The sequence below is a fragment of the Anaerolineales bacterium genome, from assembly GCA_037382465.1.
GTDB lineage: Bacteria > Chloroflexota > Anaerolineae > Anaerolineales > E44-bin32 > WVZH01.
In genome coordinates this window covers 1-57,671 of the sequence record JARRPX010000005.1, presented here as the reverse complement: position 1 = coordinate 57,671, position 57,671 = coordinate 1, and the positions used below count along the sequence as shown (strand labels likewise).

Here is a 57,671-nt window from a genome sequence, read left to right as displayed (position 1 = left end):
CTCAGGACGATCCACTGGACCAATGGAAGCAGGATCCCGAATCCAAGCACCCCAAGAATGGTTTCAACAACGAGGTTGACCTTGCCCGACGCAGGAGGGACGAGCAGGCGAAGCAGGGCAAAACCAATGAGGATGGAAATCGTGCCCAGCAGCGTCCATGCGGCAAAGTAGAAGAACGGCTTTTGACGGGTTCTTGCGGCCATTTTTAACCCCTTTGATATCAAAAGCGGATAAATAAGGGAACTTCGAGGATGATTATATGATCCGATACCGCAGATCAGAGGACGATTAACATACGCATTACCTGTGGTTTTCATGCGATGTCGGGATCGTTTCGGCGTAAAAAAGGAAAGAACCTTATCCATACCGGATTCCGACGCGATATCAATCCGATCGATTGGTCTTTGCACCTTGGCTTCTTACAATCTGACGCATACCATCATCTTGCGAAAAGGACAATTACGGGGTATTAAAAGGCGGCTTGCTGCGTTATCGCTTCGTTCACATCAACAACGCAGCAACACCTCCCACACGATCGACGTACATAAATGCGGATAAGTCACTGCTCGACGAGGGGAGATTACAGTATCATTTCTTGTGTGACCACGCACTCGATCTGTAAAGGAGTTAGACCTATGCCGTTCCACTGCTGCCTGTCCAGACTGCCGAAATTATTTCTGATCGGGATGTTGCTGGTCGCCTGTGCACCGTCTTCAGAACAGGCGGCCAGTCAGGTCGTCGATGCGCGAATTTCCCCCTCCGCGACCCGGACGAATCCGCCAACGGCGACGAGTACTTCAAGGCCCACCAACACACCCACCAACACACCCACTCCAACCAGCACCTCAACACCCATGCCGATACAAGTCCCTGCTTGGGAATCCGCCGGCATATACACGGTATGCCTGGAGATCCATCAAACCTACACCAACGTGGAAGGCGACTTCTCGTTACCGGTGGACGCACTTCTCTCCCGCGTGCTGGGCCGAATGGGGATCGAAGCTGTCGGATCCGGTGACGAGTGTGACGCTCAGCTTTCGATCGACATCACGGCTCAGGCGTTGAGTGGAACGTACAACAATCTTGGTCGCTGCTATACAGGCGCCACGGCCACGAGCCGGGCGACCCTTGCCGCCGAAGGATACCAGAGCGTGAACACGGCCTCGTTTACGGTGACCGAAGAACCCCATTTCGTCGCCTCCGCCAATACCTGTGAAGAAGAGCCCAGCGGCGCACCGTTCTACCTGACTTCTTCAGGGGCATTGCTGGGTAACCTGCTCCAACTATGGGGACAGCCCGCCTTGCATGCAGGCCTGGCAGAGCAAGACCCCGAAGTGCGCCTGGGAATCGTCATGGCAGTCGAGCGATCGGAAGCCAGAGCCGCCGGGCTCGAGACGAGCGACATCGTGTCCGTTCTCATGCAGGCATTTCAAAACGATGATCAGGCCAACCAATGCTGGGTCAGCGGCAATGCCGCATTTGCTCTGGGGAGGCTCGGCGCCGCGGCAAAAGAGGCCGTTCCCCTCCTGGCGCAAGCCATACTCTCGTCTTCCTGCGCAGCAGTCGATGCAATCATCGCCCTCGAGGATATTGGGCCGGCGGCGCGCGAGGCCGTACCCGCATTGATCGATGTCTTGCGCACCGGCAGCGAGGCGCGAGCCGACCTCGCCTCTGAAGCCCTGGTGCGGATTACCGGCCAGTCTTTCGGTCTGGATGCCGATGCCTGGCAGGATTGGTGGGATTCTGTGCAGGAATAGGTGATGCCGGGGATGTAACGAGACAGCATCACGCTCGGACAAGCCGACGTCATCGTGCCCGACGGAGAAAATCTAATCCCGGTTCTTTACGTTCCATGAACGAGCCACATATCCTCGTCCGTAAAGCATTTCTCCGCTTGCGCATCGTGGCTTGCTGCATCTAACTCGATGTTGCGCCGATTGCTGCTGCCTTCCAGAACCTCTTTGTAGTACTCGTGCTGGATCAAAAGATTCATGATCTCGTTCGTCCCGGTCCAGATCTGGGAGAGGCGGAAGTCCCGGACCATCTTTTCAATCGGATACACATCGGTGTAGCCGATGCCGCCTGTGATCTGCATGGCCAGGTTGGATACGTTCCAGGCTGTATCCGTGGCGAATTTCTTCGCCTGGCTCACCAGCCGTCTGCAATTCGGGGATCCGCTGTCCACGGCTCGTGCCGCCATATACACCATGGCTCGAGCCGCATCCAGTTGGGTGATGGCGTCCGCGATCTTGAAGCTGACGCCCTGGAAGCGTCGGATTCGCTGACCGAATGCCCGCCGCTTATCGCTATACCGGGCCGCCACTTCCAGCGCCGCCCGCACACCCAGGCTCGCGGCCGCAGAGGTCAAACGTTCCGGAATCATCATTTGATTGAAGACGTCCACGCCGCCGTGCAGTTCGCCCATGAGATTCTCTTTGGGAACCTCGACGTCCCGGAACACCAATCGCCCCGTACCTCCCCCGCGCGTGCCCATGAGACCATACACGTACTCCGTTTTTACCCCGGGCCCTCGTTCGACCAGGATGGCGCTGATCCTGCGGTGCTTGTGTGCCTGCTCCTGAAAGTTTGTTCGACAGTAAACCAGGAACACATCGGCTTCCGTAGCGCCCACGATGAAACGTTTTTGACCGTTGACCACGAAGCGGTCACCTTTCAATTCCGCCCGCGACGTGGCGCCGAAAAAGTCCGAGCCGCCTCGGGGCTCGGTGAGTGCTTCCGCGCTGACGAGTTTGCCTTCGAGGATGGGCCGCAGGAAACGTTCCTTTTGCGTCTCCGTTCCAAATACGTGCAGCGCCTCTCCCACGATGGAGGGCATCACGAAGGCACAGCCCAATGTAGTTCCCAGGACGCCGATTTCTTCTTCCGCGATCACTTCGGCCGTCCAGGGTAGACCGCGTCCACCCCATTTTGGGTCGAAACGAAGCCCCAGCAGGTTGTGGGCGGCCAGCTTTTCGACAAAGTCACGCGGATATTGAATCTCATCACGATCCAAAGCTCTCACCAGATCGTGGGGAACCTCCTCGCGCACAAACTGCCTGACCTCCTGTTGAAGGTCACGTTCTTCCTCGGTCATCAGGCCGTCGTAAAACATGATTGCCTCCCACATACTTGCGTGTCTTGGAAACCAAACGGACCACCTTTTACATCATACACCAGGCCAGGCCAGCTTCGATTGTCTTTACATTCGATTTACCGCAGGCAGGCCTCACGAAAAAAGAGCGTGGACCCGTAAAAGGAAAAACGATAGACATATGGAACCCAAGATCCGCATCAGCTCTCGGGCAATGTTAAGAGGTACATTCGGACGAAGTTTTCGTCTCGTCATCCGTGGCCCGCGCCGCAGCCGGAACCGGACTTCGAGTAAGATGGGCCAGCTCGTGGAAAACAAAGGCGACGATAGCCACCGCCGTAAAAGTTGCCGTCATCGTCTCCAGACCGAAGTGCATACCAATCGTCCCGATCAAGCCGGGGAGAATAGCCGACCCCAGTCCGACACTGGCCATTTGCAGAGCGACTCCGTTTTCGGCATGTTCCAATCCGACGCGCTGCGGGGTGGTCATCATCAGCATTGCGAAGATCGGCGCTTCGGCGAACCCGACAACAATCAGGCCAATTGACCCGATGATCGGCAGCGGGTTCCATGCGAACATGAACGTCCCTACTACGGCCCCCAGCAAACACCCGCGGAGCAACCGGGTGGCATCTAAGCGGTTGGCAACGAAACCAAAGAGTATTCTTCCGCCGGTAAACACGCCCCAATAAATGCTGACCCAGAGGCCCGCGATTTCCGGCGCAATGCCGCGTGCCTGAGTCAGCAGGGTATAGGCCCACTGTCCGATGCCGATCTCCATCGCCACATAAGCCAGGAACGTAATCATGCTGAACCACAGCACCGGCAGGCGCAGTGATTGGCTGAAGCCGGCGCGGCGAACCGGTGTGTTCTCCGCGCTTTGGAAACCCTCATTTCGCCACAGGTGGCGGTTCACGATGAGCAGCGCCAGGATGACGACCAGTACAGCCCCGGTAATGGCATAACCGATCTGCCACTTCAGCTGCAGCGCACAGTAGGTCATAAGCAGCGGACCAAGGGTAATACCGATCCCAAAGCTGGCATGCAGCCAGTTCATTTCCCGCGCCGAATGATAGGTGGTGACATACAGATTCAGTCCGGCGTCGATGACGCCGCTGCCGAATCCTGCGATCAGTCCGAACGCGACGATCAGAACCCAGGTCGCAGAGGCCGCAATGGCAAACATACTCAGCGCCAGGATCAAGATGCCGCCGACCAGGATCGTGCCGCTGCCCAAACGCGCCATGATCCGTCCGATGATGAAACTCGCCAGCGTGTACGCGATGGTTTGAACCAGAAACAGCACACTGACAGCATCCAGCTCCAGGTTGAATTCGTCCTGCATGTAGGGCCAGGCCACGCCGAGCAGTCCGGCCGACAGTCCCAGCCCGACGAACATCAGAAAGGCGATCAGGATGATTCTTCTATTCTCGATTTTCGATATCATGGGTAAGATTTTAATCTATTAGGTGTATGGTGAAAAACTATATCCATCCTGAGTTCCAATGGAATTGCCCATTAATCGATCGCCCTTTTCAGCACGCCTGCTTGCGATTTCACCTATAATCTTGCCGGGCTTTTTAGTAAACAGCGATTTGCCCGCCTCCGACGCGGAGCCTGATTAACAACGTCTGCAAGGACGCCATACGCTATTGTTTGGGAGAGATGTGGAAAAGACAAGCCGTCACTCGGGCTTCGCAACGATTGCGGAACGAACGTGTTTTACGGGGTACACGAGCGTCCGGCACTTTCCTCCGGATGAAAGCCTGTTACTGGACTGTAATACCGTGTTTCCGAACTCAAGTATATCCGTCATTGGCTCGTAACATGTGCCGCGTAGACTTGCATCGAAGTCAACCAGATAATTCGCCAAAAGGATTAACGCTATGAAACACAAGATTCCGATCTTCTCGCTCCTTCTGGTCACACTGCTCACTGCCTGCAGTGGCAGGGCGACGCCCATACACATCGATTTTCCCACCATCGAACCCGACGCTACAAAAACCCCCACGGCCACGCCGGGAGTCACAGAGGCACAACCCACCGAAACCCTACCTCCCACTGAAAGCCCGACACCCTCGAACTGGCTCGAGGCAGAAGGCTGTGAACCACAGGCGATCGAACCCCGCTATTCGGAGCGGGGCCTGCTAATTTTCGAGAGCGAGGAACTTGGTGTCGAATTCGAGTATCCACCACCGACTGGCAATTATCGATACGAATACACTTACCTGTTGTGCCACTCGCCGCGCTGGGACAGGTGGCCCACTTTCTCCAGTATCTATTGGACCATCGATGCAGTCAGTCCGTCAAACGCAGGGCGATTCCAGGAATTTTTCGCCAGCGCGGTCGCCAGCGACCACATCGGTTACATCAGCGAAACTCCCGCCGATGTGATTCGTTTCCGACGTACGCGCGGCGCCTATTACCTGGATTTCATCGACGGCAGGGAATTCGAGGTCGAGCCGCTGAAGATCATCTTGCACCCGGACGGTGTATATGCCCTGGTCTATAACCCGCAGAGTACTATGGGACCGGATTGGCCGGACGAGACTGTCATTGTCATCATGCTTCCTGAAGGATACAGCAAGTATTTCGAGGCCATGAACATCCGTCTGCCCGAAAAGCAATCCATCGAATTCATCGAACAACTGGTTTATTCCGTTCGGTTCACACGCCTGGAGACGGGAGAGTCCCAGTAGCTGGGTGAATGCACAGGCAAACTGGTAGGTAACATCTCGAAATAACCGTGCAATCCAGCATATTTCTAGCGATACGCTACTATCGCAGGATAAGTTCCTGTTAATTATCCTGAATGACTGCGCTTACAATTCCACAACATTCGACAGAACAGAGCTTCCCAATCCCAGATAGCGGTCATTAAAAATGATGTTGACCGCCTTGGACAAGTCGATTTCATCCGTACACTGAACACGAAGCGGATAGACAGGCACTTTAGCTCCAAACTTGACGTAGACCGGCATACGCTCCAACGGCATCGTAATATCCTTTATCCATTGGCTGCCTTCCAGCAGTTCTCCTGTCCAAAAATCAATCCATTTTCCCGACGGAAGATATACATCTCTAACGCCAGCGTCATTCATGATCGGCGCAACCAAAAAAGCATCTCCAAAGTAGTATTGATCATCGATGTGCCAGCACATGGGATCATCGTCGTGGTGGAAAATTAATGCCCGCAGCATGGGCAAACCGGTATGCACTATCCGCCGTCCTTGTTCCACGAGATACGGAATAAGGGAATAGCGCAGGTTCCACCACTGCCTCACAACGTCGGCAATCGCAGGGTATTCATATGGTTCACGAGGAGAAGCGCCATGATAGCGAATGTGGGAAGAAAATACACCAAATTGCGTCCAGCGCATATATAACTCATCTGTGGGCCAGCAATTCATAAAGTTGGGTAAACCATGAAAACCCGCAATATCGTGAGCCCAAAAAGCGTAGCCCGACAAACCCAAATGCAAACCGCCGCGTAATGAACCCGCCATCCCGTCCCAAGTAGAAGCGGCATCCCCTCCCCAATGCACCGGATAGCGCTGGTTGCCAACCCAGCCAGATCTGGCCCAGATCAACCCTTCTCCGGTGACTCTTTCGGTTATTTCAAAGGCCGCCTTTTGATAGAGCAAAGAGTAGAGATTGTGCAATAACATCGCATCCATTCCCTGATAGTGTGCCTGAAGGTCTATGGTTTCACCAAAATCCGTTTTGATGGCAGCCACGCCCATCAACAACAATTTTTCTAGCAGCCCCTGGTACCATTCGATGGCGCGTGGATTCGTGAAGTCAATCGTCGCGGCGAGTCCTCGTTCGCCAAAATTTGAACGGCTGCTAACAATATTGTTGTCGCTGGCGATATATTTTTTCTCCAGGGCCGGCGCGAATAAATCTGTCTCTTCACTGACTGTGGGAAGCTGCCAAAGGGTGATGCGAAACCCGTTTGAACGCATCTCCTTCAGGTAATCTTGCGCATCGGGGAACGTGCGCGGGCTGAATTTCCAGTCGCAAATCCAGTCCTTGTCGAACCACCCGGTATCGATATGGATTACATCACAAGGGAACGCTTCCTTCCTCAAACGTGCTGCAACCTGACGAGTTTCGTCAGCGCTGAAATACGTCATTCGCCCCATCCAAATCCCATACGACCACACGGGCACTTCATGTGGGAAGCCGGTCAGTAGACGGTAGTTATGAAGAATTCGTTCAACATTCTTTCCACCAATTACAAACAGATCAAGTAGACCATCTTCCACCATTGCTTGATTGACCCGGGTAGATATATCAGCCAAAGACAATCGTGTATGCGCAGAGGTCAGAATCAAGAGACCATAGGGACGATTGGAAACATAAAAAGGCACGTTCTTGTAACAGCGTCGATTGTTGACCCCCAGAGCGTCCGCATTTTCCAGAACCAACGTCCGCCCGGAAAGATTCATGGGCGCGAAACGCTCTCCTGTTCCTGCGGTTTTTTCATCCGTAGAAGCGTGGAAGGCAAACGCTGCCCGATGCGGGCGTTTTCTGCGTTCGATACAAGCTAGCGGAAAGGACTCGCGCTGTCCCGGTGTAAAAATATCATAGGGCTCAAGCAGCACGGCGGTTGAACCATCCGGGTATATCGTTGCATTTAGGATTTCTGGCGGGGCGGGAATCTGGTCGCTCCAATGCTTGATTGATGGGGGTTGGGTAATGATTTCCATCCGCATCTTTCCCTTGGAATCAATGACCTTCCAGTCTTGAGAGTCCTTATCTACCGACAAAGGCAACCGTTCGAGCTCGTCGTCGATATCCAACATCACGTTGTTGTCGTCGGTGCACAATTCATCGCCATTAAAATCAATCGTCAGACGGATGATTTCCTCTCCGTAGGCACGCACCCACAAAGTGTGCTTCTTCGGCGGGATGCTTTTATCCGGCTTGATCCCTTCTTCGACCAAAGCCTGCGCAATAAATTCCAATTCGATACCAACCTGACCTTCCTGAACTCGAATGGTTTGCGGTGTGCCTACAGACCATAAGACATCGTGCGAGGCTTCAGGTGCATCCAGGTCAAGCAAGTCGGCCAATAAGTTATTTTGTGGTTTCATAAGTGCCTTTTCAAGTTATGATGGATTTGGGGGACATTGGCTCAGATCCCGTCGATCGCTCATCCGGCAATTTACGCCGATCATATTCCTGCGCCGCTTTCACAGGAAAAGTCCGGGATTTTCGAGGCAGAAACTCGTGGTGTACTCCCGGCCTGTCCGGCGTGCCGTCGAGGTAAAGAAAGGGTCCGGCGTTACAGAATCTCGACTCCGGTGCACATTCAACGCACATCGCGCCGAATCGATACGCGGATATTGTGGCACTTCGATTCACAGATTATTCCTTCCCGCCCCAGCCAGGTGCTCGCAATGAGAACCGAATCATTGGGCGGCAGTGGAGAATCTAGGAAGGAAATCGACAAGGTAGCCGCGCCAGACTACCCAACTATGCGTTCCGGGAGTGACAGTGAACTCGTGGGCGATATCCTGTTGTGTAAGAAATTCGTCGATCGTATAGCTGCGGGCCAGGAGAGAGTCTTCCTGGCCCACACCCACATGAACATAAAGAAATGAATGCTTGAGATCGTCCGGTGCAGCGACGAGTCTCCCAAGGAGCACAGAGGGATTGCCGAAGAAGGCGGGACTCCAGATACCGATGGTGGAAAAAATCTCCGGGTGATTCAAGCCGATGATCGCCGCCTGGAAGCCGCCCATCGATAGGCCAGCCATGGCCCTATGCTGGGCGTCCGGAGCCGCGTGAAATGCCTGCTCAACGTAGGGAATGATCTCCGTGAGGATCTGTTTCTCGTACTTTTCCTGGAAATCGTCATCGAGACAATGTTCTATCGTTACATGGCTGTCGAACTGGCCGTACGGCATGACGATCAGCATGGGCTCGATTTTCCCGTCGGCCAGCAGGCTGTCGGCGATGAGGTTGGCTTTCCCGACGATGGTCCATGCAGAATCATCATCGGAATAACCATGCAGCAGGTAAAGCACGGGCAGCTTATTTGCAGTTTCATCGTATCCCGGTGGAGTATAGACAAAGAAGCGACGATGGGTGTTGAAAACCTGGGAGAAGTAAAGCACCTGAGTAACATCGCCGTGGGGTACATTCCGCAGTTCCCAGGGCATGGGCGGATCGCCGGGGACTATGAAGAGGGATTCGGAGATTCCTTTATTGTCTGGATTGTATGGATCGGCCATTTGCACGCCATCGACATCGAAGTGGTAGATGTAGACAGCAGGCTCCAGAGGCTCGGTGGTCGCGGACCAGATACCCTGCGCATCTTTTGTCAAGATGAGATCGCCGAAATCTCCTGTGGCGGTTACGCTGGCTGCATTGGGGGCAAACAGCCGCAAAGTAACCGTTCGATCAGCGTTGACCTCTGGAGAGCGCAGCACGATATTATTCATAGATGAGATGGGTGTAGACGCTTGTGCTGTATAAGTGGCCATTCGCTCAGGGCTGGCCAGCGGCAAGCCCTGCTCGGCGGTGCTCGCCGAAATGGCTGGTGTCGCAGAAGATGCAATTGAGTTGGTGCGAGCGCAAGCCGGCAGAAGAACCGTAAAGCAGAACACGACAAAACCAGATAGAAGCTGTCTCAGGAAAGACCTTCCGGATGCGGACGCAGACCAGGGCGGAGCACCGCCGCCAGAGCGTGGCGCAGCACGGCGCAGCTCGTCTTCGCGAGCCGCTCCCTGGTAAGGGAGCGCCTCGTCGCAGCACACATAGCTTATGCAGGCCGTATCGTTTACATCGGAAGTCGAACTCACACCGTGCATCCTCCATCAAGAGCGCAGACACACGCGATAAAGCTCAGCCTTTCACCGAACCGGTGAAAGCGCCGGCTATGACGTACCGTTGGGCGAAAAGAAAGACGATCACAACGGGTACGATCATGATCAATCCGGCCATGGCTGCGTCGGCTTGTTGGAATTTTAGCATCCCTGGGGTTGTATTGAAACCGGGCCGGATAGCCGACGTGCCGGCGATCATCGTTTGCAGGCCTACGGGCAGGTTGAAGAGTTTGTTGCTGTTCAGCATCACATAAGGGCCAAAGAAATTGTTCCAGTTGATATTGAAACTGATGAATCCCAGCAGGCCCAAGAGAGGTTTGGCCAGCGGCAGAGCGATATGCCTGAACAACTGCCACTCCGAACAGCCATCCACCCGCGCCGCATCCAACAGATCCGTCGGCAGGTTGGAGCTGTAGTAGACGTAGGTCAGATATACGCCGAATGGAAAGAAACAAGCCGGCAGGATGACGGCCCATACGGTCTTGATCAAATGCACCAAATTCAACTCCAGGAATAAGGGCAGGACCATCGCGGAGGAGGGCAAGAGCATGGTGATGAGCGTCAGCCATAGCAGGATTTTTCGGCCGGTGAAACGCGCCACCGCCAGGATATAACCTGCCGGAATTCCTATCACCAAACCAACGGCCAGCGACGACATTACGTAGATGATGGAGTTTTTAAACCATACCCAGATCTCGCCATGTACATATTGGTTTACGTTGCTCCAGGACTCGAGAACCGTTGCCCAGTTCCCAAACGATAGCGGGCTCTGCGTGATGATCGCGGTTTGGTCCTTGGAAGGGGCCAACAGCAGCCAGAGCAGGGGTAAGCCAAAGTAAAAGACAAATATCAGCAATATCGCCCAACGCAAGAAGTAGCCGAGAGGTCCCATATCCGCGAATACCCGGCGGCTGATCGTTTTCACCTGCTGCAGGGTAGATGGCGGGATTTCCGAGGGTACGGTTTTCAGTGTAGACATAGCGCATTTCTCCTTCGCGTGTTTTATAAGTACGCTCAGGCTTTGATATCGAAAAAGCCGGTCAACCGAACGACGAGATAGGCGGCGCCCAGACCCACCAGCAGCATCAACAACGATAACGCAGCGGCGGCGCCGAAATTACCCAAATCAAATGCAAAAGAATAGGCAAGCTGGTTTGGCGACCATTGCTGCGGCACATTGGCCATGATCCAGGTTGTGCCCAGCAGCTGCGGCTCCACAAACAGCTGCACATTTCCGGCAAAAATCAGGATGAATTGATATATGATATAGGGCCGGATCAACGGGAATTTAATGTACATGGCTTGTTGCCAGGCGTTGCAGCCGTCAATCCTGGCGGCTTCCAGCACTTCATGAGATATGCCTTCCAAAGCGCCGTAATGGATGGCAATCCACATTCCTGCACCGGAGAAGAACCCGATAATAGTGAAGATTACGGGGAGACGCTGCGGTGCAATGAGGGCATCGAAACTGTCATAGCCAAGCGCACGCAGAAGGGAGCCAAAGGGGCTCATCAATGGGGAAAACATGAAAATGGCCAGCAGCAAGAGTGCTGGTCCCGTGACCGAGCCCGGGATGAAAAAGAGCGTGCGCATCGTGGATGAAAGCCTTCCATGACGCATGTGCAACAAGAGCGCGATCAGAACGACCAGCGCGATACCCAGCGGCACCGAAACCACCAGGAATTCGGCGATATTTCCCATGGTAAAGCCGAAGCGATAGTCGGTAAAGGCCGTCACGTAGTTTTGTAACCCCGCGGCAAAATAATCGGGCACGCCAAACTCGAAATCAGCAAAACTGATCAGAATCGCATATATCCCCGGACCGAGACCAAAGGCCAGCATGAATATCAAATACGGCAGCACAAACCGATAGGCACTCAGATTGCGACGCCATCTCCGACTTGTCCTCATGTCAGCCTTTATTGTCTGATTGGTCATGTGAGACTCCTTTCAGCCTCCCTCTTCCCAACGGCGCTTCTCACGGCTATGCCAGGAGAGGTATAGCGGCTTTCTGACCTTCACCCGTTGCCCCTTCTCGCCCTGTACGGACGAGAAGGGGTCCGGGAGAAGGAAAAAAACTGAGTCACTCAGATACTACTATTGATTGACGACTTCGTATCCCTCGGTTTGCGCCAGCGGCGTTAACTTCTCGGCCACCATGTTCAAAACCGATTCGATCGTCGCGTTTTCTTGATAGGCGCCCTTTACTACCTCGGTCAACGGGGAAATGAGGTCGAAGCGCGGCCATTTGTCCAAAGGCCCGAGCAGACCCGCCGCTTCCTGCATTGCCGGGAACGGATCATTGGCAAAGATGTCGTTGCCGGAGACCTGGTCCTGGAACAAAGACTGAATAGGCTTGTAGGCCGGGAAGTTGGGGATGGTCGACCACAAATCCTCATTGGTGGTGAGCCATACGATCAGCTCTGTGGCCAGCTTGGGATTTTTAGTGTGGCGTGAAACCATCCACCCCGAGCCGCCCTGTGCTACGTCAATCGCTTGCTCTTGGTCCTCCCATTTGAGTGGAGGCGAAACACCCAGCTGATGCTCCGCGGTCAAGTAGTACGTACCGTTGAAGACGCCCCACGCCCATGAAGCCATGGGCACCATCAAAACTTTGTTGTCATTCTGCTGCTGTACAAATGTCGCATCGAAGTAATCGGTGTTCCACAGTGTCTTGTTAGCGATCATGTGGTCCACCAGCTTCGCGGCGCGCACACAGCGCCCGTCGCTCATATCGACTTTAAACGTGTTGTCGTCCACCAGTTCGTGGGACGGGCAGCCGCTGGGGTCGAAGTAGGCAAGGAACGTCCACCCGTCGCCAAAGGTGCCCAACAGATAACCGGGATGTTCCGCGGCCACCTTGTCACTGAGATCCTGGTACTCCTCCCACGTGGTGGGGACGGCGTAGCCAAACTCATCCATGAGCGGTTTGTTGTAGTACAGCACGTACTGTGCCAGGTCGTTACGCACACAGAAGATCTGATCGCCGAAGGTGCAGCCGGCCATGCCGTCGTAGTTATTCAACACATCTGCATCGACCCACGGCTTGAGGTCGAGTGGGAAATTGTGCGCCGCATCGGCAACGCGGCCGACAAACCGCGGCTCGCCAAAGACCACGTCCGGCCAGCCCTGATTGGTGTTGTTGAAGAGCAGAACCTTGGACGGGAACTGCTCACGATCGACGATGGCCTCCTCGATGAGATCGGCCTTGTCTGGATTCGCCGCCTTGTAAGCGTCGATGTACGGCTGGCGGTCCTGGTCGATCCAGACGGTGATGGGGGCATTCTCATCGTAGGTGATTTCTGCGGGTGCTTCGGTTTTACCACAGGCAACCACGAAGATTGATACAAGAACGAATAGACCCAAGTATTTCCAAATTTGCTTGAACATTCTTATCTCCTCCTTGAATGAAATGAATATGGGAGTTGAATTTAAATTACATCAAATCAGGTAGCTTACAACTGACGACGCGAACCTCCTTCCTTCGTGCACTACGTGGCTTTTTCAAGAGGACTCGTCAGTGTGGTGTCGGTGCGCACTGCTGGATGTGAATAAGGCATCGGTCTCGAGCGTGCCTTTTTCATTCATCCTTCGCTTTCGCCGTATAACACCATCTCTTGTATTAATCTTGAAAAAGCGTTGAACGGCAAGTGAATATTGACCAATGACTTAGGATGTGCTACGATCCGTTTCTAATATCTACGATATACACTTTTCGTCCTGCTATACGCCAGGTTCGTGCCAGAGTAGCGCCACGCTAATGAAATCCTCAGAATTCCAACATTCGATCAGAGACGCCCTGGAGCACTTGTACGACACCGCCTATCTGGAAGTACACCCGTTACTGACTCACATCGCCGGTGTAACCACAACACACCGCTCGACGCGCGCCCAAGAATTGAGGAGCCTGCTGAAGGAGTCGATTGAAGCACTCCGCCCGCCACAGGGCAAACCTTCCCGCTCGCCGGAATGGCGCAGTTACCTGGCTCTCCGCTACCGGTATGTGCAGGGCATGGTCTTAGGGCAAGTTGAAAGCGAATTGAGTCTGAGCCGGCGCCAACTTCAGCGTGAAATCCAAAAGGGACTGGAAGCGCTGGCCTCAATTGTGTGGGCACGTCATGGCTTAGAGACAGAAGCTGCGCCCCCGGCGGAATCGGCGTCTGCCGTACCTGCACCGGATCTGGAAAACGAGTTGAAACAGTGGGAACTTTCCCGACAAGCTTGTGACGTACATACATTGGTGAATGATACTTTGAGCTTGCTTAAAGCTGCCCGGGAAGAAGGGCAGGCCGATGTGCACGTTGATCTGCCGAATTCGTTGGCCTTGGTTTATGTGGATACGACGCTCTCCCGGCAAGCTTTACTCATGACGATGCGCTTGCTCATACAACATACTCGCAGCGCCATATCCCTGACCGCCGTCCAGCAAGAAAAATTCATCGAGATACAGCTGCTTTGCAAATCGGCTGATGCTGCCCGTCCCGCGGATGACGCATGGGAAGCTCCACGCCTGCTGATTCAGCGGCAAGGGGGATCTTTATCCGTGGAAAGCGGGGAAAATAAGGATTGGAAGGTAAACATCCGCCTGCCGATGGCCGATCAGACCCGCGTGCTGGTCATCGATGATAATCCGGCCATCCTGCAGTTATTTGAAAGATACCTGACGCCCCGGCATTTCGAAGTAATTATGGCCAACGGCGGGGAAGAGGTGCTGGAGCTCGTAATCGAAACCCGCCCCGCGGTGATCATACTCGATGTAATGATGCCCAATCTGGATGGCTGGCAGGTATTACGTAGTTTGAAAGATAACCCAGCCACGGCCGCCACGCCAATTATTATCTGTTCGGTGCTCAAGGAGCCCAAACTGGCCTTGTCGCTGGGAGCGCACGCTTATCTCAAGAAACCGGTGGAACGATTGACGTTGCTGGCACAGGTTGAACAGCTGATAAAGCCGGGAGCCCCCGCAGAGGCAATGCCCCCACCAGAATATCCAGATATTTGACCATTTCCGCCACCGACGCTTTTTCAGACCGGACCAGCCGTAAATCCAAGCCTCCTTCCGGCATCTGCGTGTCGGGGTATTCGCTTCCAAGCACGATCACGGGGATGTCGGCTAATTCGGGTTGACTCTGGATCTCCTGCAACATCGTCAGGTTGGTGACTTCCGCCATCAGCCAATCCAACAGCACCAGGTCAATCTTCTCGCGCCGCAGGAGTGCCAAAGCCTCCGTCTCGTCCCAGGCCTTGAGGATGCGGTAAGAGCCGCCAACTTGCAGCATACGGCTGACCAATTCCACCAAGGCCGGATCTTCAGCAACAATGAGCACACTGCGCATTGGTTGTCCTATTTCGGCGATGGCCTCGAGCAATCGCTCTCGCGTGATGGGTTTGATCAGAAATTCTCGGATACCCAGCGCTTGCGCATTATGCATTTGATTGGGCAGCCGAACCAGTATGACGGGTAAATCCGGTGATACGGAGAAGTCTGGCACGTCGCCAGCTGCGTCCTGGTGATCGATAATGAGCGCGGTGGGGTGATACTGCTCAGTCAACTCGGTCAGGCCTGTCGGACGATCAACTTTGACTACCTCGCACTGGTTCAAGTGGCGTCGCACGATGTTAAGCAGCATTGGGTCAGGTTCAACCATCAACACAGTTTTATGACCCGGCAAGGCCGCCGGACTTTTATCTAATTTTCTCTGTTCCCGCACCGGCTGCATTTGATCGAGTGTCGGCAGGGTAAAATAAAACGTCGATCCCTGGTCCGGTTGACTCTCCAGCCACATCCGCCCGTGATGCAGTTCAACCAGGCGTTTGCTAAGAGGGACACCTAAACCTGAACCTTCCTGTTTGCGGCGGATGGAACTGTCCACCTGGCCAAATTCATCAAAGACCTTATCGACGTCTTCCGGCGCTATTCCAATGCCGGTATCGGCCACCGCCACTTGTACGGCGTGCCCCGTCAGTTGAGCGGTGATGGTGACACCGCCGGTGGTCGTAAACCGGCTGGCGTTGGTCAAAAGGTTAATCAACACTTGACGAATACGTGTGGCGTCGATACGCAACAACGGCAAACCTGGCATAACCTGGACCTGCAGGTACAGATTCTTGACATGGAAGATGTCCTGTACCACGGCCACAGCTTCTTCAATGACCGTCTCGATCGCGGTTTCCTCAATGGTTATCCCCAATCGGTGCATATCCAGCGCCGTCAGGTCGAGGATATCGTCGATGAGCGATAACAGGTGGCGACTGCTCTGGTAGATTTGATCGACATCGCCGCGCAGCGTGGGAGACCAAGTGACGCCGGCGTAGGTTTCCGGTGCGTTGGCCATCGTTTCGCTGAAACCAATAATGATGTTCAAGGGTGTGCGTAGTTCGTGGCTGATATTGGCAGCAAATTCTGTCTTGAGCCGGCGTGCCTCCTCGGCAGCGCTGTGGGCTTCTATCAACGCGTAGTTCATTTTTTCAATACGCTGGTATGCTTCTTCCAGCTGTTTGAGCGTTCGAGCCAGCGACGCACGTTCGTCGCGCAACTGTTCAAGGAGATGATGTGCCTGTTTGTATGCCGTGCGCATCCAATTCAATGCGGTCAGAAGCTGGCGCGCACTCAACCATATGGTGAATGCGGTCAAATAGATAAGAATGTTCGGCGTGATGCTTTCGGAATAATCAAGCCAACCGGCGCCATGCAGGCGGGCAACGCTTGCGGCCGTAATCGCGGCTATCGTAGCTACGACAAAGACGCTTAAATTCGATTCGAGCAGACCGGCTACAATCACCACAAGCGGAAAATAATATTGCGCCAGGCTGTCCGGGTAGAATATTTTCAGGGAGACAATCGCGCCCATGAGGGTCAGAATGATGCAAACGAGCGCCCTCCGCAGGTGAGCGGCGCGCAACCTGGCTCCCGCCATGGCGCCCACGGCCAGCATAGCGGACACCCAAAAATAGCCTATTTGATGGTAATGTAAGGAAGCCCACAGAAAAGGCCAACTAACCAATCCCATTGCCACGGCAATGGATAAAACCATGCCGCGCCGGAATTCATCTAATTCCTCAGAGGTGGAAGTAGCCGAGATGCGTTGCCAGAAAGTCTTTATCCTCATATTCAGCTTCCTCCCGGTCGCCTTTCAGGGAAGTACCACATTTTGGAATTCCTTCTCAAGCGGATGAGCTTGTTAGCTCGATTAACCGAAACCTATCATCCTGCCCGCCAATTGGATGACTGCCTGACCAGCCTGGATGGGCAATACATCGGCCAGAATAACGTTCATTCGTCAATTTCAATTCTAATTAGAATTCAAGTAAGGCTTCCACAAAGATCTGAGCCGTGATAGTTTACTGGAGGTTTTTCGAAGGTGTATCGACGCTATACAAAGAAATATCCGATTCCATGCAGCGGTGTAATTCTTCCAGGTCAGCGGGGACGAATTGCGGTGGCGTAATTCTACCGGATCAACGGGGTTGATGCGCTGCGGCACTCTCCTATCGACCCAGGCAATGTACGCGCCGCCATACGCTGCCCGCAGCTTAATCATGGTTATCCTCCTAAATCCAAGAGATTTGCCCGGCCCTCTTCAGATTTTTGACGATGAGGCGCACGTCCTGCACGTCGTCCCTCGAACAAACAAGCAGCGCATCTTCCGTGTCGACAATCACCAGGTTTTCCACCCCGATTGTCGCGATCAGACGCTCATTGCCCATCACCAACGTGTTACGCGTATTGATGGTTTCATGAGGCCCGACAAGCACATTTCCCAGCGAATCGCAAGGCATCAACTCGAAAAGACTCGACCAGCTTCCGACATCGATCCAGCCGATCTGGGTGGGAATCACCGCCACATTTCGCGCCCCTTCCATGACGCCATAGTCGATGGTTTGTTCAGCAACTTGCGGCCAAACTCGCCCGATGACTGTCGTATATTCCTCAGGATCTTGCAATGAGGCTTCGACCTGCATAAGTTGGGTATAAAAATCCGGCATTTGTCGACGTAATTCATCCAGCAAACATTTCACACGCCAGGTGAACATCCCACTGTTCCAGAGGAATTTTCCACTGGCCGCCATCCGAACCGCATCTTCGACGTCCGGCTTTTCGACGAACCGCTGCACTCGAAAAACCGGCTGATCCGATTCAAGCGGGAGGCTTTCCCCTTTCTCGATGTAACCATATCCGCTGGAAGCGAAGGTGGGTATGATCCCAAACGTCACCAAATAATCGGACCTCGCGGCGATTTGCGCGCCCGCCAGCAACTTACGAAAGGGTGCTGCATCGGCGATGAAGTGGTCTGCGGTCATCACGGCCATTATCGCCTCCGGGTCGCGCCTTTGCAGGTGAATGGCTGCCAGACCCAAAGCCGGTGCCGTCCCGCGGCCTTCCGGTTCCACGATGAAATTTTCGGCAGGCAATTCGGGGGATTGATCCCGCAACAAGGGGACAAGGTCCGACTTGGTAACCACCAAAATTTCAGCCGGAGAGAACAACGGCTGCAGGCGATCTACCGCTTGCTGGAAAAGCGTCCTCTCTCCAAACAGCTTCAACGATTGCTTCGGACGGTTGCGGCGGCTCATCGGCCACAGCCGCGTCCCACTCCCCCCCGCCATAATGACTGCATAAAACACACCGGCGTTCTGCCTGCTCATTAGAAACCCCTCAGATTCGTGCTGCTCCGCCGAGGTAAGCCGGGTTTCGGCTCCCGCTTGAGGACCACGTATTCCAATCCATGCTGCCTGCAAAACTCTCTTTTCTCAGGTTGATCCCCATCCTCGTTGACGATGTAGATATCCGGCTGGATGCGTTCGATCTCCGGCTCGGCGTCCATCCATCCCGCGCCGGTGGAGATCAGGGCTTGCGTGACAAATCGAACGGATTGCACGACGTAGCGCCGCTCCTCCTGAGAAAACAGAGGGTGCTCCTTTCCTTTAAGTAGACGCAGATTGCTGTCGTTTCCGACCACCACGTAAAGATCTCCATAATCTGACGCCTCCTCGAAAAAGCGAACATGGCCGGAATGGAACCAATCAAAGCAGCCGGTGACCACAACTTTCTTTCTCCCGGGAGGCTTGCGTGGTATTGGGAGATATGGAAATCCCGCCAAGTCGCTGTCCTTGATGACGCTGTATTGAATGTCATGCCTATCGCAAAATGCACGCCGAGGCTCCAGGTCATCTTTCTCGCGCACCGCCCAAATATCAGGCCGGACCTCATTCTGCAGAGGAAGGTCAAGCCGTCCCTCGTCTTCTTCCGCGATCGTCACGGAAGATACATAACGGTTGTTTGCCAGTAGGTATTGACGCTCCTCTACTGTGAATTTCATCGATCCGCGGGGCACAGCTTCGTCGGGTTCGTCCACCCACAGCAGCACGTGGACACTCCCCAGCTTGGCTGCCTCCTCTAAAAAACGGATAGCCGGTGATTGCATGCCGAAAAAACTGCCGCTAACGAAGACGGTCTTTTCACTCATCTCGAGGCGTAATCCGAATCTTGACTTTTAAGGTTCCGGGGATGTTCTCTTCCGATACTACGTACAGATACCCGCCACCGCATCCGGAATACATCGCTCCCTCGTATTGCGTCTGGTAGCGTGTCAAGAGAGATTTCAAATCAACAGTGATTTCAGGATGAGTAACGGTATGCGGCAGAATGGTCTCCCAGCATTGCATGCATTCATTCATCGAAGCGCCAAGCCCGATAACATCGCGTGCCAGGATCGCGTCAAAGCAATCTCGTCCGGTCTTTCCCAAACGGGCTATCCATTCGGGGGATAGATTCTTTACACCCAACGGATTGTAATGGGCCGACCTCATGGCTACCGGAATCAGATGGAGTACATCTTCCAGCCAGCTTGCAACAACAGGATCGTTGTTCGATTCCACGTGAACGGGAAAAATACCTCCCTCGTAGGCGAAGTCATAATCCAGCCGGCTGATCCCAGGATAAAGCAAACCCGCCATATCCTGCGAACCGGATGGCTCCGGCTTGTCCTTATTTTCCTCGGCATACAGCTCACGCACCAATTCCGCAGGAGCCCGATCGGGAATAACACCATTCCACAGACGCTTCGCCACTTCGCGCGTGCTGGTCGCCATCCCACAGCGATCCATGAAACGAATAGTAGGTTCTATCGATACTACAACCATCGACCCCGGTGGTTCCGGGTTGAATTGCGAAACGAAAGGTTGATCGATCCAGCCTCCCGCGAAAGCCATTCGATAGGGGATTTTACCGATGACATCAGTGTTCTCATTCGTCCGTGATGTAGTCATATGACTTTCCTGATGTAAGAAGGTAAAGGGCCTAGTAGACTTCTTCGACGGTATGCCGGCCGGCTTTACGGTCTTGGAATTGCGTCTCGATCCAGGCATACGTTTTACGAAGACCTTCACGGAATGGCGTGGTGGGTTCCCAGTTTAACACTTCCTTTATAAACGTGTTATCGCTATTACGTCCGGCCACGCCGCGCGGCGCATCCAGGTCATATTTGCGCTCCAGCTTGACGCCGCCGATTTCCTCTGCCAGGCTTACGAGCTCGTTAATGGAGAGCAATTCGCTGGAGCCGAGATTGATCGGCGTCGCGATCAGGCGGTCGCAATGCATGATCATGTCGATCCCCTCCACACAGTCGTCAATGTACATGAAACTGCGTGTCTGCGTCCCGTCTCCCCAGATGACGATCTCGTTCTTCCCGGATTCCTTCGCCTCGATCACCTTCCTGCAGATGGCGGCCGGCGCTTTCTCGCGCCCACCGTCCCACGTTCCGAAAGGCCCATACACATTGTGGAAGCGGGCGATGGCGGTATTCAAGCCGCGCTCCGCCGTATATTCCTGGCAGAACATCTCCGACATCAACTTTTCCCATCCATAGCCCCGTTCCGCCATCGCCGGATAGGCATCGGATTCTTTTAGTGCACGCACATGTGGATCCTGCTGCAGCTGCGTGTTGTAGGCGCATGCCGAAGAGGAAAAGAAATAGCGATTCACCCCTGCGCGATAAGCCGCCTCCAGGAGATGCGTATTGATCAGGATGCTGCGCAAACATTCCACGCGAAAATGCTCGATAAATCCCATCCCGCCCATGTCCGCCGCCAGATTGAAAACCTCGACGGCGCCTTCCACTGCGCGGATACAATTTTGCTTTTCTCGCAAATCCATCGAGAGGCATTCCACGCCGGGCACCCTCTGAAACCAGTACGGCAGCGGCTTTCGATCGATGGCCCGGATGCGCGTAAAACCCTGGTCATGAAAATGGCGAGTCAACGCGCCGGCAATAAACCCCCCGGCTCCGGTTATGACGATAAGAGCATCCTTCTCGAGAACATCGAGCGCTGTTTTGTTTTTGGTTTTGTTCATCATGACTCCTTGTAAAGTGCTACTACTACAACAGGACTACATTTCAATATCCAGACGTGGCTGTTTCGACAAGTCTCGCGTTGGCAGCGCGTCTGCTTCCAATTACTCTCGAAACCTTCCTGGTCAAATTACCATCCATTTTCAACAACTTTCTCACTGCCGCCGGCCCCTACTCAATTCCTCCGGTGTTCCATTTAATTAATCTGTGATCGCGACGCTGGCAACTGCGGGTGAGGTGCAATCGCCATGGAATCGACTTCGCTTCCTTTCCACGCGCCTGGCGCATCGCTGCCAGACCACCCATGATCTGTAAGGGGATACCCGGCTGGTTCCTATCCTCTAAAACAGCTTACTTATGACTATCACCTATTGGCCATATTCCCTCATTATCAATAATGGGAGTCACTCCTTTCTTCAAAATGATGTTGCCATATTTTGCCGTCTCGCCGGTCATGAGGACGGCAAATGCTTGTTTCGCCCTGTCGTAAAACTCAAAACGATCAATGCGTTGAATAGGCGGTGTGTTGGGCCAGTATTTGTCGATGATCAGCCGATATGAAACCTCCACGGCCGGATCTGCCTGATCGCCTGCAACCACCGCCATCATGATTAGTGGGCTTTCGACATAGGTATCCAGAATAAAAAGGGGCAGGATTGCATCCAATAAATCCGCGATCTTCAAACCATCTGCGCGCAACACACGTTGACCACAAGTCTCACCTGGAAAGTGCGCATCGGCGAGCACGATTTCATCCCCATGTCCCATGCGGTACAAGACTGCCAGTAAATCAGGAGAAATCAAAGGGGATATTCCAATCAACATAACCAGCCTCTCCTTTACTCAACCAAGCTAACTGCTCTGCGAAGCGTGCCCCTTTCGGTTGGACCAGATACGTAGAACTATACTTGTTCGTACTCGACTCGAGGCCACTATCTTCCTCACATCATTGCCCATAGCGCAATAGGAAACCGTTAGCGTCATAAGTTGCAACAATTCTTACCATCGTCAAGGCATGCCGTCCTGTGTTCTTGGACTTCCCACCCAGACTATTCTCTCGTCGCCGACTGAAATGCAACCATCTTTGACCGCCCTGCCAACCAGGCATGGACGGCCTGTGTTTTCAGGCACAGACCGTCCACGATAGACCTAATTGGCAACTAGTAGAGCACGTTCTGAGCATCCTGAGAATCGATGTTGTCCTTGTCGACCATGATGAAGCCAGTGTCGACATAGTGGTCAACCGTCTCGCCTTCAAAGGCAACGGCATAGGCAGTCATGACGCCCAAGTAGCCCATGTTATAGGAGCTTTGAACGGCAATGGCCTGCAGCGTGTCGTTTCTGACCATTTCTGCCAGGACACTATTGCCATCGAAGCCAATCGCGGCAATCGTCCCTGCAAGGCCTGCTTGCTCGATCGCGCGGCCCATACCAATGGCGGTCGGCTCGTTGGCGCCGAAGATACCCACCAGATCTGGGTTTGCTTGCAGCACATTCGTCGTCTGGTCGAGTGCGGTGGGCATGTCGGCGTTGGAGTACTGAGTCGTGACGACCTCCAGATTCGAGTTCGCCGCGATGTAATCCTTGAAGCCACCCACGCGGCCAATCTCGGAGCCCACGCCGGCAACGTAAGACATAACGGCAATATTGCCGCTATCGCCGCCCGTGTTGGCCTTTACTTCCTCGATCAGCCTCTTGGCACAAGCTTCTCCTGCTGCATAGTTGTCGGTCGCAAGGAATGATACGTAGTTATCTTCCGGGCCTTCGAGCAGCGAGTCGATGATGACCACAGGAATGCCGGCAGCCTTTGCCTTCTCTACCACCGGGATGAGAGCCTGGGTATCTGAGGGCGCAAGCACGATCGCCTTCACGCCGCGATCGATTGCGCTCTCGACGATGTTGATCTGCTCGTTGATGTTGCTCTCTGACTGGGCTCCAAGGAAGGTGACCGAGAGCTTGGGAGTCTTATCCTGAAGCTCGTTCTGGGCGTCCATTGCCCCAGTCTGCACATTCTGCCAGAAGCTGGAGTTGCCCGTCTTGACGATGACCGCAATCTCCCCACCCTCTTCTACCACTGCAGCGGGGGCGGAGGTTACTTCGACGATCTTCGTCACCTCAACTTCTCTCTCGATGACTTCCGCAGTCGCCGGAGCGCCGCAGCTTGCCAAGGCGAGAGAAATGACCATGAGAAGGCTTGTTAGAGCGAACAGTTTCTTATTCATATTATCTCTTCTCCTTCGAAATAGTCGGTTCATAGAACGGATCGTAGTAGCGTTGCCGAATTTTCATCAGTATGAAGCGAGCACCTCCTCTCGAGACATGAACAAAGTGGGGAGTCCGATATCGCGATCCTTCGTCTCTCACTTTCGGTTTCTGAGTCGGTCGACTGTTACTGCGCCGATAACCACGAGCCCGATAACGATCTGCTGCATGAAATAATTTGCACCCTGCATCGTGAGTCCCACGGTTAATATGCCGATGATGAAAGAACCGATCACCGTCCCTGCTACTGTGCCTACGCCACCCATGAGGCTTGTGCCGCCGATGACGGCGGCAGCAATGGCGTTCATCTCGTAGCCAATTGCGCTGTTGGGTTGGGATGTGATCATGCGGGAGGCGAGGATGATGCCGACCAATGCCGTAAGCAGGCCGCAGAAAATGTAATTGATGATTTTAACCTGATGGATCTTGATCCCGGCGAGCCGTGCCGCCTCTTCGTTCGACCCCACGGCGTAGGTGTACCTTCCGAGCCGCGTTTTCGCGAGAATGAAATGAAAGACGAACGCCACTGCGATCATGATCAACAGCGGGTAGGATAGACCCGGGAATTCCGGTCCGGTCCCCAGAATGGTGCCGTTGCCCAACTCACCGAACCCTTCAGGCGCCGGCTTTGCATTTGCATTCGTAATCGTAAGCGCAACCCCTCTGGCAACCATCATCATGCCGAGCGTTGCGATGAACGGAGGCAGCTTCATTTTGGTGATCATCAGTCCGTTGATGAGACCGCTCACGACTCCGACAAGCAGCCCGACGATCATGCTGAGCCAGATGGGGACTCCTTCAAGGGCAACCATCACGGCGATGGTGCCGGACAGGGCAACGATCGATCCGATAGAGAGATCGATACCGCCCGTGATGATCGTGAAGGTCACACCGATACCCATGAGGGTGATCGTGCTGGTTTGCAAGGCAAGCGTGAGAATGCTTCGGACGGTAAAGAAGTTCCTGGCCGTTATTGAGAAGATAGTAAACAACACAGCAACTGCAAATAAGCGAATGAACCTGTCCACAGCCAAGCCGCGATTCACGGCTGCCTCCCCGGCGCGAACTGCATCATCCCTGCTAATTTGTTCCGTTAATATCTCGCTCATGGCTGCTCTTTCCTTTTGTTTGGCCCTTTATCAGTCGCCGCTACGCCGACTCTCACTAACGAGGCCGGTCCGGTGGCAGGATTGAGTACTTCAATCGGCGTCGTTTCAACACGGCCGCGAACCGTCGTTAGATCTCCCGTGAGAAGAACCGCAGAGCAATACATCATGCCAAACGTCTCCAGCGCGTTTGAGGAGATCATGAAAGCACCCTTTCCTTCACGCGCATCAATCAACTTCTGCCTCGGGAAAATCATTTCGGGCGCCAACGATGTAAGCGACCACCCGCTCGCGGAAATCATGAATGTCACCAGAGACGGGATAATCGCAGACTTTGCGCCCGTGACGCAGCACCACCATTCGCTCACTCACCCGATATATGTCCTCCAGGCGGTGGCTGATGATGATGATCGAACAACCCTGCGTCTTGAGCTCCCGCACCAGATCGAGCACCTTGTCAATAGCCGCCACACTCAAAGCCGCCGTAGGCTCATCCATGATGATGACCTTGGCGTTGAACGCCGTCGCCCGGGCAATGGCCACAGCTTGACGCTGGCCACCTGAAAGTCGTTCCACACCCAAGCGTACGGAGGAGATGTCAATCTTGAGACGATCGAGCAGGCGCTGCGTCTCTTCTTCTATATGACGCTGGTCGATCACGCCAAACAAACCCATTTGTACGGACATCTCTTCCCGTCCAAGAAAAACATTGGCTGCCACACTCAGGTGGTTGACCAGGGCCAAATCCTGGTAAACCATCTCGATCCCCATTTGGCGCGCATCCAACGGATTGTTAAAATGCACTTTCTTACCTTCGATGAAGATTTCTCCACCGTCAGGGATGTAGGCGCCACTGAGAACTTTCATCAATGTGGATTTACCCGCGGCGTTGTCGCCCACCAACCCCAACACCTCATTCTCGTGCAGTGTCAGATCTACGCCGCGCAGCGCCCGGACGGCAGCGAAGCTCTTCTTGATATGCCGCATTTCCACAATGGGCGTGGCTTCTGTTTTGGGTTTCATCGCAATCTCCTTGAGTTTCGAGCTACAAAACTCTCTTGCCGACAAGGAAATGAATCACTCCACCAACGACACGAAAGCTGACCGTTCAATACTGACAAGGGCCGGCAGTGTAAAAATGGAATCCCCGGGATGGAATTGTCGCTGCTTTGTTGCGCCATCAACACCTAGCCTCTTCCCAGATTACGAGATCGAAGAGCAATGTGGTAACGTTACCACAACGAGATAAAAATATACGCTTCCCAGTGTCACCTGCTTCTATTCCAGATTGGGCCAGCCGATTCGCGTTCGATGATTTCGGTAGGCAATACCAAGTTTTGACATTCTCCAGTAATTTCACCTGAAATACGTTTCAGCAACATTTCAGTCGCCATTTGCCCCATCTCGTAGGCTGGCTGATAAGCAATGGTTAAAAAAGGCGCCAGGAGCATCGATTCGGGAAAATCATCAAATGCGACAACAGAGACGTCGCCAGGCACATCGAACTCGAGATCACGCAAAGCTTTAATAATCCCAATCGCAATATAGTTGTTGGCACCAAATATGGCCGTCGGCTTTGGCGAATGCATCATCACCTGCCTGGTGAATTTGTAGCCACTCTCCTGGTTGAACATCCCATAATGAACTTGCTCGTATTCCGCCAAGCTCGATTCGACCAATGCTCGCCGATAGCCAGCTACACGGTCGACTGAAGTTGAAACATCTTTGGGTCCGGTAATTGTAGCGATCCGTTTGTGCCCCAGTCCGATGAGCAACTCGATCAATCGACAGGCGCCATTTTCCGAGTCAGAGCGTACACAATCGATTTTGACGCCCGAAACGCGGCGATCGAGCGCCACAACGTTGATGTCGTTCGAGAGCAAGAACTTGATCGTCTTTACATTCCCACACGAAGGAACCAATAGCACGCCGTCTACCTGCCGCTGGGCCAATAGATTGGCATATTTTTCTTCCTTTGCTTCAGATTCATCCGTATTGCAATAAACGACCGTATAGTCGGAGATCCCCGCCGCGTCCTCAACCCCTCTGGCCATCAAAGTAAAGTATGGGTTGGTGATATCCGTGACGACCAGCGCCAGAGTCTTCGTCTGTTTCGAGCGGAGTCCGCGAGCCAGCGTGTTGGGAACATATCCCAACTCCTTGACCGCTGCTTCGACACGCTCCCGAGTAGCTTGGCTGACATAGCCCGAGTTATTGATCACCCGAGAAACCGTGATCGGTGCGACACCTGCACGCTTGGCTACATCAAGAACTGTTGGCATCTCTTCGCTTTTGTAGGTTTGTCGTAAATGGCGAGAATATGATAACGTTATCAGGGTAACGTTACCAGATCATTTCATATTATTTTGCGTTTGTCAAGAGAATCACACTGAGAACCGGGCGTTCGAGATTTCGTACAAGGGGAAAAACTTGTAGGGTGGAAAACTAAATGCGCACCAAATTCTGATGCAACTTCTCTTTAATCCATTGCTCCGTTCACGTTGCTTTCCTGTGACTTCACCCATAATCTGGCCGTTTGAACAGCGAAATGCCCCTAATTCCTCCACTAGCGAAGATCGATTTGTATCATAATGTTACCGATCATGAAATGCAGCAGTATATCGCTGCCGTTTGTGAAAACTTAACATCATCATCCATTACAGCGAAAAAAAGATGCGCAATTCTTCCAGACGAGGTTTCTCCCCGTATAGGATTATCCGTTGTTCACTAGGTAGTCATTTCCAATCGGGGATGGGGGATCTCAACCTGGAGCAGCAAGCCGCCGTCTTCATTATTCTGCAATTTAAGCCGCCCACCCAACAGCACCACCCGCTCGCTGATGCCCAACAGTCCATAGTGGCCGCTTTCGGGCAGCATGGTTAGATCGAAATCGCCGTCAACGCCCTGTCCATTATCAGATACGGAGAGCATCAATGTGCGCGGCAGGGTGCGCCGTAGTTCGACTCTGGATTCGCTGGCGCCGGAATGCTTGTGCACGTTATTCAACCCCTCTTGCACGATGCGGAAGATCGACAACTCGATGGCTTCCGGCAAGCGCCCAAGCTCGGGATCAATATCCAGGGTCACCGGGATTCCGGATCGCCTGGTCCAATCTCTCGCGTACGAACCAATGGCCGGTCCCAGACCCAAACTGTCGATTGTCGGCGGGCGCAAGTTGCCGCAGATATCGCGCAAGTCGTCCACCAGCGTGCGAATTCTGTCTTGCAGGCTGGACAGCTCGTTTCTTACCGCGGGCGCCAAATTATCATAGGATTCAATTTCCTCCAGGCGATAATTCACTCCCAACATATCCTGGATTACCTGATCGTGGATTTCGCGCGCCAGGCCTTTGCGTTCCTGCTCGAGTTCGGTCAACAAGCGGCGCTGTGCGTTTTGCAGCGCCGCGTTAACCTGGTCCAGCGCGTCGATTTGATTGGCCAACTGGCTGATGAACTGTCGATTGATCATTTCTCCCGAAGCCAGGCCCTTTTCGAGCATGGCCTGTCGCTGGGACAGCTTTTCAGCCTGCTCACGAGCACGATAATAGCTGTCCAGCGCCCAGAGGATTGGCGTGAGCTGTTGACGGTCGATGGTTCCCACCATCGCAGCGACCACCTCTTCACGATTCGTGTCGTCGGTTTGGAACTCGTTGTCGCAGCGCCCGTTCCGCAGAACGATGATACGGTCGGTAACTGCCAACAAGTGATCGGGGTTGTCGCTGTTGATCAGGACGGCGATTCCCTGCTGCTGCCAGCTTTCGATGAGCGATAGGAGTTTGTGCTGGTATGGATAGCTGAGCGCAAGCGTCGGATTGTCAACGATGATCAACTTCGATGGATTGACCATTACGCGAGCTATCGCAATTAATTGACGTTGCTCGCTCGAAAGATTGGCAACGATCTCGTGTGGGTCCTCGAGGTTGGCCCCTAATTGCGTCAGGATACGGACCGTCTCCTTGGCCATTCGCCGCCGATTGGGGAATTTGAGCCAATCATCCCCCAACGACCATCCAATTTCATTTCCCAGAAATACGTTGCTGCTGACGTCGAGGTCTTCAGCCAAATCTGGGTGTTGATGGATAACCTCGATTCCGAGAGCCCGTCCGTTGAACGGCCAGCGCAGTTGCTGCCCTTCAAGGAACAACTTGCCTTCGTCGGGAGTCAAAAAGCCTGTGAGCAGCATGGTCAATGCAGATTTCCCGGCTCCGCTCTGTCCGGCAATGCCCACGACTTCGCCGGGCGAAATTTCCAGGCTCACATTCCGGATGACCGGTAAGGTGCCGAAGCTTTTCGAGATGTCGATCGCCTTCAATAACTGCGTCATGTCTCTCGTCTTAGTGTTTACGTCGCCAGTAGTTCAATAGGATGACCGCCAGGATCATTGCGCCTACGGCGACGGTGTGTCCGTAGGCGGGAAAGCCCAGCAGGACCAGTCCATTCCGCACGGTTTGGAGTACGGCACCGCCAAGCAACACACCCACGATACTGCCTTCGCCTCCATACAAGCTGGTGCCGCCAACGACCGCAGCGGCGATGCTGTCCAGTTCGTACCCGCTTGCCGCGGTGGGAGCAGCGACTCCCAGACGCGCGGTCATGACTATTCCTCCAAATGCCGCCAGAAGTCCGCAGAGCGTGTAAACCAGCGTGGTGACCTGGTTAACGTTGACGCCGGCCAGAAGCAGCGCCCGCTCGCCCCGGTTGAGTGTATGAACGTACCTGCCCAACACCATTTTATCGAGCAACAAACCTACGACAAGCGCCGTCATCACCGTCAACAGGAACGGCACCGGAATTCCCCACGAACCGAATTGAATCTCGTGTTGGCCGATAACACGAAAATTCTCCGGCAGATTGCGTACCGGCCAGCCGCCTGTCAGGCTGAACGCAATGCCCCGCACCACGCTCATCGTGCCCAGGGTGACGACATAGGATGGAAGCTTCGCGCGAGCGATCATGAAACCATTAATCCATCCAACGAGAACTCCGACGAAAAGCCCCGAGGTCACGGCAACACCCACCGGCAGGCCGATATTCTCGTCCATACAATATGCGGTGATGAGGCCGGCCAACGCCATCGTCGCACCTACAGACATGTCGAGACCACCAATAATGATCACCATGCTCTGACCGAAGGCGATGATCGCGATCCAGGAAAAGTTGCGGGCGAGGTTCGATAAATTGTCGAAAGTGAGAAAGGTATCTGTCAGCAGGCTTAAGAGAGTGCAGAGGATGAGAAACAGCAACAATACCGCAAATTCACGTCGCTGGACCAAGTGACGCCAGAACCGAACGATCGAACTCAACGAGAGAGAATTATTCAACTTCGCTGGCAACTGCATAACCACTTGATCCAACACCAAAGTATTCGAGAAGGAGTACAGCGTCTGGGAGATCTTGATCCGCTATAAAACGACATCACTTATCATCTGATGCAGCGTATCAGCGTCCAAATTTTTCTTGTCGATGAAAGCGATGGCGCCGGCGTCCACACCCGACTTGTGGAACTCCCGATCCGGATAGGCGCTGATCAGGACGACGCGCAATTGTGGCGAGATCGCCTTGATGCGGCGCAAACAACTGATACCGTTTTCTTCCCGTAAAATGACATCGATGAATACCAATTGTGGGGTCACACGTTCAACTAAATTCACCGCTTCACGCGTGTTCTCAGCTTCGTAAACTAAAGCATGGGGGCACACCCGGCCGATCATACGACGTAGTTCGCAGCGGTAGCGTGCATTATCGTCCACCAGCAATAACGTAATCCCCTCTCCGGCAGGGATCTCGGGAAAACTCGCGCCGTCCACAGCTGCTTGGCCGGGTGAGGCAAGCACCTCCGGATGGTCGATCACAAAGCGTACCGCTTCCAACCGACTCTGCACGTTGAGCTGCCGGTAAATACGGGTGAGATGGTTTTCGACAGTGCCGACACTCAATCCGGCTTCACGCGCGATGGATTGATTGTCCAACCCTTGCTGCAGAAATCTCAAGATCTCGCGCTGACGGGTGGTCAGGGCTGGCGCCTGAACGGTCGATTCCCCGTAGCTGATCAATTTATCGATCAACGATCCGGACAACCACCGTCCGCCGTCCAGCACACGTTGTACAGCCAGACGCAGATCGCTAAGCGGTTGATCCTTGAGATGATATCCATTAACCCCGGCCCCCAGCAGACCCTGTACATAGAAGTCGTCGTCATAGGCGCTGACGACAAGAACCTTCATCACCGGATAGCGAGAGCGGATTTTTTCTATGGAAGGAATGGGATCGAAGTCTGGCATCGTGACATCGATTAAAACGCAATCCGCCTCTGTCTCCGACAGTGCTTTGAAAAGTGAAGGACCGTCGCCCACTTCGGCGACGATTACCAGATCATCCATCTCTTGCAGCGCATTGCGGATACCTGCGCGTACGATGGCATGATCATCAGCCAGAATAATGCGGACCTCGGCCATGTTTCCATTCTACTAATGTATAGGTCATATCGTCAAACCTTCAGGATTAAGCGGATGGAAGACAAGATGAATATGGATCGAACGAAGGTTCTTGGGGGATTTCTCATCCCGCAGCCTACAGCCTATTTCCCTTGCAGTATAGCCTGAAATCACGGATGAGACGCAGTTATAAAGCCGAGTATATGGGAGGAAAGGGGATATCCTACGCATAAAGCATGAGTTATCCCATGCCTCTATTGGGGGTACAGGCATTGATGCCCGCGCATCGATTCTATACACTATGTACATCCGCTCACGATACCCGGGCCGAGAGGCTTTCCGAAACACATCCAATTTCGAGTTCCGCTTTGAAAATATTATATTAAGGAGGTGGAAGAGTCCTTTATGATCGTCGTACTCGGTGAGTAATCTAAAGTCTCTTTACCCAAGGAGGAAGAGATGCGGAGAAAGACCTATCTTTTCGTGATAATTGCCCTCGCTATAATTCTCGTCGCTGCATTGGCAGGGTGTGCGAAGAAAACCGAAGCGCCCAGCGATGCCGGATTAGAATCGCTGACCATCGCCTGGATCCCCAAGGCGTTGAACAACCCGGTCTTCGAGGTCGGGCGCGATGGCGCCTTCAAGAAAGCCGAAGAGCTGAGCGCCTCGACCGGCGTCGATGTGACCGTCGATTACGTGGGTTCCGTGGCCTCGGATGCTGCTGAGCAAACCCGGGTCATGGAAGACGTGATCGCCAAGGGCGTCGACGCCATCGGCATCTCCTGCAACGATCCGACCGCCTGCGAAGACCCCATCAACAAGGCCGTCGCCGCCGGCATCCCCGTGATGACCTGGGATTCAGACTCTCCGGACAGCGACCGCTTCACCTACCTGGGCGTGGACAACTACCAGGGCGGTTTGGCCGCTGCCGAGTTGCTCGTGAAATTCATGGGCGAGGAAGGCAAAGTGGCCCTGCTGACCGGCGTCCCCGGCGCCTTCAACCTGGAGGAGCGCATCCGCGGCTTCCAGGACGGCGTGGCCGACTACCCCGGCATCGAGATCGTCTCGACCGTCTACTGCAACGACGACATCAACCTGGGCGTGCAGGTGATCGAGGAAACCATGCAGGCACATCCCGACCTGGATGGCTGGTTCCTGGTTGGCCTGTGGCCGCTGTTCGCCGAGCGCGGCTCTATGCCTCTCTGGGAGGACGCGGCGCTGAACAACGGCCTGGTCACCATCGCTTTCGACACGCTGCCGGTGCAGCTGGAGTTCATGCAGGACGGCTACATCCAGGGCCTGGTCGGACAGAAATACTGGGGCTGGGGCTACGACACGGTGCAGATGATCTACGACTACATCGTCTCCGGCGCCACGTACGATGACTGGACCGACTCCGGCATGGACATCGTGACCGAGTGCAACGTGGACGTCATGGCCGAGATGTGGGCATCGAGCGACTTCACCCAAGATCTGCCCGATCCTTACGCATGTTTGGAATGAGTGTTGGGCTGAGGTGCTCGTTGCAGTCGTTACCTGGAGCAACGTTGCGATAAGCATCTATGCCTGATACATTATCCAAACAATTTGTGGTGCGGGGATAACCCCGCACCACAACCCCCGATATTGGAGTACACCTTGCCCGAAAAACAAGAATCCTTACTCGTGATGAAGGACATATCCAAGGCATTCCCCGGGGTCCAGGCGTTGAAAAATGTAGATTTTGAAGTCGCGGCTGGTGAAGTCGTTGCGCTCGTTGGTGAAAATGGGGCCGGAAAATCGACGTTGATGAAAATCCTCTGTGGGGCATACCGGAAAGATTCCGGGAAGATCTTGCTGGACGGAAAAGAGATCGAGATCGAAAACCCACATCACGCACAGGAATTAAACATTTCTATCATCTACCAGGAATTCAACCTGACTCCCAATCAAAGTGCGGCGGCGAACATCTTCATCACTCGCGAACCTCGCGAGCGCGGCGTGGGACGGATCCTCAACTTTGTCGATCGTCGTCGGATGGAAAAAGAAGCACAGATGTATCTGGAGCGCGTTGGCGCACGAATATCTTCTTCCACGCTCATCCAGGATTTATCCGTCGCCGCACAACAAATGGTCGAAGTTGCCAAGGCCTTGGCCGTTGATGCCCGTATCATCATCATGGACGAGCCCACTTCGGCGCTGGGTGAGGATGAAGTTGATACATTATTCGGCATTATCGAATCATTGAAAAAACAAGGCATTGCCGTCATCTTTATCACACACCGCCTGGAAGAGGTGTTCCGCATCGCCGATCGCGTTGTGGTCCTGCGGGACGGCAGGTTTGTGGGCGGTTTATCGATCCAAGAGGCGACGACCGAAGTGATCATTCACTTGATGGTGGGCCGCGAGTTGGTGGCGGACATGTTCCAGAAGAAGGAGGCGGAGATCGGAGCGCCGCTGTTGGAAGTACGGGGCTTGACGGGCGGGGATCAGGTCAAAGACGTGAGTTTCACCCTACATAAAGGCGAGATCCTGGGTTTCGCCGGCCTCGTTGGCGCCGGACGAACGGAAACAGCGCGCTTGATCTTCGGCGCTGATCGAAAGGAAGCTGGAGAAATCCTGTTCCAAGGCGTCCCGTTGAACATTCGTTCCCCCGTCGACGCCGTAAGAGCTGGTATTGGGCTGGTTCCCGAGGACCGTGGGTTACAAGGACTCGTCCTCAGGATGGCCGTTTCGGAGAACATCGTTCTGCCGACGCTTGGAGAACATGCCAGTTTCGGTTGGGTTCAGCAGGGTGCGATTCGGGAAACAGCTCAGGAGTATGTCGACAAACTGAGCATCCGCACGCCCTATTTAGAGCAGAAGGCGATGTTCCTCTCCGGCGGCAACCAGCAGAAGGTGGTCCTCGCCAAGTGGTTGGCCTCGGATCCCAAAATCTTGATCATGGACGAACCCACGCGCGGTATCGATGTCGGCGCGAAGGCCGAGGTCCATGCGTTGATGAGTAAATTGGCGGCCTCGGGAATCGGCATCATCATGATCTCATCCGAGCTGCCGGAAATCCTGGGAATGAGCGATCGAGTCCTGGTGATGTCGGAAGGAAGAGTTGCGGCAATTTTAGACCGCAAGGATGCCACACAAGAACGAATCATCGCCTACGCAAGCGGAGAACTGGATAACGACATTATCTCGGAGGGCGCGCCGAAAGGAGAAACAACGTGAGCACCATAAACACGGCAAGGAGCGAAGATATCCAGATACGGGCTCGCGGAACTACCTGGCGAAGGATCGTCGGCCGGCAAGAATTCGGTGTGGCGCTGATTTTATTGGTCTTGGTGGTATTTCTCTCGCTTTACACCGACACTTTTCTCACCAGCACGAATATATTCAATATCCTGCGGGCGTTCTCCTGGATCGCGCTCAGCGCCTTCGGGCAATGCATGGTGATCATCACTGCCGGGATTGATCTATCCGTAGGCTCAGTCATGGGCCTTTCGGGCCTGGCCAGCGCCATGCTGTTGGCTGAGGGGATACCCGTCCCGGTCGCGGTGATCGGGGGTCTGGTGGCAGGTTTGTTGGTCGGGATTGCGAATGGCTTGATGATTACCAAGGGTAAACTGCCCCCATTTATCGCTACGCTAGGCACGCTGCTCATGGCTCGCGGACTTTGTTACGGATTAACGGGCGGTTGGCCGGTACGTGAATTAGACCCCTCTTTCCGGTATCTCGGACAGCACGATATTCCCATTGGCACAATCGGCGTACCTTTACCACTCATCTTCACTCTCGTCTTCGCCACGATCTCTGCAGTATTCCTTAACCGGACCGTTTGGGGTTACCGAATATACGCCGTCGGAGGCAGCGAGACGGCCACGCGCCTCTCCGGCATCAACACGGATAGTGTCAAGATCATGGTTTATTCTCTGTGTGGGCTGCTTACTGCTATCGGCGGTGTGCTCATGACGGCGCGCCTGGGCGTAGCTGCGCCTACGGCTGCGTACGGCTATGAACTGGATGTCATCGCCGCTGCGGTAGTCGGCGGCACCAGCCTCATGGGTGGAGAAGGTACAATCCTGGGCGTACTGATTGGAACCGTGGTGATGCAGGTGCTGCGCAACGGCCTGGTGCTCGTTGGTGTCTCGGCCTACTGGCTGCAAGCCGTACAGGGTTTGGTCATCGTAACCGCGATCATGCTCGATCAACTCCGCAAACGACGTCCCTAGCGTTCGCATCAACAGGTTTCCATCAAGAAATCGTGGCATGCGGGGAGCATTGTGGGATAACGAGGAAAGATTTAATTCAACTCTTGTCGAAGGAAGAAATACGATTCCCGCCCGGCGGGGTTATAGATAACTATCCACCAATTTTCTGGCGGTAGGTTCATCAACTATCAACTCAGACATCAGTTTTCCTTTGAGTGCCGCATAGAGTCCTTTTACTTTGGCCAATCCTGAGACGACACAAATCCCGTGTTTCTGTTGGAATAATCCCAAGTTTGGTCCGCTGGCCCTTTTGTTTATGGGAATATTTTCAAAGCTGCCATCCTCTTTGAAGAATACCGTGGCAATATCACCCGCGATATTGTATTTTTCTAATTCCTTGTAATCTACTTCCGTCAGGTAGCCGCCGCTGTACACATGGCTTGGAATTCCGGCATTGACCGCCCCGATGCTGTACAACAATAAATCCGTCTTGGATTGCAAATCCAGGATGCGCCTGATGCTTCCCTCCCGCCACAATGCTTGTTTGGTTTCCGCATAATCGAAGAATGTGGGCACAGGAAATAAATGGGCCCGCGCCCGATAATTGTCAGAAAACCGCATAATAATCTGGCTGGCGTAACCGATGCCCATGGACTGGGTATTCCCGGCCCCGTTCAGCTGTACGATCTGGCTGTTATGGGTCGTTTTTCGCAGCAGATGCTTTGAAATGGCCGTCATGGTGGTACCCCAGGCGATACCCAAGATCATGTTGGAATCAAATTTCGTGTTGAGATAGTTTGCCGTATATTGGGCAACCCTTTCCAGCCATTCCGCCTCTCCAGCGATTTCGGGGGCATGTACAACGTGGATTTTCTCAATGCCAAATTCATCGACCAAAGCATTGGCCAGCCGATCAGGCAGATCCGTCGGTTCAATGATCCGGATATCCACCAGCCCTTTTAATCTGGCAAAACCCAGCAGCCGGGATATCGTCGAGCGGGAAACGTTCATTTCCTTCGCAATCACACCGGTGGTGAGATTTTGGTAATAGTACATCCGGGCGGCGCGGATAGCATTTGCTACTTTTTGCGCTTCTGTCATCTTTCACCTTAATCATTTTTATACATGAGTCTGCACGGATGTACAACCTTTATGAAAAATATCCCAGCGGACAGGATGAAATGACGACAAAAATATGCACGTTTGTGCACATTGATTGACATTGTGTGCGCACTATTTCTACAATAATAATGCCTGGCATATTGCCCAGAGGGCTTATTCACCCAATTTCATGAGGAGGAGGATACGATGGAAAACAAAGTTCGAAAGAATTGGTACGGGTTGCTCATCATCCTGGTCATCATCACATTCTCGGCTGTAATGGCTCATTATCTTGAGCGGGACTTCGGCAAGATCGACATCAGGTTCATCAGGATTATTGGGCCTTCGGGCGAAACGATCGCTGCGAAACTCTATCGTCCGACGTGGGTCACTGCAGAAAATCCAGCACCAGCCGTCATTAATATGCATGGCTATCAAAACGATAAGGATGTTCAAGCAGGATATTCCGTAGAACTCGCAAGACGCGGCTTCGTTGTGCTTGCGACCGACGGCCTTGGGCATGGCGACTCCGAAGGCGCCTTCAATTTCGGACGTTTCTTTGGTGATCCGCTGGGAGGGATGGGCCTCAATCCGGCCTATCTCTACTTGAAGAGCCTGCCTTTTGTCGATGCGTCCGAAATGGGGGCGACGGGACACTCCATGGGCGGGGTTACGGCATTCGCAATCGCCGATGCCAACGGTGATGTCAAGGCGATCGTCTCCCAAGATGGCGGAACGGGTACACCCGATAACAGCGACGTCCTTTTCCTGAAGCCTACGATGGCCGAGTTCACCAACTCCATGGAAGCGTTAATTCCTGTAAATCCCGCGGATTTCGGCCTCTCAGCTCCGGTTGAATGGGACACAACGTATGGGAATTTCGAGGACGGAACCGCCCGTAGAGCCGCATTGATCTGGGGAGATCACCATCTCATGTCGCTCTCGCCACGAGCCGTAGCGGAGGCCGTAGACTGGTTCCGCCTTTCGCTCATGGATGGCGCAAAAGATGCACACTGGATCGAACCCTCGAGCCAGGTCTACATGTTCAAAGAGATATTCGGCCTGATCGCGCTGCTGGGTGCAATCGCCTCATTGATCCCGCTGACCAATCTGCTTTTGAGTACGGCGTACTTCTCCCCTGTAGCTCAACCGATGCCGACAGGATATGTGGCTTCGAAAGGAAAGTGGTGGATTTTCGCCACGATCAACGCGCTCCTCGGCGGTGTGTTCTGGCTGTTTTTTGCCTACAAGGGGGACGTCCTGGAAAAACTTCCCTTCATGAAACTGCTGATGGGCAACGGAACGGCGCTCTGGTTCTTGATCAATGCCGTTGTTGCCGCAGTTCTGATCTACCTCTGGTACCGGACATCAGCCAAAAAGGAAGGCGTCACCACCTACGAGCTGGGCGTAAGCTTCGATAAGGAAAAAACGAGGTTTGATTGGGGCATCCTGGGGAAGACCCTCTTGCTGGGTGTAATCCTGTTCCTTTGGATGTACGTCCTGGCGGGAATCTCACGGTGGGCTTTGGGAGAGGAATTCCGATTCGCCTGGCCATACATGCGCGAATTTCAAACACCGCAGCGTGTAGGCTTGTTCTTGATCTACCTGATCCCGGCGCTGCTTTTCTTCCTGATCAATGGCGGAGTGTTCTTGTTCGGTCAGGCCCGCCAGCCGGAATACAGCACACCGAATAAGTCCCTGTGGATGTGGTGGCTCAAGAACCTCTATGCGGGCCTGATGGGTCTCTTCCTGGTCTGGGCGCTTCAGTACATCCCGTGGATGCTGGCTGGTACGGGACCGTTCTGGGGATTAACAGGTACGGTCGGAGCGCCCTTTGCCATCTGGATCCTGATGCTTTGGGTATACATCCCTGAATTTGTCGTGCTGCTCTTCATGCTCACCTGGTTCTTCCGGCGAACGGGACGGATCTACCTGGGGGCGTTGGTCATCGCCATGATGGCCATCTGGTTCCTGGCTGCCGGTTCCGTGGTTGGGGTATGAAAGGGATCGTCGCCGGGGATGGCAGCCGGTTAAAAATTGATGCGTGGCCCAAATCTGAAGTCGGGGAGATCAACCCGATCGTCAGATAGGCCGGCAGGGTTGACGGCAATAAGTACAATTTTCAGATTGCACTTATTGCCGGAAGCTCTGTTGCGGGATCACTACGCCAGAAAACAGGATCGCCGCGGAGGTGAAGTCATCTATCAGTTTCCCATCATCCTTGAATTTCTCAATGCGAATGCCATTCAGTCAGAAGGAAAGCCAGGCCGGGGAGGTGTTGAATATTGCGAGAACATGAACGCACTAATGATGTAAAGCCGATTATTCGTAAAGGAGATAGGCCATGTCTGAAGAAAAAAGCAAGCCAATGCGAACCTTGATCATAGCGCTTCTATTAATCCTGATTGGCAGCCTTTTAGCCGGATGGGTGCAAACAGGTGAAGGCGCAGCGAAGATTCGCGAGGTAAGGTTCTACGGCGTCTATAACGGCTACTACGTTGGTTACCTTTGGATTCCGGATGGTGTTACAACTGGTCACCCCGCCCCAGCCGTGTTGGCTACCCATGGCTTTAACAACAGCAAGGAATACATGGCAAACACAGCCCTGGAACTCGCACGCCGCGGGTACGTCGTCCTGGCCATGGATCTCGACAACCACGGCCTATCAGACAAATCCAACACACCCAAAGCGCCAATGGGCACGCCTTCTTTGAACGGCATCGGGGCTTCCGATGGACTCAGATTCCTTCGGAGCCTGGACATCGTGGACCCCGATAATGTAGGCATGATCGGGATGTCGATGGGCGGCAGTGCGATCGATGCCGCTGCCCAGCAGAATCCTGGCGCATATCGGGCGTTGTTCTTTATGGATTCCGGCTGCACAGATTCATGCCCCGAGCTCACGAACTGGGCCATCAGCGTGGGCAAGCACACCGAGGTTCCACCGAACTTTGGCGCTCCCAACGGAGCTGAAATTCCCAACATGCCGGCCGCCATGGCGGCCTATGGCACAGATCAGCCCGTGATCCCGGGTCATCTCTACGGGTCCATCGAAGCCGGAACGGCGAGGATTTTCTACTTCCACTGGGGTGATCATCCGATTTCTACAGATGATCCGACCTCTATCGGGAATGCGATTACCTGGTTCGGAATGACGCTTAAAGGCGGCAAGGATATCCCGGCTTCAAGCCAAATTTGGCCGCTAAAGGTTCTCGGAACGGGGACAGCGTTCGTCGGTTTCGTCATTTTCCTGATGGGGATGGGAGGTGTCCTGTTGAAGACATCCTACTTCGGCACCCTCAAGGACCGCATTCCAGAGTACAAAGGCAATGTCGGCACGATGTGGTGGGTGTTTGCCATCATTACCGCCGCGCTTGGCCCCGTTACTTTGATGTGGCTCTTCCTTAAATTCTTCATGCCGAATCCATTCCACTTAGAGCCTGTGACAACCGGATTCGTCGGGTGGCTCTTCGTAGTGGGTCTTTTGACGATCCTGATGCTCGTCGTCGGCTACTACGCAATTGGGAAGAAGGCTGGGGCAACAGGTGTCAACTATGGTTTCATGTGGGATGGCGTTGGCTTCGATTGGAAGAAGATCGGCAAGTCCTTCCTGCTGGCGCTGACCGTCATCTCGATCGGTTATCTGATCCTGTCTGTCATCACCGCGCTGTTGAAGGTGGACTTCCGTTTCTGGGTAGTAACCCTCAAAACCACGGATTTCCGGCACTTCCTGGTGATGTTCGCCTACGTGATCCCACTCGCGATCTACTTCTTCCCATTGGCGGTTGTGCTTCACGGGACGTTACGACCCAAAAACGGCAAAGCGAGCTTCGCCCGAGAAATGCTCGTGAATGTCTTCATGCTCTTGATCGGGTTTTTGATCCTGGAAGCTCGATACTACATTCCATTGACGTTCTTTGGTGCTCCGTCCAACTTCGGTCCTGGCGGATTGGGGTTGATCAATGGACTGGCGTTGTTTGCCATTGTACCGGCCATCGCTCTCGTATCGACCTACTACTTTCGGAAGACGGGAAAGATATATGTCGGTGCGGCCATAAACACACTGTTTGTAACCTGGTACCTGGTCGCATGCAACACGCTCTACTCCTTCGGGTAGAGGCGGATGTAAGCAAAGGCGAGGCTGGCTGAGTGAGGTGATTTCAATTTGCCGCTCAGCCACCTCTCCTATGTGACAGCATAAACGTGTATAAATCGACACAAACAATTTTGGATTGAGTTCACCGAGAGATAGGTTCTTTATCCGGAAGCCCTTTCCTGACGATCAGAGGAGGTGAGAACCAAAAAGTGATAACGCGCTAATTGAGCAGTACACGAATGCATCGGGGTATTTTAACGGACGAGGAGAATGCGATGAGCCATCCAACACGAAAATTGGTCTACTGGCTTGTTGATGATAATATTCTCCCGTAAGAAGATATGACGAGAGGCGATTCACTTCCATTTCGCGACGAGCGTGAATTACCTCTTTTTCATCCGCTTCTATTCCCTGTTGGATATGAATCGCTCGTAACATCTGGGGAATTGAAAGGTACTGATTATGACCCATTACGTCGCCGCCATTGATCAAGGCACAACCAGCACCCGCTGTATGATCTTCGACCACAAGGGCGAACCGGTTGGGGTGCACCAAGTAGAACACAAACAAATCTACCCTCAACCCGGCTGGGTGGAACATGACCCTGTAGAAATCTGGCGAAACACGGAAGAAGTTATCGTAGGAGCGCTTCGTAAGGCGGGAGCAAACGCCAAAGACATCGCCGCCGCCGGCATCACCAATCAGCGTGAGACTACCCTGGTCTGGGACAAGGTGACCGGCCAGCCGCTGCATAACGCCATCGTCTGGCAGGATACGCGTACAGATAAACTGATCCACCAGATGGCGGAAGACGGCGGCATGGACCGGTTTAGAAGTCAGGTGGGATTACCGCTGGCCACTTACTTTTCCGGGCCCAAGATCAAATGGATGCTGGACAACGTCGAAGGTGTTCGCCAGGCGGCATCTGAAGGCAGAGCGCTGTTTGGCAATATGGACACCTGGCTGATTTGGAACCTGACCGGCGGAGTCAATGGTGGTAAACACATCACCGACGTCACCAATGCCAGCCGTACCATGCTGATGGATTTGAAAACCCTGGATTGGAACGAAAATATCTGCGAAGCGATGGCCATCCCCAAAGAGATGCTCCCGAAGATATGCTCATCTTCCGAAATCTACGGACACACCCTGGACACGGGACCGTTTCGGGGTGTTGTCAAGATCTCCGGTGATCTGGGCGACCAGCAGGCTGCCACCGTGGGGCAGACCTGCTTTGAGCCGGGGGAAGCGAAAAACACCTACGGCACCGGCTGCTTCATGCTCTTGAATACAGGCGAAGAGATCGTTCAATCCAAGCATGGCTTGTTGACGACCTTGTGCTACCAGTTCGGCGATGAAAAACCATCCTACGCCCTGGAGGGATCGATCGCAATCACGGGGGCTTTGGTACAGTGGCTGCGGGACAACTTGAAAATGATCGATTCTGCCCCCGAGATCGAAAATCTGGCCAAAACGGTGGACGATAACGGCGGGATCTATTTCGTGCCTGCGTTTTCGGGGCTGTTTGCCCCTTACTGGCGCTCCGATGCGCGTGGGGTAATCGTCGGTTTGACACGTTTTGTCAATCGCGGGCACATTGCCCGGGCAGTTCTGGAGGCGACTGCTTTCCAAACCCGTGAGGTTCTCGACGCGATGAACGCCGATTCGGGCGTCGAATTGAAGGCGCTCAAAGTGGATGGCGGCATGGTGCAGAACGATTTGCTCATGCAGTTTCAGGCGGATGTTTTAGGTGTGCCGGTTATACGTCCGGTCGTACCGGAAACGACTGCCCTGGGAGCCGCCTACGCCGCCGGCTATGCGGTCGGATTTTGGAAAAGCAAGCAGGAAATGACAAAAAACTGGCGGGTGGATAAAACATGGCAGCCCGATCTGGACAGCAACACCAGAACCGAGCTGTATGCGCAATGGAAAAAAGCGGTCACGCGCACATTCGACTGGGTAGAGTAAAAAAGAATCATGCGACCACGACATGAGCGGCTGCAAATACTGCGGAACAACCCCGACGTCAGCGTCCTCATCATAGGTGCCGGCATCAACGGTATCGGTACCTTTAGAGATTTGGCCTTGCAAGGTGTCGACGTCGTATTGGTCGATCGGGGAGATTACTGCAGCGGTGCGAGCGCGGCTTCCTCTCACATGGTGCACGGGGGTATCCGCTATCTGGAGAACGGAGAATTCCATCTGGTGCGAGAGGCTGTCCGGGAACGGAATCTGTTACTTGAGAAGATGCCTCACATGGTGAAGCCTCTGCCGACCACTTTCCCGATTTTCAAGTTGTTTTCCGGATTGTTCAATGCACCGCTCAAGTTTTTGGGCTTACTCGATAAGCCGGCCGAGCGCGGGGCGGTGGTAATCAAGATCGGGATGCTGTTGTACGACTACTATACCCGCAAGCAGAAGACCGTGCCCAAACATGTCTTCCGCAACCGGAAGGAATCGCTGGCCCTGTTCCCTGCCCTCGACCCCAAGGTTATCTATACCGGCACCTATTACGATGGCGCCATGCACTCCCCCGAACGGATAGCGATTGAAGTCCTGAAAGATGCCCAATCTGAGAACGAGCGGGCGGTGAGCATCAATTACGTCGGGATGGTTTCATCTCACGAAACGAGTGTCACACTGAGAGATGATGTGAGTGGAGAGATTTTCGAGTTACGTCCAAAAATCCTTATCAATGCGGCAGGTCCGTGGATCGATCTGGTCAACGCCCGCATGGGGCAAAGGACCGCCTTCATCAGCGGGACAAAAGGCTCGCACCTGGTGGTGGATCATCCAAAACTGCGGCAGGCGATCGGCGAGAACGAGTTCTTTTTTGAGAACAAAGACGGACGGATTGTGTTGATCTTTCCGCTGTTAGACAAAGTAATGATCGGAACCTCCGATATTCTGGTCGACGACCCGGACGACGTAGTCATCACGGAAGATGAGGTGCGGTATTTCTTCGATCTGGTCGGGCGCGTTTTCCCGCACATCCACTTGCAGCGCGACCATATTGTCTACACTTTTTCGGGCGTGCGCCCGCTGCAGCACTCTGAGCGGCGCGATACCGGCCAGATCAGCCGCAACCACAAGGTGCAGATATGTGAGCCGGGGGAACTGCTGGATATTCCGGTTTTTTCGCTGGTGGGGGGAAAGTGGACTTCATTCCGAGCGTTTTCCGAGCTTGCTGCCGACATGGCACTGGAACGCCTGGGGGCAGTGCGCAAGATCTCCACGGAGGATTTGGAAATCGGGGGCAGCAAAGGGATCCCGCGCACGGCGGCGGACAAGGAGACCTACCTGGCCGGACTGGCAGAGGCCTACCCGGTAGGGCAAGAATGGTTGGTACGCCTGTTTGAACGCTACGGCACCAAAGTGGAAGCGCTGCTCGAGGCAGAGGGGAAGGATGCCGGGCAACGGCTGGCGACTCTCCCCGACGTCAGCGTGGGGGAACTGCGCTATGTATTGGCTGAGGAGGACGTGCTCCATTTGGACGATCTGATCCTGCGCAGGACGATGCTGGGCGTACTGGGCCGGATCACGCCGGACTGCCTGCGGGAGATCGCCCAGTTATGCGCAGCGGTGCTGGGCTGGTCTGCGCAGGAAACCGAGGGGGAAATGCGCCGATTTACCGAGATATTGCATCACAATCACAAGATGGACTTCAATACTTACATCGGCGGGTAGACGAGCACGGCAAGGATCTGTTGCCAAGTCCATTTGATCGTTTTATAAAGCATATTATTGCCGGTTGTGAAATTCAGCAGCCTATCGTTGCCTTTTGTGTAAACATTACATAATCTTGCAAAAAACAACTTAAACGAGGCCTTAAAATGGCCGTTGGCTGTGTTATGGATGCGAACGGAGTATTTCCCCTTGCACGACCTTTCGGACACCGGGCGCGGTCACCCGCTCGAGCCGCATGAAGGCATGGTAGGCACAGGTCGTCGTCTGCGGCTCGGCCAGCGGATCGGATTTCACGGAGGCCGTCTCACGATATCCGCCATATGAATAGGTGCAGGATGCTGAAAACCCAACATAATAGAGGGGAACTTGATGCTCGATCCATCCGGACGAGGTTTTTCCACCCTGCACGTTTCTTCAGTATTTATACTATTTAGAGATCTGCCGCCGCCGGGATAATCTCTCTTGCAAAGGTTGCGAGCGGTGTGATTTCGTAAACATCCGGCATATTGAATATCGCGTGCGTGAAGCCCATCCCGGAGAGTTCCTCGATACGACTTACAACGCTGTCTGCAGTATCGTCCCCGGAAAGATGCACCGTGCAGAGGCATGTCTTCTCGATTGTGTTGTAATCACGTCCCAGAGTTTCACAATGTTCTTTAAGTATGTCGAGTGCTTTTTGCATGTTTTCCGTGCCCACCCAATCCCCGATATTGCAGGCGTCTGCATATTGCGCGACCATTCGCAGCGTCTTCTTCGGCCCCGTGCCGCCCACCATGATGCGCGGATGCGGTTTTGAGAGCGGGCGGGGATTGTTGGTTATCGCCGGCGCAGAAAAATGCTTGCCCTCAAAGGATGTCTGATCGCTATCCCAGAGCGCCTTTGCCAATCTTAAAGTATCCTCCAGTTGCTCGAAGCGCTCTGAGGTAGAAGGGTAGGGGATGCCGAAGCCTTTTGCTTCATCTTCGTACCATGCCGCGCCGATGCCGAGATAAGCACGGCCGCCGGAGAGTATGTCGAGCGTGTTGACCATCTTCATCAGAACGGAGGGATGGCGGTAGATAACGCCCGTTACCAACACACCGAGATAGGCTTTCTCGGTTAGGCCAGCAAAAAATCCGAGCGTGGTATAGCTTTCCAGCATCGGATCGGTGTAGGCTTCTCCGAACAATCCCTTGATTTGATAGTAATGATCCATCACCCAGAGGCTGTAACAACCTGATTCTTCCGCCGTTGTGACGATTTCTTTCAGTTTGGGCCGGATAGCGGCCGTACCGCCAGGATACTTGAAAGACGGAATTTGTAATCCGATGTGCATAGTATTTCTCCTTTATCAATCCCATGCTGGCCGAAAATGTACATCCGTGACAGGAAATAAGCAAGAATAAATTCGCGGAAAAACGATATCCGAAAATTGCGCTATATCCTCACCTATATCCATTGCGCTTGTCTCCGTATCTTCTCATATCAGACATTTTTTGTAATCCAATTATTTCAGGTTTCTTCGGCTTATCGCCAGCCGATCAATCAGCCACTCCACAAGATGATACGGTGTAAAAGTGCAGTGTCGATAGCTTCAATAGCGTCATTTCGGTGTCCGTCCCCGGCGCTCGACTGGGGCGGCAGGCGACTTCCGAGCTAAGACCCCGTTTCGCAGTATCGATCGATGCACAACCACCCACGACCGAATCTCTACAGACTCTCAGCAGCGCGTCCTGTCCTTTTGGTATGATTTAATTACGCCCGAAACTCGTCGCGGATAACTTATCTTCCTGGCAGGCAACTGCTCGTGGCAACTTGCGAGCATCGGCGAAGCACTTCGATGAAATTGTCGGCCGGGACACACCTGCCGCCGTCTCATCATACACGAATCGGGCGAGAACCTCGCAGTATAAAAGCATTATGATCTGGGCGATCCTGCCGCAGCACAAACCCCGGCGCAGGAGTCAGCAAACCGGGCAAAATCGATAACGAAAAGGAGCTTGTCATCATGCAAATCGGAATGATTGGATTAGGACGAATGGGGGCGAACATGACAATCCGCCTGATGCGCGCCGGGCACGACTGCGTGGTCTATGACCAAAACGCCCAGGCTGCGGTCGATTTGGTCAAGCAGGGTGCGGTCAGTGCCGCATCATTGGGCGAGTTGGTGGACAAACTGGAAGCGCCGCGGGCCATCTGGTTCATGCTGCCCGCCGCCGTCGTGGATAAGGTGTTGGAAGACCTGAAACCTCTGCTGAAGGCCGGTGACATTGTGGTTGAGGGAGGCAATTCCTATTATCACGATGACATTCGCCGAGCCGCAAATTTGGAACCGACCGGTATCCACTACGTTGACGTCGGTGTCAGCGGCGGTGTTTGGGGTCTGGAGCGCGGCTATTCTCTGATGATCGGCGGGGAGGCGGCGGCCGTTCAACATCTCGATCCCATTTTCATGGCCTTGGCGCCCGGCGTGGATGCGGCAGTGCGCACACCGGGGAGGAAAAGTGACGTTGCACCGGCCGAACAAGGTTATTTCCACTGCGGCCCGCACGGAGCTGGCCATTTCGTAAAAATGGTTCACAACGGCATCGAATACGGCATGATGGCCGCTCTTGCCGAAGGGCTGAACATTCTCAACAAAGCCAATGCCGGACAGCAGTCACACGATGTCGACGCCGAAACAGCCCCGCTGCGCCACCCGGAATACTACCAATACGACCTTGACCTGAAAAATGTGGCCGAAGTGTGGCGGCGAGGCAGCGTTATTGGCTCCTGGCTGCTCGACCTGACGGCCGCCGCCCTTTTGGATGATCCCCAGTTAAACCAATTTAAAGGACGGGTTTCCGACTCCGGTGAAGGGCGCTGGACGGTTTTAGCCTCCATAGATGAAGCTGTATCCGCTCCGGTAATCAGCGCAGCCTTGTATGCCCGCTTTAGCTCACGCGGGCAGGATGAATTTGCCAACAAAATTATGTCGGCCATGCGCTATGAGTTTGGCGGTCATCGTGAGAAGAAGGGCTAGGATTCCGCGGCGCAAATACACCCACCTATGATGGACGCCGCATGACTCTCGAGCCTTTTGGCACAGGCGGCAATCGCAGCGCCGGGTCGATTTGAACCGACGTGAACCAGCTTTTCGCACGAAATTGGTCTTATACAATGAGGCAAAAGAGTGCTGCACACATATTAACCATTAACAGCGGCTCGACCAGCATCAAGGTGGCGCTGTACCAAATGGGGCAGGATGAAATGCGCCTCTTCTCCGGCAGCCTGGAGAAGATCGGGGAAGGCGACGGCCGTTTCCAGATTCACAATTCCAACGGAGAGCGCTTATTCAGCCGGCGGTTACCACTGCCCGATCACCAAGCCCATCGCTCTTTGCCCCGAAAGGCATACCTGTTTGCCCTGCCGCACACCTACGAACGAGAAGGTGTGCGGCGTTATGGTTTTCACGGCCTGTCCTGCGAATACATCTTGCAGGAGTTGGAAAAGGAAGCCGGCAGTCAGGCGTCCAAAGGACGCCTGGTCATCGCTCATTTGGGCGGAGGGGCCAGCATGACGGCCGTACTTAACGGTCAAAGTGTGGACACCACCATGGGACTGACGCCGCTTGGCGGCTTGATCATGGGGACGCGCTGCGGAGATCTGGATCCCGGCGTCCTGCTTTATTTGATGCGCCTCCGCGAGCAGTCCGTCGACGCGCTTGACCTCCTTTTAAACCGGCAGTCGGGCCTTTTAGGTGTATCGGGAATCAGCGCCGACATGAAAGAACTGCTGGGTCAAGAAGGACAAGAGCCACGCGCTGCCGATGCGGTTTCCCTGTTCTGCTACCAGGCGAAAAAATTTCTGGCCGCGTTGTCCGCCGCCCTGGGCGGCCTGGATACGCTCATCTTTACCGGTGGCATTGGCGAGAACGCGGCGGCCGTTCGCCAGCGCATCTGTCACGATATGGCGTTTATGGGTATCCAGCTAGACCCGCTTCGCAATCAGTCAAACGAGCCGGTCATATCACCGGCAGACAGTCCGGTGACCGTTCGGATCATGAAAACAGATGAGGACCTGATGATTGCCCGGCACACCTTTAATCTGCTCGTCCAACGCGAAAGCGGCTTGGGCGCAGGCGTACCACCCGATTAACATGCGCAGCGGCTGAGGACCGGAGATCCGACCTGTCTCTAATCTCTAGCCTTCAGTGCGCGAACTAATTTTCGAATGACGCTTCAGGAGGGCAACGTGTCCGATTTAACCCAAGATCGTCTGAGTAAAATAGATGCATACTGGCGTGCCGCCAACTACCTGGCGCTCGGCCAAATTTACCTGCGGGACAACCCACTGCTGCGTGAACCGCTCAGTGCAGATCATATCAAACCACGATTACTCGGCCACTGGGGAACCAGCCCCGGACTCAGCTTGATTTACGTGCATCTCAACCGGCTCATCCGGGACACCTCTGCCAACGTCATTTACATTATCGGTCCGGGCCACGGCGCCCCGGCCATCCTGGCGCATACTTACATGGAGGGAACGTACACCGAAGTTTACCCGAAGGTCACGCAGGACGAGCCGGGCATGCTGCGCCTGTTCCGTCAATTTTCTACGCCGGGAGGCGTTCCCAGCCACGTAAGCCCGGAAACGCCGGGCTCCATCCACGAGGGCGGCGAATTGGGCTACTCCCTGACCCACGCTTTTGGCGCGGTCTTCGACAATCCGGACCTTATCGCGGCCTGCGTGGTAGGCGACGGTGAAGCGGAAACCGGACCACTGGCCGGCAGTTGGAAGTCCATCACCTTCCTGAATCCGGTACGAGACGGCGCGGTGCTCCCCATCCTGCACCTCAACGGCTACAAAATCTCCGGTCCGACGGTGATGGGACGCATGGAAGATGACGAATTGGAATCGATGTTTGTCGGGTACGGCTACAAAGTCTACTTCGTGGCCGGCGACGATCCGCTGAAGGTTCATCCGGCAATGGCCGTCGCGCTGGATCAGTGTCACGCGGACATATGCGGCATACAAGAGGAAGCGCGCACGCATGGATTTTCTGGCCAACCAAAGTGGCCCTTGATCATTATGCGGACGCCCAAGGGATGGACATGCCCGAAGGAATTGGATGGTGTGCCCCTGGAAGGGACTTTCCGCGCCCACCAGGTTCCCATCCCCGATCCCGCCACCAATCCCGAACATCTAGAATTGCTGGAAACGTGGCTTCGTTCGTATCGCCCGTCGGAGTTGTTTGACGACGAAGGCCGCCTCATTCCTGAGTTGGCCGATCTGCCGCCCAAGGGCAATCAACGCATGAGCGCCAATCCCCACGCCAACGGCGGCCGTCTGCTGATCGATTTGAATCTGCCGGATTTCACGAGCTACGGGGTAGATGTCCCCACACCCGGCACGGTCATCGCCGAAGCCACGCGGGTGTTGGGCCGCTATCTGCGCGATGTTTTTCTGAAGAATGAAGAGGATCAGGATTTCCGCCTCTTCTGCCCCGACGAGACGAATTCCAACCGCCTGAATGCGGTCTTCGAGGCAACAAACCGCTGTTTCACCGGTAAAACGATTCCCATCGACGATCACATTTCGCCCGACGGTCGGGTGATGGAAGTGCTCAGCGAACATCTCTGCCAGGGATGGCTCGAGGGCTACCTGCTTACCGGCCGTCATGGCTTATTCCCCTGCTACGAAGCGTTCACGACGATCGTGGATTCGATGTTCAACCAGCACGCCAAATGGCTCAAAACGACCCGGGAATTGGACTGGCGGCATCCCATCGCCTCGCTGAATTACTTGTTGACCTCGCACACCTGGCGGCAGGATCACAATGGGTACAGCCATCAGGGACCGGGATTCCTCGATACCGTGATCAACAAGAAGGGCGCGGTCGTGCGCATCTATCTACCTCCAGATGCCAACAGCCTGCTTTCCGTAATGGACCATTGTCTCCGCAGCCGCAATTACGTCAACGTGATCGTGGCCGGCAAGCAGCCCGATCTGCAATGGTTGGATATGGAGACGGCCAGGCATCACTGCGCACAGGGGGCCGGCATTTGGGCGTGGGCCGGGAACGAGGAGGGCCAGGGGCCGGACGTCATATTGGCGTGTGCCGGCGACGTGCCTACGTTGGAGACGGTGGCGGCGGCCTGGCTGCTGCGAAAACACGCCCCGGAATTGAAGGTGCGCCTGGTCAACATTGTGGACGTGATGAGTCTTTCGCCGCCCGCCTACCATCCGCACGGCATGGGTCCTGAAGCGTTTTTGGATCTGTTTACCGAGGACGAGCCGGTGATCTTTGCCTATCACGGTTACCCGCGCATGATCCACGATTTGGTACACGGCCGTCCCCAGCCAGCTCGTTTCCACGTGCGCGGCTACATGGAAGAGGGGACTACCACGACCCCCTTCGACATGGTGGTGCGCAACCAGCTCAGCCGCTTTCACCTGGCGATCGAAGCGCTGCGGCGGACGACGCGGCTGGAGGACAAAGCGAACCAGGTGATCGCCGGCTTCGAGGAAAAGTTGACCCAGCATAAATACTACATCCGCGAAAACCTGGAAGATATGCCGGAGATACGCAACTGGAAATGGCAGGCGTAACGGGATAGGACATCGAAAACGAATTGGCGCCGGGGGTATCAGGCATCCCTGGACTTTTTCAGGTCGACTCCACCAGGCCGAATCATAAACGAGGGAAGATATTATTGATGACGGAATCGAACGAAAACAAAGCACCCGGCCGTCCGGGCATTCCTCCGCGCTGGACTTCCAGCGCCAAAAGCGGCGTCGGCACCTCTTTCAATCCACCCAGCCGCGTATGGTTTACCCTCAGCCACGGCATCTTCAACGAAATATATTACCCGCGCCTGGATTACGCCTGTGTGCGCGACATGGGGTTGATCGTTACCGACGGCGACGCCTTTTTCTCTGAAGAAAAGCGCCACTGCAGCCACGAGATTGCCTTCCTTGCTCCGGCCGTGCCCGCATACAAACTCACCAATACCTGCCTGGACGGCCGCTACACCATCACCAAAGAGATCCTGGCCGACCCGAAGCGCAATGTAGTCTTGCAGCATACCCAGTTCATCCCCACCGTGGGCGATCTCGCAGACTACCACCTCCACGCATTATTGGCTCCGCACCTGGGCAACCGAGGCGCGGAAAACACTGCCTGGGTCGGCGACTACAAAGGCGTCCCCATGTTATTTGCCCGACGGGATGACCTGGCGCTTGCGCTGGCGGTTGACGTTCCCTGGCTCCAGCGTTCGGCCGGTTTTGTCGGCGTATCGGATGGCTGGCAGGATTTGAGTAAACACAAGATCATGACCTGGGCTTATGATCTGGCGGAAAATGGCAATGTGGCGCTTACCGGCGAAATCGATCTGGCAGCGGGAAACGGCTGGTTCGATTTGGCGCTGGGCTTTGGCCTCAGCGTCGAAGAAGCAGGACACCGTGCCCGCGCTGCACTGCTGGATGGCTTTAGCGCTTCACGACAGATGGCGGTTGCCGAGTGGCAGACGTGGCAGGACAGCCTGCCCGCAGTTGGCGAAACTGCCGCTGGTAAAGACGGTCTCTATCGCATCAGTACGGCGGTGATGCGCACCCACGCCAGCAAACGCTTTCCCGGCGGATTCATCGCCAGCCTCTCCATCCCCTGGGGTTTTGCCAAAGGCGACGACGATTTGGGCGGCTACCACCTGGTCTGGCCCCGCGACCTGGTCGAAACGGCCGGGGGATTGTTGGCCGCCGGGGCACTGGACGACGCCCGCCGCGTCCTCGAATATTTACAGATCACCCAGGAAGCCGACAATCACTGGCCGCAAAATATGTGGCTGGACGGATCGCCTTACTGGAGCGGGCTGCAAATGGATGAAACCGCTTTCCCCATCCTCCTTGTCGATTTGGCCTTTCGTCAGGGGGCGTTGACAAGCGCCGACCGAGAGCGTTACTGGCCCATGGTACGCCGCGCCGCTCAATTTGTGCTGCAAAATGGCCCGGTTAGCCAGCAAGACCGCTGGGAAGAGGACCCCGGCTACTCCCCCTTCACCCTGGCCGTGGAGATCGCCGGGCTGCTGACCGCTGCCGAAATGGCGGAAGCGATGGGGGAAGACGATGCTGCCGTTTACATGCGCCAAACAGCAGACACCTGGAACGCCAACATCGAACGCTGGACGTACGTTACCGGGACCGATCTGGCCGGCAAAGTCGGGGTGGATGGATATTACGTGCGCATCGCACCGCCAGAAACGGCCGACGCCGCCTCGCCCAAGGATGGATTTGTGCCCATCAAGAATCAGCCGCCGGGACAAAGCCTGGAGCCGGCCAAACACATCATCAGCCCAGACGCGCTGGCCCTGGTACGTTTTGGGCTGCGGTCCGCCAAAGATCCGCGCATCGTCGACACGATCAAAGTGATTGATGCACTCCTTAAAACAGAAACGCCAAACGGCACCGCCTGGCACCGTTACAACGATGACGGATACGGTGAACACGAAAATGGCGCTCCTTTTGATGGAACTGGGATCGGTCGCGCCTGGCCCTTGCTGACCGGCGAGCGTGGCCATTATGAATTGGCGGCCGGAAACAGGCGGCGAGCCCGGAAAATGCTGGCCGCCATGACGGCTTTCGCCAACGAGGGGGGTCTTTTACCGGAACAGGTTTGGGATGCCGCCGACATTCCGGAAAAGGAGTTGTACTTTGGTTGTCCAGCCGGTTCGGCCATGCCGCTGGTTTGGGCGCACGCCGAATATGTGAAGTTGTGCCGTTCGATTGCCGATGGTGCGGTGTTTGATAGGCCGCCGCAAACGGTCAAGCGGTACGCTGCGGGAAAAACCGGATCGCCATACGCGATTTGGCGCTTCAATCACAAGTGCCGCACCATTCCCCTCGGGCAAATACTGCGGCTGGAGTTGTCGGATCCGGCCGTTATCGTGTGGAGCGACGACCATCGGCAAACCACCCATGAAATCCACACCGGCGACACAGGCCTGGGCATGCACGTTGCTGATCTGCCCACTACGGAATACAAAGCCGGATCCGAAATATGGTTTTCTTTCCAGGCGCTGGCCGACGATCTGCGGCGGGACGAAGAATTTGTCGTGAAGATAGAAGGATGATGTTACTTTCAAGCACTTTTCTGGCTGAAGATGTGTATCCCGTTCTACATGCCCAATAACACAATGTAAGGGGTAAAAACTTATGCTGGCCGAAAATGCTGCAGGATGGAATAACTAGATCTGTTCTAATTCCCGCGTAACCACACTCATTATTATTTCCTGCATATTGCCCAAGAGAATCCTCGCTAGGGCTACAAGCCGATCCATGGCGAGTTCGTCATGCTGGGTTTCGATATCGGACCAACACCCGTGCGGAACACGCTAGGTTTTACAAGGAATTCAAATTATCGCTCATCAGGATGGAAGAGATTCCTTCCCGGAAAACGGTACTATAATCATGACTGGGCACTCATGGAGCTAGAAAGTGTATTAGTTCATAGAAATTAGAACGTGAAGGAGTCCAGCAATGAAGTTCAAATGGGCGTTTTGGGATATTCTCCTCGTACTGGGTGTACTACTCACCGGCGGCTGCGCCCAGTCCTCAATTACACCAGTCTCCCTACCAGCCGTGGAAATAACGCCAACTGAAACCTCGCTGGGTGGGGAGTCTCTGGCACAAGCCTCCCCAGAACCCTCGGGTGCGGATATCCAAGGGAGTATTGATTTCATTTTCATATATGCCATTTATCATCCAGATGATGCGGACTATTCAGCAACTATCAACGTTCCCTTTCATGTCAACAGGCAGGATCCTCCTTACACGGATATCGTTGGTGGCACGGGTTCTGTCCTCGTATCCGACGTAGAAGAGGTGGAGGACTGCCCCATCGACATTGATGAGACATTCAATGTAAGAGACTTGAGAGGCAGTCTACTCACGGATGATCAAGGGAACTTCCTGCTTGACTTCACCTATCAAACCAATAATCTTGGGGAATATTACGTGTCTTGTGACGATATCACCCTGCCGCTCGGGGGCAGCGAATGGAGCGAGAATGAAGTGACCCTTCCAGCCATTGATGGGTATGAATACATTCCCAGTCCGGATGCTCCCGTCATGTTTATCCTTCACTTGAACACTCAGCCGTAAGGAAAACTCGTTAACTGTCCCCCGATCCGATTCATCCTCAGCGCCTGTTCATCGACATTTTTATAAAGGCCCTCGGCCTAGCCAGCGGTCATATTGTGTCCTTCCTCTTAATTACGGTTGTGCTAGCCGAAAATTAGCATCCGTTTTATATATGCGGATATCCATCCTTCCTATATTATTACCTGTAGTGGGGAAAATCTTGGTGGAGAAATACTCTTTCCGTCACAACCTGTAGGGATGAAAAACTATATCCGTACGAATTTCCGTTGCAACCTCACCTCAATTTGGTATCCTCTTCGTCTTGTTTATTCAATACCGACTGATTTCAAGCGAGGTCACTTTGATCTACTGGCTACTCTGGTGCTTCATAACAATATTGCTCGACATCCTTGCCACATTGAAAGTAGCCCAAAACGAGAAAGATCTTGAAATCGTCATGTTACGGCAGCAAGTCCGCATTCTTCAACGCAAGGCTCCATCATCACCCCGGATTTCAAAACCTGAGAAGCTCATCCTTCCTGCTCTCTCCTTCCAGATGAAACAGACTGCAGCCGGGTTCCGCAACTGCCTTCACCGCTGCTTCTTCCTGTTCGTGCCGGAGACTCTTCGACCGCGAGTTGGTCAAACGCAAGTGGACCTTCCAACACTGAAAACGAGGCGGTCGCCCCCGGATTGACCCTGAACTTGAAGCCCTCATCCTACGCATGGCGCAAGAAAACCCTCGCTGGGGTAACAAACGAATCCACGGTGAACTCGTCAAGCTGGGTTTTGATCTCGACAAAAAGACGGTATGGAATATGCTCAAGCGCAATGGTATCCCACCGTCAACACGACGCAGCCGCAGCTCCTGGTGCACCTTCTTGAAGCACTACAAAGAACAGATATTGGCCTGCGACTTTTTCACCGTGGAGACGATCACTCTGAAGAGGCTTTACGTGCTCTTCTTCATTGAAATAGGTTCGCGGAGAGTGCATTTCGCTGGAATCACAACGAATCCCAATGGATTCTGGACGACCCAGCAAGCACGTCAACTTGTCTGGAAGCTGGGTGAAATGAAACGGACCTTTCGATTTCTTATCCACGACCGGGACACGAAGTTCACACGGTCGTTCGACAACGTGTTTCGTTCCGTTGGAATAGAGATAGTCCGCACTCCATTTCGTACACCACAGGCCAACGGCTATGCCGAACGCTGGGTCCGGTCGGTACGACAGGAATCTATTGATAGATTAAACAAGGAAGGAACTATCGTTAGACGAGAAGTACTCGGTGGAATAATCCATGATTACTATCGGTGTGCTGCATGATATCCACGGATGAGGTTTTTCCACCCTACAGGATATAGTTTTTCCTCTTTATGCGCTCATTATTGTGCGCTGAAGTGCTCTTGCACTAAGTCTCCAAGCAATATAGGCGTACAACACAGAGATGAAAAACGCCCAAACTGCTTGAATGAAATAAGATGCCCGTAATTCAGACAATATCCAAACAGTCCCGAAGAGGGAAAAGACAGCTCCTGCTCCCACGACCAAGAAAACTACACCTGGATCAGGAATATTGTGATAAAGAATACTTTCGGCATTCGACCTGCGTAATAAATCCCATATTGCGCAGAAAACCACTGCGATTATCATCGCTGGTAAAGCAGCGGCATAAACTTGCGAGGCAAATCCATTTGCTAAAACAGCACCACAAAGGAAAAACAACACGATTAAGATCTCCACTGACAGCGTGAGGAGAACGTTGCCAAGAAGGTAATAAGAAGCCCGAAAAGGAAGCAGACGGGTAATCCACCAATAGGCAAGTTCATCACGCAGACTCGCGGCTCCTTTCTCTCCGAGTAAAGCGATCAGGAACAAAATTGCCCAAACGTTAATGTTCGAGTGGGGGTAAAAGAAGACGACTGAAGAAACGATCGCAATAGCAAGCCACGAATACAATTGGCCAAGTTGCATTCCTCTAATATTTTGTATAACCGATTTCCATACCAACACCAGCCAACCCATGGGCGTTATTGATAGCGCCACACGATTGTAGCGCGCAGGTTGTAATTGCTGAATGTGTATCAGTTTCGAATAAGTGGAATTTCCTAGCCGCTCGATCGTTTTCCGGATTTGCAGAGTCGCTGTTTCTTGTGCAGCCACACTCATGTTCAATAATGGGACTACACCTGTGAAGAACATCAAACCGCACATAGCAACAATCATTGCGAATCCAATCTGCTTGATCCATTCAACTCCTGTTATGGCCTTAAGAAGAAGATTGACTACAGGACCAAGTGGAAAGGCATTAGTTGCATTACCGTCAAAGAGATTATCCGATTGAACTAAAAGTTGTATACAGAAACCCATTACCAGGATGAGAGAAAGTAATAACAAGAATCTCTTCCCATTCCTCATACTTAAGCGAATGATTCCTATACCCCAGATAAAACTGAGCGCGCCAAAGTGTAAAAGGAATACTACCGGCAGTAACCTGGCAACAATGACAACATACGGCCAAAAAGGGACACTCGCCCACGCTGTGCCAACGCCCATATCAACCAAGGTGAAAGAAAGAACAATGGAGACTATTGCCACAACAAAGAGCTCAATTGGCCATTCTGTTAATAGCCATATCAATCCCACAGCTCTTCGTTTTACAGGAGTCTGACAAATTAATTGAGCATCCTGCGATGAGAAAACGATTGGGCTACTCTGTGACACCTTGAAGAGTTGTTGTAGCGTCCACAAAATCAAGAAGCTTCCAATAAGGACCGCAGAGGAAACCCTTGGTTCAAAATGAAATACTGTATAGAGCACTTCCACCTGATTGGCCAGGAGAGCCAATACCGCTAATCCCCATATACACAGGAAGATAAAAGCGTAGATCAGGTAGAGGATATCAAGGGCGTTATGCTTTGATGGGTCGATACCGATAATCGATATCACCCACCTCCACCGAGCTTTTAGTTGTGAGAGACGTGCTGTCCATATTGCTTTCTGCATTGAACTGAAGCCTCCCCTCAACCATATGCCAGATCTCATTCGACAAACGTTCTGCCAATGAGATGTCGTGTGTTGTCATAAGAATCGATGCTCCACCACATCGACAAACATCAAGGATTTTCTCGAGGATTTTTACGCCAACGGGGTCGAGAGAAGAAGTTGGTTCGTCAAGGAAAAAAACATTAAACGGACGTATCAAAATCAACGAGAGTGCTGCTTTCAACTGCATCCCACGGGAAAGGGCATGCGGCAACAGGTTTCGCGCGTTGAATATCCCTAATGTCCGCAATATCGATGCTGCTCGATTTTCAATATCCTGCGTGTCACAAAAGGCATGGGATATGAAGTGTAAATGTTCCCAGATAGTCAGTTCTGGATAGAAGACTGGTGCATCCGGCAAGAAAGCAAGTCTGTGTTTTACTTC

General features: G+C 53.8%; 42 protein-coding genes (1 of these 42 running past the window's edge). 16 read left to right on the top strand and 26 right to left on the bottom strand.

The features are described 5' to 3' along the window. A protein-coding gene (locus P8Z34_03180) for a hypothetical protein (GenBank protein MEJ2549668.1) crosses the window boundary here: on the bottom strand, positions 1–203 show its start. The gene continues 388 nt to the left of window position 1, outside the view; only the first 203 of its 591 coding nucleotides appear in the window; its start codon is at positions 201–203; its stop codon lies beyond the left edge, outside the window. A 432-nt stretch (positions 204–635) separates the two neighbouring features. On the opposite strand from P8Z34_03180, the gene P8Z34_03175 reads away from it, so the two are divergent. Then, positions 636–1,757: a hypothetical protein gene (locus P8Z34_03175; protein ID MEJ2549667.1), complete on the top strand. Its 1,122-nt coding sequence runs from the start codon at positions 636–638 to the stop codon at positions 1,755–1,757. An 86-nt stretch (positions 1,758–1,843) separates the two neighbouring features. Here P8Z34_03175 and P8Z34_03170 read toward each other — a convergent pair whose 3' ends face one another. Both P8Z34_03170 and P8Z34_03165 read right to left on the bottom strand, forming a co-directional pair. Then, a complete protein-coding gene (locus tag P8Z34_03170) occupies positions 1,844–3,112 on the bottom strand; it encodes an acyl-CoA/acyl-ACP dehydrogenase (GenBank protein ID MEJ2549666.1) in 1,269 nt (422 codons plus the stop codon). 196 nt (positions 3,113–3,308) lie between these two features. Next, positions 3,309–4,538, bottom strand: coding sequence for an MFS transporter (locus P8Z34_03165; protein MEJ2549665.1), 1,230 nt, complete (start codon positions 4,536–4,538; stop codon positions 3,309–3,311). A 439-nt stretch (positions 4,539–4,977) separates the two neighbouring features. Between P8Z34_03165 and P8Z34_03160 the strand changes: the two genes are divergently transcribed. Further along, entirely contained in the window at positions 4,978–5,790 is an 813-nt protein-coding gene (locus tag P8Z34_03160; GenBank protein ID MEJ2549664.1) for a hypothetical protein, read from the top strand. Positions 5,791–5,913: 123 nt separating this feature from the next. Here P8Z34_03160 and P8Z34_03155 read toward each other — a convergent pair whose 3' ends face one another. The 5 genes from P8Z34_03155 to P8Z34_03135 form a co-directional block, all read right to left on the bottom strand. Next, entirely contained in the window at positions 5,914–8,190 is a 2,277-nt protein-coding gene (locus P8Z34_03155; GenBank protein MEJ2549663.1) for an alpha-xylosidase, read from the bottom strand. Between the two features lie 318 nt (positions 8,191–8,508). Beyond that, positions 8,509–9,903, bottom strand: a complete 1,395-nt coding sequence (locus P8Z34_03150; protein ID MEJ2549662.1) for an alpha/beta hydrolase-fold protein — start codon at positions 9,901–9,903, stop codon at positions 8,509–8,511. A 43-nt stretch (positions 9,904–9,946) separates the two neighbouring features. After that, on the bottom strand, positions 9,947–10,906 hold the full coding sequence (locus tag P8Z34_03145) for a carbohydrate ABC transporter permease (protein MEJ2549661.1): 960 nt from the start codon (positions 10,904–10,906) through the stop codon (positions 9,947–9,949). Between the two features lie 35 nt (positions 10,907–10,941). Beyond that, the gene (locus tag P8Z34_03140; GenBank protein ID MEJ2549660.1) at positions 10,942–11,865 is read right to left on the bottom strand and encodes a sugar ABC transporter permease; all 924 of its coding nucleotides are present in this window, start codon (positions 11,863–11,865) and stop codon (positions 10,942–10,944) included. Between the two features lie 159 nt (positions 11,866–12,024). Next, positions 12,025–13,317, bottom strand: a complete 1,293-nt coding sequence (locus tag P8Z34_03135) for an extracellular solute-binding protein (GenBank protein ID MEJ2549659.1) — start codon at positions 13,315–13,317, stop codon at positions 12,025–12,027. A gap of 370 nt (positions 13,318–13,687) precedes the next feature. On the opposite strand from P8Z34_03135, the gene P8Z34_03130 reads away from it, so the two are divergent. Then, a complete protein-coding gene (locus P8Z34_03130; protein ID MEJ2549658.1) occupies positions 13,688–14,929 on the top strand; it encodes a response regulator in 1,242 nt (413 codons plus the stop codon). On the opposite strand, the gene P8Z34_03125 is transcribed toward P8Z34_03130, so the two are convergent. The 13 genes from P8Z34_03125 to P8Z34_03065 form a co-directional block, all read right to left on the bottom strand. Continuing rightward, on the bottom strand, positions 14,823–17,036 hold the full coding sequence (locus P8Z34_03125; GenBank protein MEJ2549657.1) for an ATP-binding protein: 2,214 nt from the start codon (positions 17,034–17,036) through the stop codon (positions 14,823–14,825). The two genes, P8Z34_03130 and P8Z34_03125, sit on opposite strands and share 107 nt — an antisense overlap. A gap of 442 nt (positions 17,037–17,478) precedes the next feature. Beyond that, positions 17,479–18,573, bottom strand: a complete 1,095-nt coding sequence (locus tag P8Z34_03120) for a mannose-1-phosphate guanylyltransferase (protein MEJ2549656.1) — start codon at positions 18,571–18,573, stop codon at positions 17,479–17,481. Further along, a complete protein-coding gene (locus P8Z34_03115; GenBank protein ID MEJ2549655.1) occupies positions 18,573–19,394 on the bottom strand; it encodes an adenylyltransferase/cytidyltransferase family protein in 822 nt (273 codons plus the stop codon). Before P8Z34_03115 ends, P8Z34_03120 begins: the two co-directional genes overlap by 1 nt. Then, positions 19,387–20,019 carry a hypothetical protein gene (locus P8Z34_03110; GenBank protein ID MEJ2549654.1) on the bottom strand — a complete coding sequence of 211 codons (633 nt, stop codon included), beginning with the start codon at positions 20,017–20,019 and terminating at the stop codon, positions 19,387–19,389. The genes P8Z34_03115 and P8Z34_03110 overlap by 8 nt, the downstream gene beginning before the upstream one ends. A gap of 208 nt (positions 20,020–20,227) precedes the next feature. After that, positions 20,228–21,280: an NAD-dependent epimerase/dehydratase family protein gene (locus P8Z34_03105; protein ID MEJ2549653.1), complete on the bottom strand. Its 1,053-nt coding sequence runs from the start codon at positions 21,278–21,280 to the stop codon at positions 20,228–20,230. Between the two features lie 349 nt (positions 21,281–21,629). Then, complete coding sequence (gene fucU / locus P8Z34_03100) at positions 21,630–22,103, bottom strand: L-fucose mutarotase (protein MEJ2549652.1); 474 nt, start codon at positions 22,101–22,103, stop codon at positions 21,630–21,632. Between the two features lie 335 nt (positions 22,104–22,438). After that, positions 22,439–23,500: an ABC transporter substrate-binding protein gene (locus tag P8Z34_03095; protein MEJ2549651.1), complete on the bottom strand. Its 1,062-nt coding sequence runs from the start codon at positions 23,498–23,500 to the stop codon at positions 22,439–22,441. Positions 23,501–23,638: 138 nt separating this feature from the next. Continuing rightward, the gene (locus P8Z34_03090; protein ID MEJ2549650.1) at positions 23,639–24,649 is read right to left on the bottom strand and encodes an ABC transporter permease; all 1,011 of its coding nucleotides are present in this window, start codon (positions 24,647–24,649) and stop codon (positions 23,639–23,641) included. A gap of 225 nt (positions 24,650–24,874) precedes the next feature. After that, the gene (locus P8Z34_03085) at positions 24,875–25,669 is read right to left on the bottom strand and encodes an ATP-binding cassette domain-containing protein (protein MEJ2549649.1); all 795 of its coding nucleotides are present in this window, start codon (positions 25,667–25,669) and stop codon (positions 24,875–24,877) included. Between the two features lie 245 nt (positions 25,670–25,914). Further along, a complete protein-coding gene (locus tag P8Z34_03080) occupies positions 25,915–26,928 on the bottom strand; it encodes a LacI family DNA-binding transcriptional regulator (protein ID MEJ2549648.1) in 1,014 nt (337 codons plus the stop codon). Positions 26,929–27,373: 445 nt separating this feature from the next. Beyond that, positions 27,374–28,969 carry an ATP-binding cassette domain-containing protein gene (locus P8Z34_03075; GenBank protein MEJ2549647.1) on the bottom strand — a complete coding sequence of 532 codons (1,596 nt, stop codon included), beginning with the start codon at positions 28,967–28,969 and terminating at the stop codon, positions 27,374–27,376. Between the two features lie 10 nt (positions 28,970–28,979). Continuing rightward, positions 28,980–29,984, bottom strand: a complete 1,005-nt coding sequence (locus P8Z34_03070) for an ABC transporter permease (protein MEJ2549646.1) — start codon at positions 29,982–29,984, stop codon at positions 28,980–28,982. Positions 29,985–30,047: 63 nt separating this feature from the next. Further along, the gene (locus P8Z34_03065; protein ID MEJ2549645.1) at positions 30,048–31,100 is read right to left on the bottom strand and encodes a response regulator; all 1,053 of its coding nucleotides are present in this window, start codon (positions 31,098–31,100) and stop codon (positions 30,048–30,050) included. 438 nt (positions 31,101–31,538) lie between these two features. On the opposite strand from P8Z34_03065, the gene P8Z34_03060 reads away from it, so the two are divergent. From P8Z34_03060 to P8Z34_03050, 3 genes are all read left to right on the top strand, one after another. After that, positions 31,539–32,582 carry a sugar-binding protein gene (locus tag P8Z34_03060; protein MEJ2549644.1) on the top strand — a complete coding sequence of 348 codons (1,044 nt, stop codon included), beginning with the start codon at positions 31,539–31,541 and terminating at the stop codon, positions 32,580–32,582. A gap of 135 nt (positions 32,583–32,717) precedes the next feature. Beyond that, positions 32,718–34,280: a sugar ABC transporter ATP-binding protein gene (locus tag P8Z34_03055; GenBank protein MEJ2549643.1), complete on the top strand. Its 1,563-nt coding sequence runs from the start codon at positions 32,718–32,720 to the stop codon at positions 34,278–34,280. Next, on the top strand, positions 34,277–35,281 hold the full coding sequence (locus P8Z34_03050) for an ABC transporter permease (GenBank protein ID MEJ2549642.1): 1,005 nt from the start codon (positions 34,277–34,279) through the stop codon (positions 35,279–35,281). The genes P8Z34_03055 and P8Z34_03050 overlap by 4 nt, the downstream gene beginning before the upstream one ends. A 120-nt stretch (positions 35,282–35,401) precedes the next feature. Here P8Z34_03050 and P8Z34_03045 read toward each other — a convergent pair whose 3' ends face one another. Then, complete coding sequence (locus P8Z34_03045) at positions 35,402–36,361, bottom strand: sugar-binding domain-containing protein (protein MEJ2549641.1); 960 nt, start codon at positions 36,359–36,361, stop codon at positions 35,402–35,404. A gap of 207 nt (positions 36,362–36,568) precedes the next feature. On the opposite strand from P8Z34_03045, the gene P8Z34_03040 reads away from it, so the two are divergent. From P8Z34_03040 to P8Z34_03025, 4 genes are all read left to right on the top strand, one after another. Beyond that, positions 36,569–38,362, top strand: a complete 1,794-nt coding sequence (locus tag P8Z34_03040) for a CocE/NonD family hydrolase (GenBank protein MEJ2549640.1) — start codon at positions 36,569–36,571, stop codon at positions 38,360–38,362. 343 nt (positions 38,363–38,705) lie between these two features. Further along, on the top strand, positions 38,706–40,478 hold the full coding sequence (locus P8Z34_03035; GenBank protein MEJ2549639.1) for an alpha/beta hydrolase: 1,773 nt from the start codon (positions 38,706–38,708) through the stop codon (positions 40,476–40,478). A 441-nt stretch (positions 40,479–40,919) separates the two neighbouring features. Further along, positions 40,920–42,425, top strand: a complete 1,506-nt coding sequence (glpK, locus tag P8Z34_03030; protein MEJ2549638.1) for a glycerol kinase GlpK — start codon at positions 40,920–40,922, stop codon at positions 42,423–42,425. A gap of 9 nt (positions 42,426–42,434) precedes the next feature. Beyond that, the gene (locus P8Z34_03025; protein ID MEJ2549637.1) at positions 42,435–44,144 is read left to right on the top strand and encodes a glycerol-3-phosphate dehydrogenase/oxidase; all 1,710 of its coding nucleotides are present in this window, start codon (positions 42,435–42,437) and stop codon (positions 44,142–44,144) included. Between the two features lie 162 nt (positions 44,145–44,306). Here the strand turns inward: P8Z34_03025 and P8Z34_03020 are convergent, their stop codons facing one another. Both P8Z34_03020 and P8Z34_03015 read right to left on the bottom strand, forming a co-directional pair. Next, on the bottom strand, positions 44,307–44,438 hold the full coding sequence (locus tag P8Z34_03020) for a hypothetical protein (GenBank protein ID MEJ2549636.1): 132 nt from the start codon (positions 44,436–44,438) through the stop codon (positions 44,307–44,309). Between the two features lie 136 nt (positions 44,439–44,574). Further along, the gene (locus tag P8Z34_03015) at positions 44,575–45,459 is read right to left on the bottom strand and encodes a TIGR03560 family F420-dependent LLM class oxidoreductase (protein ID MEJ2549635.1); all 885 of its coding nucleotides are present in this window, start codon (positions 45,457–45,459) and stop codon (positions 44,575–44,577) included. Between the two features lie 672 nt (positions 45,460–46,131). On the opposite strand from P8Z34_03015, the gene gnd reads away from it, so the two are divergent. The 6 genes from gnd to P8Z34_02985 all read left to right on the top strand — a co-directional run bounded on the left by gnd (position 46,132) and on the right by P8Z34_02985 (position 55,567). After that, the gene (gene gnd, locus P8Z34_03010) at positions 46,132–47,145 is read left to right on the top strand and encodes a decarboxylating 6-phosphogluconate dehydrogenase (GenBank protein MEJ2549634.1); all 1,014 of its coding nucleotides are present in this window, start codon (positions 46,132–46,134) and stop codon (positions 47,143–47,145) included. A gap of 137 nt (positions 47,146–47,282) precedes the next feature. After that, a complete protein-coding gene (locus P8Z34_03005; GenBank protein ID MEJ2549633.1) occupies positions 47,283–48,260 on the top strand; it encodes a hypothetical protein in 978 nt (325 codons plus the stop codon). Between the two features lie 96 nt (positions 48,261–48,356). Next, positions 48,357–50,714 (top strand): phosphoketolase family protein, encoded by a 2,358-nt coding sequence (locus tag P8Z34_03000; protein ID MEJ2549632.1) that lies wholly within the window; start codon positions 48,357–48,359, stop codon positions 50,712–50,714. 107 nt (positions 50,715–50,821) lie between these two features. Beyond that, positions 50,822–53,230 (top strand): glucan 1,4-alpha-glucosidase, encoded by a 2,409-nt coding sequence (locus P8Z34_02995; protein MEJ2549631.1) that lies wholly within the window; start codon positions 50,822–50,824, stop codon positions 53,228–53,230. A 406-nt stretch (positions 53,231–53,636) separates the two neighbouring features. Beyond that, positions 53,637–54,260 carry a hypothetical protein gene (locus P8Z34_02990; GenBank protein MEJ2549630.1) on the top strand — a complete coding sequence of 208 codons (624 nt, stop codon included), beginning with the start codon at positions 53,637–53,639 and terminating at the stop codon, positions 54,258–54,260. A 704-nt stretch (positions 54,261–54,964) separates the two neighbouring features. Next, on the top strand, positions 54,965–55,567 hold the full coding sequence (locus P8Z34_02985) for a hypothetical protein (protein MEJ2549629.1): 603 nt from the start codon (positions 54,965–54,967) through the stop codon (positions 55,565–55,567). 48 nt (positions 55,568–55,615) lie between these two features. On the opposite strand, the gene P8Z34_02980 is transcribed toward P8Z34_02985, so the two are convergent. Together P8Z34_02980 and P8Z34_02975 are read right to left on the bottom strand one after the other, a co-directional pair. After that, a complete protein-coding gene (locus P8Z34_02980) occupies positions 55,616–57,190 on the bottom strand; it encodes a hypothetical protein (GenBank protein MEJ2549628.1) in 1,575 nt (524 codons plus the stop codon). Then, positions 57,153–57,671: AAA family ATPase (locus P8Z34_02975; protein ID MEJ2549627.1), on the bottom strand; the 519-nt coding region annotated here is incomplete at its 5' end. The genes P8Z34_02980 and P8Z34_02975, both read right to left, overlap by 38 nt.

Coding starts and splice junctions, on each gene's coding strand:
- P8Z34_03175 (MEJ2549667.1), top strand. CDS start 636: ATGCCGTTCCACTGCTGCCTGTCCAGACTGCCGAAATTATTTCTGATC.
- P8Z34_03170 (MEJ2549666.1), bottom strand. CDS start 3,112: ATGTTTTACGACGGCCTGATGACCGAGGAAGAACGTGACCTTCAACAG.
- P8Z34_03165 (MEJ2549665.1), bottom strand. CDS start 4,538: ATGATATCGAAAATCGAGAATAGAAGAATCATCCTGATCGCCTTTCTG.
- P8Z34_03160 (MEJ2549664.1), top strand. CDS start 4,978: ATGAAACACAAGATTCCGATCTTCTCGCTCCTTCTGGTCACACTGCTC.
- P8Z34_03155 (MEJ2549663.1), bottom strand. CDS start 8,190: ATGAAACCACAAAATAACTTATTGGCCGACTTGCTTGACCTGGATGCA.
- P8Z34_03145 (MEJ2549661.1), bottom strand. CDS start 10,906: ATGTCTACACTGAAAACCGTACCCTCGGAAATCCCGCCATCTACCCTG.
- P8Z34_03140 (MEJ2549660.1), bottom strand. CDS start 11,865: ATGACCAATCAGACAATAAAGGCTGACATGAGGACAAGTCGGAGATGG.
- P8Z34_03135 (MEJ2549659.1), bottom strand. CDS start 13,317: ATGTTCAAGCAAATTTGGAAATACTTGGGTCTATTCGTTCTTGTATCA.
- P8Z34_03130 (MEJ2549658.1), top strand. CDS start 13,688: ATGAAATCCTCAGAATTCCAACATTCGATCAGAGACGCCCTGGAGCAC.
- P8Z34_03125 (MEJ2549657.1), bottom strand. CDS start 17,036: ATGAGGATAAAGACTTTCTGGCAACGCATCTCGGCTACTTCCACCTCT.
- P8Z34_03120 (MEJ2549656.1), bottom strand. CDS start 18,573: ATGAGCAGGCAGAACGCCGGTGTGTTTTATGCAGTCATTATGGCGGGG.
- P8Z34_03115 (MEJ2549655.1), bottom strand. CDS start 19,394: ATGAGTGAAAAGACCGTCTTCGTTAGCGGCAGTTTTTTCGGCATGCAA.
- P8Z34_03110 (MEJ2549654.1), bottom strand. CDS start 20,019: ATGGCGACCAGCACGCGCGAAGTGGCGAAGCGTCTGTGGAATGGTGTT.
- P8Z34_03105 (MEJ2549653.1), bottom strand. CDS start 21,280: ATGAACAAAACCAAAAACAAAACAGCGCTCGATGTTCTCGAGAAGGAT.
- fucU (MEJ2549652.1), bottom strand. CDS start 22,103: ATGTTGATTGGAATATCCCCTTTGATTTCTCCTGATTTACTGGCAGTC.
- P8Z34_03095 (MEJ2549651.1), bottom strand. CDS start 23,500: ATGAATAAGAAACTGTTCGCTCTAACAAGCCTTCTCATGGTCATTTCT.
- P8Z34_03090 (MEJ2549650.1), bottom strand. CDS start 24,649: ATGAGCGAGATATTAACGGAACAAATTAGCAGGGATGATGCAGTTCGC.
- P8Z34_03085 (MEJ2549649.1), bottom strand. CDS start 25,669: ATGAAACCCAAAACAGAAGCCACGCCCATTGTGGAAATGCGGCATATC.
- P8Z34_03080 (MEJ2549648.1), bottom strand. CDS start 26,928: ATGCCAACAGTTCTTGATGTAGCCAAGCGTGCAGGTGTCGCACCGATC.
- P8Z34_03075 (MEJ2549647.1), bottom strand. CDS start 28,969: ATGACGCAGTTATTGAAGGCGATCGACATCTCGAAAAGCTTCGGCACC.
- P8Z34_03070 (MEJ2549646.1), bottom strand. CDS start 29,984: ATGCAGTTGCCAGCGAAGTTGAATAATTCTCTCTCGTTGAGTTCGATC.
- P8Z34_03065 (MEJ2549645.1), bottom strand. CDS start 31,100: ATGGCCGAGGTCCGCATTATTCTGGCTGATGATCATGCCATCGTACGC.
- P8Z34_03060 (MEJ2549644.1), top strand. CDS start 31,539: ATGCGGAGAAAGACCTATCTTTTCGTGATAATTGCCCTCGCTATAATT.
- P8Z34_03045 (MEJ2549641.1), bottom strand. CDS start 36,361: ATGACAGAAGCGCAAAAAGTAGCAAATGCTATCCGCGCCGCCCGGATG.
- P8Z34_03040 (MEJ2549640.1), top strand. CDS start 36,569: ATGGAAAACAAAGTTCGAAAGAATTGGTACGGGTTGCTCATCATCCTG.
- P8Z34_03035 (MEJ2549639.1), top strand. CDS start 38,706: ATGTCTGAAGAAAAAAGCAAGCCAATGCGAACCTTGATCATAGCGCTT.
- glpK (MEJ2549638.1), top strand. CDS start 40,920: ATGACCCATTACGTCGCCGCCATTGATCAAGGCACAACCAGCACCCGC.
- P8Z34_03025 (MEJ2549637.1), top strand. CDS start 42,435: ATGCGACCACGACATGAGCGGCTGCAAATACTGCGGAACAACCCCGAC.
- P8Z34_03015 (MEJ2549635.1), bottom strand. CDS start 45,459: ATGCACATCGGATTACAAATTCCGTCTTTCAAGTATCCTGGCGGTACG.
- gnd (MEJ2549634.1), top strand. CDS start 46,132: ATGCAAATCGGAATGATTGGATTAGGACGAATGGGGGCGAACATGACA.
- P8Z34_03005 (MEJ2549633.1), top strand. CDS start 47,283: ATGAGGCAAAAGAGTGCTGCACACATATTAACCATTAACAGCGGCTCG.
- P8Z34_02995 (MEJ2549631.1), top strand. CDS start 50,822: ATGACGGAATCGAACGAAAACAAAGCACCCGGCCGTCCGGGCATTCCT.
- P8Z34_02990 (MEJ2549630.1), top strand. CDS start 53,637: ATGAAGTTCAAATGGGCGTTTTGGGATATTCTCCTCGTACTGGGTGTA.
- P8Z34_02985 (MEJ2549629.1), top strand. CDS start 54,965: ATGGCGCAAGAAAACCCTCGCTGGGGTAACAAACGAATCCACGGTGAA.